The following is a 56,487-nucleotide window of genomic DNA, read 5'->3' as shown; positions in this document are numbered from 1 at the left end:
ATTAACCCGCTACCAGATCGGTGATATCCGTCCGCAGCCGGATAAAATGTATAGCGCCGACGGGAAATTACATCTCGTCTATCAGCGGTCGAACCCCCCTTCACCGATATCTGTGTGGTTAGCCGTTACCCCAAAAACGGCCGGTAATATCTCTCTGCAGGCGGTAGTTAACGATCGCTATTCTGTAACCTGGCAGCAGTTTGTCTATCCGTAGGAGTCGCTATGGAAATGGTCCTTAGAGCCGCAGCAATCTATCTGATCCTGTTGATTATTTTTAAGATTGCCGGCAGAAGAACCCTGATGCAATTAACCAACTTTGACCTGATACTGTTGCTGATTATCAGCGAAGCCACCCAGCAGGCAATGCTCAGCACAGACTATTCGGTTACCGGGTCGATGCTGACTATCGTCACCCTGGTTAGTATTGATATTTTGTTCGGCTATATTAAGAAAAAATTTGCTCAGGCAGAAAATTTTCTCGATGGTACGCCGGTTATCGTGGTGGAAAATGGTGCTGTCATCGACGAGAAGATTAAGCTCGTCAATATCTCTGTCGATGATATCCTGCTGGCGGCCAGGCAGCACCATGGCATTTATGAATTGAAAGCGATCAAATTCGCTATTCTCGAGCGTAACGGCCAGATATCCATTATTCCTGAGCAGGAATAGTATCGGCTTCGCTATTTATCACGCTCCGGTTGTTTATCACCTGATTCCGGAGCGCGAGTGGCGTCATCCTCTTCTTTTTCACCGTTAACAACGTTCAACATTAACATTTTTCCTCCTCGCTGGTTGTCAGGGATCCTACAAATTATAGAACGCCTTCGCCGAAGTATGTAGGATCTGCCGAAACTAACCAGGAGATGCCGCCTGATTCACACTGCGCTTATTCCAGGATATTTCCCACCTCGTCATTGCCATTGGTGAGAAATAATTAACCGATCCGTACAGTCAATATTGTGAAAGCCAAAACATAATGAGGTCACTATGTCTGTGATGGTTATTACCGGTGGAACCGCGGGAGCGGGCAAAGCTACCGCGCTGCGTTTCGCCCGCGCTGGATATCACGTGGCGCTGATCGCCCGAGACGAAACGGGTTTACAGGAGACGCGACAGGCCTGTGAACGGTTTGGCATTAAAACGCTGGCTATTAGCGCCGATGTCGTCGATGCCGGGGCGCTGCAGCGCGCCGCCGCCGAGGTGGAAACCACCCTCGGGGCAATCGACGTCTGGATCAACAACGCCATGACCACCGTGCTGGCGCCCTTTCGTCAGATGAGCGAGGAGGAGTTTCGCCGGGTGACGGAGGTGACCTATCTCGGGTACGTGAACGGCACCCGCGCGGCGCTGGAGGTCATGATCCCCCGGGATCGGGGGGTGATTATTCAGGCCGGCTCGGCGCTGGCCTGGCGTTCAATCCCACTGCAGTCGGCTTACTGCGGAGCGAAAGCGGCGATCCGCGGCTTTACCGATGCCGTGCGAACCGAACTGATGCATGAGAAAAGCCACATCCAGTTGACCATGGTGCAACTGCCGGGGATGAACACCGCCCAGTTTGGCTGGGCGCGAAACAAAATGGATCAGGCCATGCAGCCGGTGCCCCCGGTCTATCAGCCGGAAGTCGCCGCCGAGGCTATTTACAGCGTCATCCAGCGCCCGGTCAACGAGCTGTGGGTCGGAAAAAGCACCATCCAGTCGATCCTCGGCCAGGTCTTCTTCCCTCGCCTGCTCGATCGGCTGATGGTGAAAAAAGCGTGGGAGGGACAGTTTACCGGTCAGCCAAAGTCGTCAGACCAACAGGACGACCTGTTCACGCCGGTGCGCGGCAATCATCCGGGCCACGGCCCCTTTAACGATGGCGCACGGCGTAAAGCAGTCACCATCAGCGCCGATCTCCCGGGTAAAGTCGCCGCCGGCGTCGGGGTAGCGGTGGCGACGATGGCGCTGCGGGCGTTGTTCCGTCGTTCCGGAAAACGGCGCTAACTCAGGCTGCGGCTGAACCAACGGTAACCATACCCGGAGAGTGCCAGCCGCGCATCTTTCCCGCCGTGCAGCCCATCCTGATAGAACTTATCTTCCAGAATTGGGCTCCAGTAGCCCTCGGCCAGCGGCGGGAGCAGGACCTCTACCGCCTGCTGGCTGCAGTTGGCCAGCATCAGTACTTCCCGCGATTCGCTGCGATAGAGCAAGCCCAGCACCGCGTCGGGCTTTAGAGTAAGGAGAGTAAAAGGGAGGGATCCCGGTTCAGTATATTCCGTGCGCGCCAATACCATATTGCGTACCCGATGCAGCAGCGACCTGGGATGGCGCAGCGCCGTTTCGACATTGATCCGTTGGTAGCGGAACCGCCCGCTGGCCACCGGTTTTACCGGCAAATCATCCCGCGCCGCCCGGGAAAAGCCGGCGTTGGCCGCGGCTGACCACTGCATCGGCGTTCTGACCGCGTAGCGCTCCGGTAAGGAGAGATCGTCACCCATGCCAATCTCGTCGCCATAGCGCATCACCGGCACGCCGGGCAGCGCCAGCAGGATAGCATGGGCTAAGGCTATGCGTCGGGTATCGCCGTCCAGCATCGGCGCCAGTCTTCGGCGTACGCCGCGCTGGTAAACGGACATCGATTTATCAGGGGCAAAGGTGCGGATAACCTGGCGCTTGTTGCGCTCGCCAATCCCCTCAAGATCCAGTTCATCATGGTTGCGCAGCCAGTTGACGAAGCAGCACCCGTCCGGCGGGGTCACCATCGCCTGCAGGGCCTTCACCACCGGCGCGGCGCGCTGCTGCGCCAGGCTGAGGTAGAGGTATTTGTTAAGCCAGAAATTAAGCACCATCTGCAGCCGATCGCCCTGGCCGAAATAATGACGGTAATCTTCTACCGCGACGTCCACTTCACCCAGGAGTATCGCATCGGGATTGAGGCGCTGTACAACCTGCCGGAGATGGGTCAGCAGCGGGTAGCCGCGCGTCTCGTCGCCCTTTCCGGCCTGCTTGACCAGATGTGACGCGGCATCGAGACGAAAGCCAGACACCCCAGCCTGCAGCCAGAAGGTGATAATGTTTTCGATTTCAGCGATCACCGGCGGATGGGCGAGATTCAGGTCGGGCTCGTGGTGATAAAACATGTGGCGATAATATTGCCCAGCCTGTTCGTCCCAGCGCCAGACGCTCTCCTCAACGCCGGGAAACATGGGAGGATCGTCGTTTTCCGGCGGCCGATCGGCCCACAGATAATACGGCCGCCACGGCGACCGGGGATCGCGTCGCGCCGCCTGGAACCACGGGTGCTGCGCGGAGGTGTGCTGGATCACCAGCTCAACGATCACCCGCAGTCCCAGCTCGCGGGCGCGGGCAATCAGCTCAATCACGTCAGCGATAGTGCCGAACCGCGGATCGGGCTGCAGATGATCGCTGATATCATAGCCATCATCCTGCAGAGGAGTGAGATAGAACGGAGTCAGCCAGAGCACCGTCGCTCCGAGGCTGCGAATGTAGTGTAGCTTTTGGCGAATGCCCGCGAGATCGCCAAAACCATCGCCATTGGCATCATAAAAGAGCGAACTGTCAACCTGATAGATGACCGCTCTGTGAAACCACTCTTCCCGTTGCATCACTCTCACCTCGCGTTCTGCCCATCCCTGTCAGCCGCCTCAGCGCGATCCGGACCCCGCCCTGGCCTTCGCGCGCGGTTTGCCGACAGGCGATACGGGATTGCGTTCCGCTGGTAGCATCCTGTTCGCTACCGCGTCCACCAGCGCCTGCTGCCTGGCGGTTAATACCAGCGGAACCTGTTCCTCGGCGGCGAGGAGCGCGATGGTTTGCCGTTTGACCATAGCGTTCTCCGGCGGCTTAATGCCCGGCCTCAACGCCAGGCATATCGGTATCCATAAGATATTGCCCGGTCAGCGCTGGCAGATAATGGAGCAGCCAATCAGCCATTCCTCTCTCTTCAGCCAGGATACCCTCCAGTGTGTGCATCGCGCTGTGGTCGCCTACTCTTTTCGCCGCCGTTAATAAAGCGGTATAGCAGGCGACCTCAAAATGGGCAAAAACGTAGGCAGTGATAATCACTTTAATAACCTCATCACCGGGCAGCATGATGCCAATGGTCTGTCCTAACGCCGCCACCCGGCTCATCGCATCCTTCAGCGCGGAGCGGGAAATATGGTTGCGGGCGATGATATCCTGCAGGGCGGACAATTGCCGTCGGGTTTCATAGAGATGTTGTTCAAGGCGGGTGCGTAACTGCGGTTCATTATCGAGGCGTCTGATGGTGGCCACCAGCAGCGACTCAGCCTGTTTTTCCATGGCATGCGCATCGCGAAGCCAGTTGTGATAATTTTCAATATCCGTCATATACACCTCTGATCATTAACCTTTTATTTTGACGTGGAATCTTCACTCTCTTCCGCCGCCTGGTCAGCTCGCGCTGCGCTATATCCGGATAAATGGCCAACAATATTGGCATAAATACTGATGAGAATGACCCACAGTACGCTGTCTTTCCACCAGATTAACGAGGGTATCGCCAGACCCACCCACATAACGGCGGCGACAAGATGACAGCGCTTAATAAACACTGGCGTCAACTTCATTTTATTACCTTAGGACCGAACAATATTGAGCGACCATTTTATCGACGCTCTGACCGCTGCGTCAGGCGCTAAACCTTACGCTGAAAATGTCTTTCTTTTGCCTAAGCATAAAAAAGAAAACAGCATTGCGTATTGTCCCGTTCCGTTATTTTCTGTCTTTACCGTCCGGCTAATTTATTGCCGCTGCGGCCGTCTTTTATTGCTAGTGATGCGGCGACTTCCTCCTCACCTTTTAGTTTCCCCACATCGCGGATAATGAATGTCGTTATAGATAAATAAACCCTGAATATGCAGAAACCTGCGGACCATCTGGCCCACAGGTTTTGTCTCAACGCCGATTTGTCGGCGTCACAGCTCATCAGTCGCTAGCTGTCACCGGATTTACGGCCGCCGCCATGACTGTTCTTACCACCCTTCTTACCGGCTTCGGATGCACGTTCAGGATCATTTTTAAAGTTCCCGCCGCTGTGCTGTCCGCCTTTACGCCCGGCTTCGGATGCTTTCTCACGATCTTCTGCAAAATTACCTGAACCGCCTCTATGCTCTGCCATAATTTTCACCTTTGGTTTGATCAATATCGGTTGGTAAATGGAAAATGACCCTGTTACAAATCATCGCCCTCGATATCTAACACTAGAGGAATGCCTGCAGGAGTCAAATTAATTTCAGATACCCATCCGCGCACTGACAAAATAAAGCTTTACTAACGAAGCGGTAAGATAAAATATACCTCACACAACTCCTTTATTTGACGTAGGTTATGTTCACCGGCGGGTAAAACAGAATCGTCCAACGGCCGTTTGTAAAAAAATGCAAACGATTTAATGAATAAATATTTCTTTATCTCGCGGAACACAATATCCAGAAATATTACCCCTAAAGAGGTATTACCTTATAGACCATGGTTTGCTAATGAACATCTTCATCGTTTATTCATGCAGCACCTTCATCGTAACTTGAGAAAAAGATCATGCGCGTTACGAAAATAGCCCTTGGCCCTTGATTAAGGATGGAATAATCCTAATTTAACGTCAGCAATAATAACGCAACGCTATCCCCCGAAATACGCCAAGGATCAGTCGGTTAAAGCATACCGTTACGCCTACGGTTGGCCATTGACTGCGATGTTGCGAGTCATCCAGGGTCTGTCGCCAGGAGAAGCTGACCTATTCTTAGAGCTGGCCCGTTCTGTCTGAAGGAGATGACTATGCAAGATGAAAAACCGCCAATGAAGAAGTTACCCACCTCCATGTTGCCAGAAGAGACGGCTCCACGTCCGGAGTTCCCGGAGCAAGAACAAACCCCGCCGGGTCTGGATGCGGAAATGGAGCCATCCCCGGACCACGGTGAAACCAGCTACACCGGCTCCGGGCGACTGGCCGGTAAGAAAGCGTTAATTACCGGCGGCGACTCCGGTATTGGCCGTGCGGTGGCGATCGCCTTTGCCCGCGAAGGCGCCGACGTCGCGATAAACTATCTGCCCGAAGAGCAAAAGGATGCGGATGAAGTTATCGCCCTGATCAAAGCCGAAGGGCGCACCGCGGTGGCCCTCCCGGGTGATATTCGCTCCGAATCCTTCTGCCAGTCGCTGGTGGCCGACGCGGTGGAACAGCTGGGAGGTCTGAGCATCCTGGTTAATAACGCCGGGCGTCAGCAATACTGTGAAACCCTTGAGGAACTCACTACCGAAGATTTCGACGCTACCTTTAAAACCAACGTCTACGCGCCGTTCTGGATCACCCGCGCCGCACTGCCTCACCTCCAGGCCGGAAGCGCGATTATCAATACCACCTCGGTGCAGGCGTATAAACCCAGCCCGATCCTGCTCGATTATGCGCAGACCAAAGCCTGTCTCGCGATCTTCACTAAATCGCTGGCTAAACAGGTGGCGAAACGAGGCATTCGCGTGAACGCCGTAGCGCCTGGCCCTTACTGGACGGTGCTGCAATCCAGCGGCGGCCAGCCGGACGAGAAGGTGAAACAGTTTGGCAAAGACACGCCGATGGGGCGCCCGGGACAACCGGTAGAGATCGCCCCGCTGTATGTCACCCTGGCATCCGATGCCTGCTCATATACCTCCGGACAGGTGTGGTGTTCTGACGGCGGGGATGGTGTGGTCTAAGCCTCCCGGCATACCGACGCGCGCCAGCGCGCGCCGGTATTTTCCCGGCCAACCCTTGCGGCTATATACTGGCCCCTCGCCTCCCGGTTGCGGCAATTTTTTCTTTCCTCCACTCCGTTACTCTGGCCGCATGCTATGATGTCCGCCCGCCGCTGTGCGCTAACCCTGGCCCCGACGCCACCCCTGAGGACGACAGATGAGTAATGACATCCCCCTGAAATTTTATGACATCGTGGACGAATACGAGACCGAAGCGGCTGCGCCGGTAAAGGATGAAGAACGCGATGCGCTGGCGCGCTATTTCCAACTGCTGATTGCGCGGTTAACTAATAACGAAGAGATTGACGAAGAGGCGCAGCGAGAAATGGCCCGCGAGGCGGCCATTAACGAAGACCGCATTGACGATATCGCTAATTTCCTTAATCAGTGGGGCAACGAATAAAGCTCAACGTCAGCCTACCGGCGGAATTGCCTTCCGCCGGTGCTGTCGGGGCGCGAAGCGCCAAGACTCAGCCGTGGCCAGTCTCCTCTCCCAGACGCCTCTGCAGCGCATCAAGAAATAGCGGTAATCCGTCAGGTTGGTAGTCGCGGGAAAGATAGATGCCGTAAACGCTCAACGCCTTCGGCGTCCACTCCGGAAGCACCACCTCCAGCGTGCCGCTGGCAATCGCGCCCCGGGCCTCCAGTTCGGGAAGCATCGCAATGCCGCACCCGGCAACCGCCGCCTCCAGCAGCAATGAAGATATCCCTGCGCTCAGATTACCGTTCACCGCCACCGACGCTTCCCGCCCCTGCGCATCGCTGAACTGCCAGTGCTGGCTGGCGAAATGGCTGTATAGCAGGCAGTTATGTCGTTGCAGATCGTCGGGCGTCGTCAACGGGCCATGCTGGCGCATCCAGCCCGGCGCGGCGCAGAGCAGCGAACGGCACACTCCGAGGCGACGAGCGATGGCCCCCGCCTCCGGGTTGTCGGTAATGCGAATGGCCACGTCGATACGCTCGCCGATCAGGCTGACCGGATGGTTATTGATATCCAGCTCCAGGCGCAGCAGTGGATAGCGGGCGAGAAAGTCCGGCAGCAGCGGAGAGATCAGCTGCATGGCGGTAAAGTGCGCGCAGGCGACGCGCAGTGTGCCGCTGGGATCGGCCCGCTGACGCTCGCCGGCGATTTCATCGGCGATCCGCGTCAAACCGCGGGTCTTGAGCAATACCTTCTCCCCGGCCGGGGTCAGCGTCAGCCGCCGGGTTGAGCGATGGATCAGCCGGGCGCCGGCCCAGCTCTCCATCTGCTCCAGATAGCGGCTCACCATCGGGCGCGACATACCCAGCGCCCGCGCCGCGGCGCTAAGACTTCCCAGCTCGCAGATGCGCAGATACACCTGCGCAGCAATCACCCTGTCCATCACTTCCCCTGATCTGCACGTTTTATGAAACTCAGCATCTCTTGTTTCAGGAATTTTATCAAATAGCGAAATCCGTACAATGGAACGCATTCACCTGTTACTGAGAATAAATCATGAAATTATCTGCCCTTGCTGTTGCTACCGCCCTGTTCAGCGGCGCGGTCTTCGCGGCGCCTCTGACGCTGCAAACTTACAACCCGCAGGAAAAAGGACTTTTTGCCGTCAACTCGACCCTCGTTTCCGGTCCGCATGAAGCGGTACTTTTCGACGCGCAGTTCAGCGTCAAAGATGGGGAAAAGCTGGTGGAGATGATCAAGAAAAACGGCAAACCGCTATCGCGGATTGTGATTACCTCTGGCGATCCGGATTTCTATTTTGGTCTTGAGCCGCTGGTAAAAGCCTTCCCACAGGCGGAGGTGGTCGCCACGCCGGAGGTCGTCAAACATATTGCAGCCACCAAAGCGGCCAAACTGGCGTACTGGGGCCCGCAAATGAAAGACGGCGCGCCGACGCAGGTGTATGTCCCGCAGGCGCTGGAGGCCAACAGCTTTACCATCGATGGCGAGAAAGTGACCATCATGCAGCCGCATGACTACGCGGCGTTCGTCTGGATCCGGGCGAACAAAACGATCCTCGGCGGCACCGGCGTGGCGTGGGGTATGCATCTCTGGACCGCCGACACCCAGACGCCGGCCAGTCGTCAGCAATGGCGTAATACGCTGGACCAGATGATCGCCCTGCACCCGCAGCGGGTGATCCCGGGCCATTATCTCGGCACCCCGCCGGAGGGAGACAGCGCGGTGCGCTTTACAAAAACTTATCTCCAGCAGTTCGAGCAGGCGCTGAAGACGCATTCGAATTCGGCCGGGGTGATCAAGGCGATGGAGGCACAGTGGCCGGGCCTGGCGGAGACCAGCTCGCTGGAGTTAAGCGCCAAAGTTAATACCGGTGAGATGAAGTGGTGACCCCTGCGGCGCGCAAGGAGGACTGTTCTTAATCTGGCTCCCCAGGGTTGCTATTACCGAGAAAATGGACCACCCTACCTGTGGCCGCACAAAAAACGCGCGGCCGACTTTGGGTTACATTTCATCCGGTCATTACCGGGTTTGCCCTTGAAACCAGAACAGGATAAAGGAGTCAGAATGAAATCGAACCATCAGGCACGTCATCTTCTCGGTCTGAACTATAAGCTTTCCCGGCAGAAAAAAGTGGTGCTGGAAGGCGATGAAGAAACCACCATCAACCACATCCATGCTACCGGCCGCAAACGCCGCGGTGGTTAATTTTTAGCCTGAGTGATGATAAACAACACCGTCCTGTTGCCAGGATGGTGTTTTTTTATGGCAATTGACTGCTTGTTTACCCGCTTGAAGACCTTCTGCTCTATACTCTGCCCGCTGCTTTCCACCCGCCCTTCGCTTATCGCCGCGCCGGGACTGTGGTCATGATCAAGGAGTTAGTGCGATGCAATTTACCCATAAGAAAAACCGTTCCCTGTACATCCCCTACGCGGGTCCCGTTCTGCTTGAATTCCCCCTGCTCAACAAGGGAAGCGCCTTCAGTATGGAAGAGCGCAGCAATTTCAATCTGCTCGGCCTGCTGCCGGAAGTGGTTGAAACTATCGAAGAGCAAGCGGAACGCGCCTGGATCCAGTATCAGGGATTCAAAACTGAAATCGACAAACATATTTATCTGCGTAACATCCAGGACACCAACGAAACCCTGTTTTATCGCCTGATCGGCAACCACCTTGAAGAGATGATGCCGGTTATCTATACCCCGACGGTAGGCGCGGCCTGCGAACGGTTCTCCGAGATCTATCGTCGCGCCCGCGGCGTCTTTATCTCCTACCAGAATCGCCATAACCTTGACGACATCCTGCAAAACGTCCCGAACCACAACGTGAAAGTGATTGTGGTCACCGATGGCGAGCGCATTCTCGGCCTCGGCGACCAGGGGATCGGCGGAATGGGGATCCCGATCGGTAAACTGTCGCTGTATACCACCTGCGGCGGCATCAGCCCGGCTTACACCCTGCCTATCGTGCTGGACGTCGGAACAAACAATCAGCAGCTGCTCGACGATCCGCTGTATATGGGCTGGCGCCATCCACGCATTACCGACGACGAGTACTATCAGTTCGTTGACGACGTGATCCAGGCGATTAAGGCCCGTTGGCCGGACGTGCTGCTGCAGTTTGAAGATTTTGCGCAAAAGAACGCCATGCCGCTGCTCAACCGCTACCGCAATGAAATCTGCTCGTTTAACGACGATATTCAGGGCACCGCGGCGGTGACCGTCGGGACGCTGATCGCCGCCAGCCGCGGCGCCGGTAGCCAGCTGAGCGAGCAAAAAATCGTCTTTCTCGGCGCGGGTTCGGCCGGCTGCGGTATCGCTGAACAGATTATCGCCCAGATCGTCCGCGAAGGACTCAGTGAAGAAGAGGCCCGCCAGCGCGTGTTTATGGTTGACCGCTTCGGCCTGTTAACCGACGGCATGCCTAATCTGCTACCGTTCCAGAACAAGCTGGTGCAAAAGCGTGAGCAGCTGCAGAGCTGGGATACCACCAGCGAGGCGCTGTCCCTGCTGGACGTAGTGCGCAACGTGAAGCCGAACATCCTGATCGGCGTCTCGGGTCAGCCGGGACTGTTCACGGAAGAGATTATCCGCGAGATGCACAAGCACTGCCCGCGGCCGATCGTGATGCCGCTCTCCAACCCAACCTCACGGGTGGAAGCGACGCCGCAGAATATCCTGAGCTGGACCGACGGCGAGGCGCTGGTCGCCACCGGCAGCCCATTCTCCCCGGTTACCGTGAAAGGCAAGCAGTATCCCATCGCCCAGTGCAATAACTCCTATATCTTCCCGGGTATTGGACTGGGGGTGATCGCCTCCGGCGCGTCGCGGGTCACAGACGAGATGCTGATGGCTGCCAGCGAAACCCTGGCGCAGCACTCGCCGCTGGTCAACAACGGCGAAGGTCCGGTGCTGCCGGAGCTGAAGGATATCCAGACCGTCTCACGGGCAATTGCCTTCGCGGTCGGCAAGGTGGCCCAGGAGCAAGGCGTGGCGGTGAAAACCTCCGCTGAAGCGCTGCTGCAGGCCATTAGCGATAATTTCTGGCTGCCGGAATATCGCAATTATCGCCGCACCTCGATTTAATCACGCTCACCGGGTCGACATATCGGCCCGGTTTTTAATAACGTCAGAATAATATCTCCCGCCACAGAAACGTTTTTTTCGCCCATATTCATTCATCGTAAAAATATAAAACGGATAGCATTTGCCGCGCGCCCTCCGCTGTGCAAAATAGTTGTTTCTCACCCCCTCACAACGGAATGTGAAATGCTAAAATTAACCCCTGGCGCGAATAAAGCGAATGCGATTCTGATCCGTATTGTCTTGTTTCTTATCGGCGGTATCGCCATCATCACCGGAATGTGCCTCTTCAGCGGTGATATGTGGATGCTCACCCCGCGGGCGGAACAGTATCGGCCCGCCACCGGCGATCTGGTGGATGTCGTCATCTATGAACCGAGTAAATTTTTCTTCGCTCTGCTCTACGTGTTTATTATTACCCTGGTCTGGCTGTTGGCGGTACGTAAAATCCCCTGGCGGCCGATACAGCATCCTATATTAGCGCTGATAATACTGATTGCCGCCGGGATAGTTATTTTCCTCCATCCGGAGGTCACACCCGGACGAGATGCCAGTATTCAGTACGGTAAACACAACATTTCTTACACTGCCATTTTCTGGAGCAAAACGAATTCAGATCGACATGTCACTCAACCCTCTAAATATGAAATTTTTGTTGAAGCGAAAGATCCCCGCTGGCTTATCGACAGAAACAATCTTCGCCGCGCCTGGCGCTGTGAAGTGCAGCGGCATACCCAGTTTTACACCCTGTCATTCAATGAGGGCTGGTTCCCGAACGGCGATCCGCAGGTCCTTGCCAACCAGTGTAGTCAGATTGCCGATCTGGATACGGTCTCTGAAGACGAGCTGCTTGTCACTAAAACCATCAGGAGCCGTAAATGAGCCAGCAAAAAATGGTTTTGCAGCCGATATTACGCCTCTGGCTGGGGCTGTTTAGCGGACTGTTGCTGGTGAGCGCCATCAGCGCCTTTCACGGTGAGTACTGGTATTTCGGCGATAAGCAGGCGTTTTACGCGGCGAAAGCCGGCGAGGTCTCTGTGCATGAACTCTATACGCCGGCGAAAATCCTCTTTGCTTTTATCGTCAGCACGATCCCGCCGCTGCTGTGGCTGCTGCTGGTTAACCGTCGGGCGCCGCGGCTGCTGACCCACACTCTCCCATCGGTGTTACTCCTGCTGGCGGGTTTGCTGTTTTTCTTCCTGAGACCCGACGTGATTCCCGGCGGGGAAACCCCTGTCTATCGCTACGGCGAGCGGGAGCGCTACTACCAGACGATACGCTGGCAGAAACCGGAGCCTAGCGCGTGGCGGGGTACCCGCTCTGAGTACAACGTGTATATCGAATATCGTGATCCCAGGGGATATCGCAAAGTCGACAATATTAAAAACGCCTATACCTGTGAAACCCACCGGGAGTCTCGCTTTTTTACCTTAACGACCGAAGAGGATTGGTATCCGGATTCGTATCCGAATATTCTCGAGGCTCCCTGCCAGGCGATAAAGGATCCCCAGGCGATGACGGAATATACCCGCGACCACGCCCGCTGGTTTCCCATTACGTTTTAGCAAACACACTAGCCTTCTGCGCCAACAATATCTCGCCGGTAATGGCACTGAACACGAAAACTGGTGGGTATCGGCCCCTGCCAGTTTTGTCACTGGCGTCGCTAGCCTTTCCCCACTACACTGCCAGCACCCACCCACTGACTGAATAAAAAAGGAGGCCCCCATGCTGTATTGTGAAATGTTTATTGTTTCACATGCCTTAGGCAATTGCGCCAGCTCAAGCGTTATCGGTATCGTGCTGCGATAACTATGGCTTGAGCGAAGACCCTTCACGCAATCCCTTCTCTCCGGCTTACCGGGTTATCGTCAGCGAGTTTTGACGAGGCATTTGCATGCCTGTAACTCTTGAGTAAGTTGACTATGAGTACATTACTAACTGCCCATGCGCTCCACGTGGAGACGGCTTTTGGGCCGCTGTTTAACTCCCTCTCCTTCACCCTGAAGAAAGGCGACCGGATCGGTCTCATCGGCCATAACGGTTGCGGCAAAAGCACCCTGCTGCAGGTGCTGGACGGCACCCTCGCGCCCACCTCGGGCAGCGTCTCGCTCGCCGGTCAGTGTCTGATGGCCCGCGTTGAACAGCATCTGCCGGAGGCGCTGCATACGCAGTCGCTGCTGCAGGCGGTGCTGGCCCCATTACCCGCCGACGCGCGGGAAGCACAGCGCTGGCTGGCCGAACGCCTGCTGGCGCAGATGGGCTTTACCCCGGCGGTGATGGAGCAGCAGACCGCCACCCTGAGCGGCGGCCAGCACACGCGTCTCCTGCTGGCCCGGGCGCTGATCCGCCAGCCTGATCTGCTCTTGTTGGATGAGCCTGGCAACCATCTCGATCTGCCCACCCTGCTGTGGCTGGAAAGCTTCCTGCAAACCTGGCAGGGGAGCTTCGTACTGGTGTCACACGACAACACCTTACTGGATGCTGTAACTAATACGAGTTGGATCCTCCGTGACCAGACGCTACATTGCTTCGCCTTGCCCTGCAGCGCTGCCCGTCAGGCACTGCAGGAGCAGGATGAAAGCGCCGCGTTACGTCATAAGGCGGAGCAAAAAGAGATCGACCGGGTCAGCGCCAGCGCCCGGCGGCTGGCCACCTGGGGTCGGGTCTATGACAATGAAGATCTCGCCCGCAAAGCCAAACAGATGGAGAAGCAGGTCGCCCGTCTGAAAGACGAGCAGACCGAGCTCAGCGTCGGCCCGCCGTGGCGCCTGGTGTTACAGGGGGACGCCCTGCCGGCCGACCGCCTTTTGGAGATGGACACCCTTCCCGTCTCGCCCGCGCCGGGTCAGCCATCCCTCTTCACCACCGGCGTGGCGCGCCTGCGCAGCGGCGATCGCGTGGCCATCATGGGACGTAATGGCGGCGGCAAATCGTCCCTGCTGCGCCTGCTGTGGCAGCAGATGAACAACGCATCGCCTCTCCCGGGGCTGCGCCTGCATCCCCGGTTGCACCCCGGCTACTATGACCAGACGCTGGCGCAGTTGCCGGACGAGGCCAGCCTGCTCGAGGCCCTGACGCCGTTTGCCCCGTCGGCGGACACCCGTAAACGGGCGCTGATCGCCGCCGGGTTTGGCTGGGCGAGACATAGCCAGAAGGTCAGCACCCTCAGCGGCGGCGAGCGATCGCGGCTGCTGTTCGTTGGCCTGTCGCTGGCGCGCTACAGTCTGCTGCTGCTGGATGAACCCACCAACCATCTTGATATGGAGGGTAAAGCGGCGCTGGCGCAGACGCTGCGCGATTACCCCGGCGGCGTGCTGCTGGTCAGTCATGACCGCCAGCTGATTAGCGAAAGCTGTAACCGCTTCTGGCTGATTGACAGCGCCGGGCTAACGGAGTGGCACAGCCTGGAGGAGGTCTATGCCCGTCTGCAGGCCGTGGCGCCCGCCCCGGACAGTCGGCTCGCTTTGCAGAGTACACCCGCCGGGGCTGACGATGATGAGGAGGCGCTGCTGGCGCGGCTGATTGACCTGGAGCAGTGGCTGGCTGACGACATGGCCCGCAAGCCAAAACATCAAAAGCCGTCACTGCAGGCACAGTGGCAAGAGGAGATTGACCGCCTGCTTAACCAACTGACGTAATCTCCATGTCCCCCCCACCGGCTAAGGCGCCACGCCCTTAGCCGGTGCTTTCGGACCGGGTAAACTGCTGCTCGGTCATTACCTTTCCCCACTGCTCCCCCTGCCATTCGCGGATTAACGTGAAGCCAAAGGATTCATACAATTTGCGGGCCGCGTCCAACCCTTTAAAGGTCCACAGCTGCACCGCGCTAAACTGGCGACTATCGCAGAAAGCCATCGCCTCGCTGAGGAGCCGCCTGCCAATGCCGGTTCCCCGGCAGCTGTCATCGAGAATGAACCAGCGCAAATGCGCCTCCTGCTGGCCGAGGTCCTCGCCATCGATAGCCAGCGAGCCGACGATTTTCCCTTCGCGGAGCGCCAGCCAGATCTGGTTGGCCGGGGAGGAGAGCCGGGTGGCAAATTCCGCTACGCCGCTGGCGACCTTACCTTCAAAAAAAGCGCCAAAGTCATGATGACGGGCGTAATACTCCCCGTGCATCTGGGCTATCCGGCCGATCATCCCCGGCTGGTAGCCGGTCATCAGCGAAATTTGCGGAGCCGTATCCGCAAGCGCGCTATCCCGACACTGCGCCAGCGCCCGGGCATAGGCCGCCAGTCCAGTGGCGACAGTTTGCTGCTGCGTCTCATCCAGATGGTCTAACGCCTCCACCACCTGACGGGTACCCCAGGCGTTAATTTTCGCCACCGTATCGTGCCCCTTTGCCGTCAGGGCGAGTGATTTCGCGCGCGCATCCTCCGCGCAAGGACGCTCCTCCAGCTCACCAGCCGCCAGCAGACGAGAGACCATCCGGCTGACGCTTGATTTTTCCAGTCCCAGCAACGTGACCAGCTGCGCGGCCGTCATCTCCCCCCTCATCGATACCTCAAGCAGGGTGTGCACCGCCGAAGGTGAATAATGGGTGGCGGCCAGCGTGGTGCTCATAAAGCCCAGCTCGCGCACCATTAACCGCGAGGCGGTACGAATCTGTTGGATTAAGGGGGTATCAGGCATGGCGGCGGGTCCAGAAAATGAAATGGTTGTACAATACAACCATCGCCTTCATCCTGCGTCAAGATGCAATATGGTGGGATAAGCGTTGTCGTGTGACGTGTGACGTGTGATTTTGCCGCCATAGGGATCGTGAAAGCGAATGCCGCAGGCGCCGGACAGCGCCCGCGATGAATATTATTGCGGGTTCTTCGCCTTCCAGGCCTCCCAGGCCGATTTGATCTCCTGCTTCGCGGCCGCGGCGTCATTAAAGCCGGCCAGCTCGACCTTTTTACGCCCCTCCGGCAGTTCTTTATAGACCCGGAAGAAGGCCTCCAGCCGCTGCTGTTCTATTTTCGGCAGATCGGAGATGGTCTTGATGTCGTCGTAGGTCGGGTCAATTTTACTGGCCGGTACGGCGATGATTTTGTCGTCTTTCTCACCGCCGTCTACCATCTTCAGCACACCAATTGCCCGCAGCTTAATCAGCGTGCCCGGGGCCATCGGCGCGCGGGTATAAAACACCACGTCCAGCGGGTCGCCATCCCCGGCCAGCGACTGGGTCAGCGAGCCGTAGTTCGCCGGGTAGGCCACCGGCATCGACTGAAAGCGGTCGGCGACGATAAACCCCGTTTTAGCATCGGTTTCGTACTTAATGATCCCGCCCGTCGGGATCTCAGTGACGGCGTAAAATTCTTCCGGGTTGTTTTCCGGCTGGGGAAATTCCAGCACATTGTGGGCCTGGGCGGCGGCGGACAAAAGCAGACCGGCGGTGAGGATGGTTTTTACCAGATGCATTGTTGTATCACTCTGTTGTTATAAGAAATTGATGCGCAAAACAATAGATTCGAGTGATGACAAAAACATGACCATTCAGCGTCAATATTATTACCTACCAAATATAGCGATATTGTCTGAATTTTGTGCTATCTCTGTAGCAAAAAGCCACATTCTGTACTAAGCGCCTTGTATTTTACCACTCAGCGTCTAATCCTTATTGGGTACTATTGCATTAATTAAGTTAATCAATTCCCCCACAAGGAGACAGGCATGAAGGCAGCTGTTGTTACCCACGACCATCAGGTTAACGTCACGGAAAAAACGCTGCGCCCGCTGGAATACGGCGAAGCGCTGTTGAAAATGGAATGCTGCGGCGTGTGTCATACTGACCTGCACGTGAAAAACGGCGATTTTGGCGATAAAACCGGCGTCATTCTCGGCCATGAAGGGATCGGGGTGGTACAAAAAGTCGGCCCGGGCGTCACCTCCCTGAAGCCGGGCGACCGCGCCAGCGTGGCGTGGTTCTTCGAAGGCTGCGGCCACTGCGATTACTGTAACAACGGCAACGAGACGCTCTGCCGCTCGGTGAAAAACGCCGGCTATACCGTCGATGGCGGCATGGCGGAAGAGTGCATCGTCACCGCCAACTACGCGGTAAAAGTTCCGGACGGCCTCGACTCCGCCGCCGCCAGCAGCATCACCTGCGCGGGCGTCACCACCTACAAAGCGGTCAAGGTCTCCCACATCAAACCGGGCCAGTGGATCGCCATCTACGGCCTCGGCGGGCTGGGTAACCTCGCGCTGCAGTATGCGAAGAATGTGTTTAACGCCAAAGTGATCGCTATCGACGTCAACGACGGACAGCTGGAGTTGGCGGCCTCGATGGGCGCCGACCTGACCATCAACTCCCGCAATGAAGATGCGGCGAAAGTGATTCAGGAAAAAACCGGCGGCGCCCACGCTGCGGTAGTAACCGCGGTGGCTAAAGCGGCCTTTAACTCGGCGGTGGATGCCGTTCGCGCCGGTGGCCGCGTGGTTGCGGTGGGCCTGCCGCCGGAGGCGATGAGCCTCGATATTCCGCGTCTGGTGCTGGACGGCATCGAAGTGGTCGGTTCGCTGGTCGGCACCCGTCAGGATCTGGTGGAAGCCTTCCAGTTTGCCGCCGAAGGCAAAGTGGTGCCGAAAGTCACCCTGCGTCCGCTGGAAGATATCAACGCTATCTTCAAAGAGATGGAGCAAGGTCAGATCCGCGGCCGTATGGTTATCGATCTGCGTAGCTAATCACCCGCGCCTCTCCCGTCCGGGAGAGGCGATCCCCCTGGCACGTCCTCTCGCTTCCCAACCCGGGAAGTAAATGCAATTTCCGCAAATGCTTAGCGCAATTCCTTGGTTCCTTTGTTTTTAGCCGCGCCCGATGATGGCAACACAATAGATAACAAAGGAATTCACCATGCATCGTCATTTTCGCCTGCCCGCGCTGGCCGCACTGTTTCTCACCGGCGCCTTTTCCGTCTGGGCCGCCGACACGCCGGTTAAAGGCGGCACCTTAATTTATCTGGAGCAGCAACCGCACACCAATCTCTATCCGCCCGCCGGCGGCTTTTACCCGAATGGCGGGATTCTCAATCAGATAACCGACAAGCTCACCTGGCAGAACCCGAAAACGCTGGAGATTGAGCCGTGGATCGCCGAGATCTGGACCAGCAATGCCGATAAAACCGAGTACACCTTCCACCTGCGCAAAGGGGTCACTTTCTCAGATGGCACACCGCTGGACGCCGCCGCCGTCGCCAAAAACTTCGATACCTATGGTCTGGGAGATAAAGCCCATCGTCTGCCCGTCTCGGAGGTCATCAATAACTACCAGCGCAGCGAAGTGATCGACCCGCTGACAGTAAAATTCTACTTCAACAAGCCGTCGCCGGGCTTCCTGCAGGGAACCGCCACCATCGGCTCCGGTCTGGTATCTCTCAGCACCCTGCAGCGTAATTTTGAAGAGCTGGGCGATGCCCGACATATTATCGGCTCCGGCCCCTTCGTCGTGCAGGATGAAAAACCAGGCCGCGAGCTGACGCTGGTGGCGCGCAAGGATTACAAGTGGGGGCCGAAAAACATTGCCCAGCAGGGGCCCGCTAACCTCGACGGCATCACCTATATTGTGACGCCGGAAGACAGCGTGCGTATCGGCGCGCTGCTGGCAGGTCAGGCGGGCTTTATTCGCCAGGTGCAGGCCTACGATGAAAAGCAGGCTACCGATCAGGGATTTAAGATCTACGCTGCCCCTACCCGCGGGGTCAACGACAGCCTGAGCTTCCGCCCGGATAACCCACTGGTCGCCGACCTGCGGGTGCGTCAGGCCCTGCTCCATGCCACCAACGCCAGGCAGGTGGTGGAGACGCTGTTCTCCGCTAACTACCCGCAAGCCACCTCCGTGCTGGCCAGCTCTGCCGCCGGCTATGTCAATCTCAGCGATAAACTCACCTTCGACCAGGCCAAAGCCCGGCAGTTGCTGGATGACGCCGGCTGGAAGCCCGCCGCCGACGGTATTCGCAGCAAAGACGGTCAGCGGCTGGCGCTGACCGTCTATGAGTCGCTGCCGCAGCCGCAAAATAAGGAAGTGCTGCAGCTGATCGCCCAGCAGTGGCGCCAGGTGGGTGTGGCGTTGACGGTCAAAGCCGGGGATGCCGGTAGCCGTACGCTGGATAACCTCGACCCGCAGAAAACTCCGCTCACCGTCTCAGAAGTGGGCCGCGCCGACCCGGATGTGGTGAAAAGTATGTTCTTCCCCAACAACCGCGATGCGCTGCTGCAGAAAGGCGGCTCCAGCGATAAAGTGCAGCGCTTCCGCGATGATAAGCTCAATGACCTGCTGACCGGCATCTCCGCGGCGGTTGAGCCGCAGCAGCGCTTGCAGTTAACCGGTGACGCCCAGCGCTATCTGATCGATAACGCCTATGTGATCCCTATTTTCGAAGAGCCGCAGGTGTTCGCCGGCGCGCCGTGGGTCAAAGGCGTCAGCTTCGAGGCCGTCGGTCGTCCGTCGTTCTACGGCGCGTGGCTGGACAAGCACTAAGAGGCCGGTTATGAGCGCTTATCTTCTGCGACGATTCGGCCAGGGGCTGCTGGTCCTGTGGGCGGCCTTTACCCTCACCTTTTTCCTGCTGCAGGTCCTGCCGGGGGATGCGGTGCTGATCAAGTTTCAGAACCCGGACCTCGGCCTGAGCCCGGCGCAAATTGCGGAGATGCGGCTGGCCTACGGCGCCGATAGCCCGCTGTGGCGCCAGTACCTGCACACGCTGCTGGCGATGCTGCACGGCGACTTCGGCTATTCCCTGCAGGCGGGTCTGGCGGTCAGCAGTCTGATTGCCAGCAACCTGCCGGATACCTTAAGCCTCGCGCTGCCGGCCTTCCTGCTGGCGGTGGCGCTGGCGTTCGCCCTCGCTTTCGCCTCGCGGCTGCCGGGGCTGCGCTGGCTGAGCAATTTTCTGCAGTCGCTACCGGTGCTGTTTATCTCTCTACCTACCTTTTGGTTGGGTATCGCCCTGATCCAGCTCTTCTCGTTTCAGTTGCGCTGGATCCCGGTGATCAACCCCGGCCCACTGGAAGGACTGATTTTACCGGTTATCGCCGTCGCACTGCCCATTTCCGCCCCACTGGCGCAGATCCTGATGCGCAGCATGGATCAGGTGGCGGTTCAGCCCTTCGTCGCGGTCGCCCGCGCCAAGGGCATGAGCGAAACGGGCGTCCTCTGGCGCCATGTGATGGGGAATGCCCTGCTGCCGGCGCTGAATATTGCCGGGCTGCTGCTCGGCGAACTGATTGCCGGGGCGCTGATCACCGAGACCGTCTTCGGCCGCAGCGGCCTCGGCCAGCTGACCCAGCAGGCGGTCAATAACCAGGATATCGCCGTACTACAGGCGGTGGTGATGATCTCCGCCCTCGGTTTCGTCCTGATCAACCTGCTGGTCGACCTGGTCATGCCGCGACTGGATCCCCGACTCCATTTACAGACCGGAGGTGCGAAATGAGCCTGGTCGACTATACCATCGCGGTTCGCCGCCGCCCGGAGTGGCGTAGAGTGCGCCTGCAGCCTGGCCTGTGGCTGGCGTGGGCGGTGATGATCGCCGCCCTGTTAATGGCCATTGCCCCACAGTGGTTTACCTCCGCTAACCCGCTGGAGGGGATCCCCGGCGCTCAGCGCCTGGCGCCGCAGGCGCACTACTGGCTGGGTACCGACCAGCTGGGGCGCGACCTGTGGACGCGGGTGGTTTACGGCGCGGTACATTCCCTGTCGGCGGCGCTGATCGCCGTCGCCATCGGCCTGGTGGTGGGTACCGCCCTTGGCACCCTCGCCGGGGCGCTGGCCGGACGCGTGGAATCCACCATCATGCGCCTGGTCGATGTCCTGCTGGCCATCCCCTCCCTGCTGCTGCAGCTCACGGTGATTATTCTGCTGGGTTTCGGCACGGTGAATGCGGCGGTGGCGGTTGGCGTCGCGGCTATCGCCAGCTTCGCGCGCCTGGCGCGAGCAGAAGTGGTGCGTGTGCGCCACAGCGATTACGTCGAGGCGGCCCGGGGCAGCGGCGGCACCTTTTTCGCCGTCTTCTGGCGCCATATTCTGCCCAACTCGCTCACTGCGGTGCTTGCTTTCGCGACGCTGCAGTTCGGTCAGGCGATGTTGGCCCTGGCCACCCTCAGTTTCCTCGGCTACGGCACCCCGCCGCCGGTCCCGGAGTGGGGACTACTGATCGCCGAAGGTCGCAATTACCTGTCAACCGCCTGGTGGCTGACCACCTTCCCCGGCCTCGCCGTGGTCGCCGTGGTCCTTGCCGCCAATCGTCTTAGCCGCCAGTGGAGTGGAGCACGCCCATGACCGTTTTGTCCGTTGAAGATCTACGCATCAGCTACCGCTCGCGGGGCGAATGGCGCGAGGTGGTGCACAACATCAGCTTTTCCATCCAGCGCGGCGAAATGCTGGCCTTCGTCGGAGAATCCGGCTCGGGGAAAACCACCACCGCGCAGGCCATTATCGGCCTGCTGGCGGATAATGCCCGCCGGGATGCCGGGCGGATTGTCCTCAATGGCGAAGTGATTAGCGACTGGTCGGATATACGCCTGAATCGCCTGCGCGGAGTGAGCATCAGCCTGGTCCCGCAGGATCCCGGTAATTCGCTCAACCCGGTAAAAACCATTGGTCAGCAGGTGGAAGAGATCCTGCGGCTGCATCAGTCCCTCTCCGCCGCTGAGCGCCGACAGCAGGTTCTTAACCTGCTCGCTAAAGTCGGTCTCAGCCACCCGGAACAGCGTTTTGACCAGTATCCGCATCAGCTGTCTGGCGGGATGAAACAGCGGGTGCTGATAGCCATCGCCATTGCCCTGCAGCCGGATCTGATTATTGCCGACGAGCCCACCAGCGCCCTCGACGTCACAGTGCAGAAGCGCATTCTCGACCTGCTCGATATCCTGCGTCGCGAGTCGGGCACCGCCGTGCTGTTTGTCACCCACGATCTGGCGCTGGCCGCCGAACGCGCCGACCGGATCATGGTGTTTCGCCAGGGAGAGATTCAGGAACAAGGCGCCACCGAGGCGATTGTCCAGCGTCCGCAGCATCCTTACACCCGCCAGCTGCTCCACGACCTGCAGGATGCGCCGTTGAGGCTAACAGCGGCGCGTCACCGGCCGCTGGCCACGCCGGCCATTCGCGTGGAGGGGATCAGCAAACGCTTCTCGCTGGGCAAACAGGCGCTGCAGGCGCTCGACAGCGTCAGCTTTGAGGTCAGACGCGGCAGCACCCATGCGCTGGTGGGCGAATCCGGCTCCGGGAAAACCACCCTGGCGCGGATCCTGCTGGGCTTTGAGCGCGCCGACGCCGGACAGGTCACCATCGACGGTATTGACGCCGGGCATCTCAGCCGCGAGGCACAGCGTCAGCTGCGGCGCAAGATCCAGTTTGTCTACCAGAACCCCTTCGCTTCGCTCGACCCGCGCCAGACGCTGTTTGCGATTATCGAAGAGCCGTTAAAAAACTTTGAGCGCCTCAGCGCGGCGACGCGTCGCCAGCGTGTGGAGAGCGTTGCCGCCCGGGTGGCCCTGGCCCCCGAGCTGCTGTCGCGTACGCCGCGGGAGCTTTCCGGCGGCCAGCGCCAGCGGGTGGCGATTGCCCGGGCGCTGATCCTCGAGCCGGCGATACTGGTCCTTGACGAAGCGACTTCGGCGCTCGACGTCACCGTTCAGGCGCAGATCCTCACCCTGCTGCAGCAGCTACAGCAGCAGCTGGGTCTGAGCTACCTGTTCATTACCCACGATCTGGCGACGGTCAGGCGGATCGCCGACAGCGTCACGGTGCTGCGCGCCGGCCAGGTGGTGGAGCATGGCGACGTAAACCGCCTGTTCGCCGCCCCGCAGCAGGCCTACACCCGCGAACTGATCGCCGCCATTCCCCAGGTTTCCTCCCGCTTAGCACAGGCCCACACGGAGAACGCATAATGCCAAAACGCCTCGGTTTTTTTACCCGTCTGCTCGATCAGGGCTCCGCGCAAACGCGCTACCGGCTGGCGGCCGAACAGATCCGCCACGCGGAGCGTTTGGGCTTCGACAGCGCATGGATTGCCCAGCACCATTTTCATGAACAGGAAGGCGGCCTGCCTTCACCGCTGGTGTTTCTCGCCCACGTCGCGGCGCAGACCGACCGGATCCGCCTCGGTACGGCGATTATCACCTTGCCGATGGAAAATCCGCTGCGCGTCGCCGAAGACGCGGCGGTACTGGATTTACTCACCGACGGACGTCTGGAGGTGGGTTTTGGCTCCGGCGGCACGCCAACCTCGTTTCTGCCCTTCGGCCTGACCAGCGAGCAGCGCGGGGCGGCGTTTGCCGACCATCTGCACCTGATCCATAGCGCCTGGCGCGGCGACACGCTAAGCCACCCGGACAACCGTCTCTATCCGCCGGCGCCGCAGTTGGCGGAGCGTATCTGGATCGCCACCTTCTCTGCGGAGGGCGCCATCCGCGCCGGTCAGGCGGGACACGGGTTGATGCTGTCCCGCACCCAGCCACGGCCACCCGGCGAGCCACGTCTGCCGCTGGACGCCATTCAGAACCCGATCATTGACGCCTACCTGGCGGCGCTGCCGGACGGCGTTGCGCCGCGGATCCTCGCCTCGCGCACCGCCTTCGTCGCCGACAGTCACGCCCACGCCCTGCAGGTCGCCGAGCCCGGTCTGCGCAAGCAGGCGACTCAGCACCGGGCGGCGGGTCATACGATAGAAGGTGACAGTGTCACCGACTATCTGCAACAGCTGGATGCCCACGTTGGCGATCCTGAGCATGTTATTGCCTCCCTGGCGCAGGACAGCGTGCTGGCCCGCGCCACCGATATTTCGTTTCAGGTGCACTCGGTCGAGCCTTCGCACCGGGATACGCTGCGTTCCATTGAGCTGATCGCCCAGCATATTGCCCCCCACATCAGATAAGGAGTCCCCATGACGCTGAGTCAGGATATTCTGGCCGAACTGGCGGAGATTACCCCCGGTTCCCCGCTTTATCAGGCGCGCGCCGTCCGCGATGCCGCCACCCGTCACGCCCAGGGAAGTTATGAAGTGCTGTTCCGCCAGCAGGACGCTGACTTTCCTCTTGATGAACGCTTCGCGGTGGCCGCGAAGGTGGCGAAACTGCACCAGGCGGACGCGCTGGCGGCGCACTATGCCGGTTTCGGCCTCGCCGATCCGACCACCGATCGTCTGGTCCCGGCGCTGGCCTTTGCCCGCCTGCTCACCTTCACCCCCGTTGAAGCCACTCCCGGCGCGCTGCACACCTTAACCAGCGCGGGCTGGAGCCTGCGGGGCATCGTCACCCTGGCGCAGCTGGTAGCCTTTGTCAGCTTCCAGAGCCGACTGCTGCTGGGCCTGCGGACGCTCAACCATAAGCCCATCGTCAGCGCAGATACGCCGCTGGTCGCCGGATACTGGCATACCACCCCGTACGCGCAGAGCGGCAAAGCGGCCCCGGTTCGCTTCACCCGCGACGAGCTGCACTGGGAACCCTGGCTGGCCGATAAACCGCTGGCGGAATTCAACGCTGAAGAACAGGCGATTCTGGCCAAATATGGCCATAGCGACTCCCCCTACTTTCGCCTGCTGGCGCGCAACCAGCCGGTGCTGGAGCAGCGGACCCTGACCGATAGGGGCATTTTCTATACCGCGGGAGGATTGCCGCGCGCCGAACGCGAGCTGGCCGCCACGGTCGCCAGTAAAATCAACGGCTGTATCTACTGCGCCTCGGTGCATGCCCGCAAAGCGGCGCAGCTGGCGAAGGACGAGACCGCCGTCGACACGCTGCTGGCGGTGACGCCGGGAGAGGATCTGCGCGACGGGCAATCGCCGCGCTGGCAGGCGGAAATCGACGCCGCCGCCGCGCTATCGGTGACGCCACCCGCGTTAAACGCCGATCATCTGGCGGCGCTTGATGAGCAGGGCTTAGATACTCTGGCCCAGCTGGATCTGCTGCAGTCCGCGGCCTTTTTCGCCTGGGCCAACCGCCTGATGCTTACCCTGGGCGAACCCTGGCGTGAGTAGGCGTCGTTAGTAAGCTTGTCGCCGCTGATGGCAGCCATAGATGAGCAAGGCGCTCATCGCCAGAAACGACAGCGCGGCGGCGGGGAGCGCCACGCTGTTCCAGCCAAAGCCCTGGGCGATCATCATTCCGCCGCAGAAGGCGCCGATGGCGCTGCCGAGGTTAAAGGCGATCTGTCCCCCGGCCGCCCCCAGCATCTCGCCGCCTTTGGCGTTCTGCAGCAGCAGGATCTGCAGCGGCGCTGACAGGGCGAATAGTCCCGCGCAGCAGAGAAACGCCAGCGCCAGCGAAGCGACTTTCTGTTCACCGAAGGCAAAGATCAGCAGCAGCGTCACGGCAATGACCCCGTCGGTCATGGCCGCAATGCGCAGCGGGCTGTAGCGCCCGGAAATTTTGCCGCTGAACAGATTGCCGACCACCATTCCCAGCCCCGCCAGCATCATAATCAGCATCATCTTGCTTTCAGCAAAGCCGGATACATTGAGCATAAAGGGCTTGATATAGCTGAACCAGGCAAACACGCCGGCGTTACCGAACATGGTGGCGGCGAAAATCAGCCACGGCGCCGGGGAGGCAAGAAAACGGAACTGCTCGCGCAGCCGCGTGCTGGCCCGGTCATAAAGCGTGGGCACCCAGCAGAAGATCGCCAGAAATACCGCCACGTTAAATACCGCGATAAGCGCAAAGGTATAGCGCCAGCTGAAGTGATGCCCAAGCCAGGTGCCACCCGGGACGCCAACCAGGTTAGCGATCGTCATGCCGCCAATCATCCCCGCCACCGCGGCGGTCACCTTCCCCGGCGGCGCGATTTTCGACAGGATAATCGCGCCGACGCCAAAAAACGCCCCGTGGGGAAACCCGGAAACCAGCCGGCCAAGCGCCAGCATGGCGTAGCTACTGGAGAAGGTAAACAGAGTATTGCCGAGAATACACAGGCCAGCCAGGAACAGCATCACCGATTTCAGGGAAAACCGGCTGGAGAGCAGCGCCATGATCGGCGCGCCGATCACCACGCCGAAGGCATACCAGGCAATCATATTGCCGGCGGCGGGTATGGATATTCCGACATCGTGCGCCATATCCGGCAGCACGCCCATAATGCCAAACTCCGCCATGCCAAGTCCAAAGGTGCCCAGCGCCAGTGAAAAAATCGTTTTTTTCATACATCTTATAGGGGTATTGAGAGCCGGCCGGCATTATTTACCATCCCGCCCCGACACACCAGCTAAAAACGCCCGACGGCAGTTTCCTCCATACAACAGCCTGATTCGTTCATGTTCCCCAGCCGCGTGGCATACCGGCGGCATGGTTTCGCAGTAACAATCCCCTATCAAAATCAGTGAGCTCAAAGAGATAAACACCTCATTGATCTCAAGTTAACTTGAGGTTGTAAAGTCAAAACATCGTTCACCTTGGGAGAATTATCCATGCAAAGTGTTGATGTCGGTTTTACTCATGTCGCCTTTACCGTCCGCTGTCTGGCCAGCAGCATCGATTTTTATACCCGCTATACCGCGATGACCGTCATTCACCAGCGCGAGCCCGACCTCCCCTCGGCGCGGAAAGTGGCATGGCTCAGCGACCGCACCCGGCCTTTCGCCCTGGTGCTGGTGCAAAGTGACGATCCGGCCGATACGCCGCTGGGACCGTTCGGCCATCTCGGCGTCGCCTGCGCCACCCAGGCCGAGATCGATGAGAAAGTGGCCCTCGCACGGCGGGAAGGTGTTTTACGCCGGGAGCCGGAGCAGCTGGGCGATCCGGTGGGCTATTTCGCTTTCTTTGCCGACCCGGACGGTAACACCCTGGAGCTGTCGTGGGGGCAGCGGGTGGGACTGGAAGTCATCCTGGCGGGAAAACCCGGCGAATAATTTTCCACCGCCTCGCCGGGGGAGGATTACACTTCAAAGGGATACCTCGGCAACACGGAGCATGGCGATGGGCAACAAGAAAAGCGGTAATCCGGTCGACACGGCGGCAAAAATCGCGCCGCTCGACAACAAAGCGTACGAGAAAGCGCTGCGCAAACTCCACGTTGAGCTGGTGAAACTGCAGCGCTGGGTGGTACACAAAGGACTGAAAGTGTGCATTGTCTTTGAAGGCCGGGACGGCGCCGGGAAAGGCGGCACCATTAAGGCCATCACCGAGCGCGTCAGCCCGCGTATCTTCCGAGTCGTCGCCTTACCCTCGCCCACCGAGCGCGAAAAAAGCCAGCTTTACTTTCAGCGCTATATCAAGCATCTCCCGGCGGCCGGCGAAATCGTGATTTTCGATCGCAGCTGGTATAACCGCGCCGGCGTCGAACGGGTGATGGGCTTTTGTACGCCGGAGGAGGTGCAGAAGTTCCTCGACGGCGCGCCGATGGTGGAGCGCGGCATGGTCGAATCGGGCATTATTCTGCTCAAGTACTGGCTGGAGGTCTCTCCGCAGGAGCAGGAGCGCCGTCTGCGGGATCGCATCGACGACGGGCGTAAAATCTGGAAGCTCTCGCCGATGGACATTAAGTCTTTCAACCGCTGGGATGAATATACCGCTGCCCGCGACGCCATGTTCGCCGCCACCGATACCGCCTGGGCGCCGTGGTTCGTCGCCCGCTCAGAGGATAAAAAGCGCGTGCGTCTGAATATCATCACCCATCTGCTGTCGCAGATCCCCTATGAAGCTTTACCGGTGGAGCCTGTGACGCTGCCGAAGCGCAAAATTGGCAAAATGAAACAGACTAATTTTCCTTTCCGCTTTATTCCGGAGAAGTTTTGATTATTTCCCGTCGCGCTGGTTAATGCCAGCGCCAGGTTTATTACTATAACCATGAATATTTCAGGCTGTTACTTCCCTCTGGAAGCTGTCTCGCAAAATAAATATTAAACTTACTGCTGGTATTTATTTTTTAGTGGGTAAAGTAAATAATCACAGAACCAACCGCAAGGAGCCTATGATCAAAAGTAATACGCTACGTAAAAGACCCACTGACGTACCCGTCCAGAAGGCGTCAGAACAGCCAGGTAAGGATTTACGAGAAGCAGATAAACAGCGACAGCACAAGGAATTCATTGCCGCAATGAATGAATTTATTGCAAAAGGAGGCACTCTTACTGATGATGAATTTTTCAGGGTGCTATGATGCTTGAATAATTCAATGTTTATCGAAATTGTTCTGCTCAGACAAATAAAATCCTGCCATATTATATGATCGTGCAGAATGATTATTATGCAGACCTGGCCACGAGAGTCATTATTCCTTTAATGCGACCACAACAGTTACCACGCTGGCATCAGCATGCCGTACCAAGGATAAATATAGAATTTGACAGCTTTTTACTTTGTACGCCAATGAGCAGTAACTTAAATAATAAACGGATCCCGCCACAGGATTTCGTCTGCAATCTGAGTCATGCGCGCCAGGGCGTTATCGATTCAATCGATACACTTATCACGAACTGCTGACTGCCGGGAACCCGCTCCGACATCTCCGGAGCGGGTTTCGCGCCGTGAAGGCTTACTTCATCCCTTCACGACTCTCTTTCATCGCTTCCAGGCGTTCGACATCGCGATACCAGCGCGGGTGGTGTTTCTTCGCCCAGCGGCGGCTCACCTTGCCTTCAATCATTCCCTTAATCGACCCCTTCACCCAGAACGCCATATACATATGGATAAGGATGGCGTGGATCAGAATGATGGCCGATGTTGCGTGAATCAGCAGGCTATAGCGAATCACCTGCATCGGGAAATATTCCGCAAAATATGGGCGCCAGATAATCACCCCGGTCACCAGCAGCACGAAAATCATGCTCATGATGGTCCAGAACATCATCTTCTGCCCGGCGTTATACTTACCGACGCGCGCCACCTTATGCTCGTTGCCTTTCAGCACCTCGACGATGCCTTTCAGCCACGGAATATCCTGTTTATCAGGGATGTTGTGGTGGACAAAGCGCACGAACATAAACATCAGCGCGACAAAAATCAGCACCCCAAAGAACGGGTGCAGAATACGCCCCATCTGCGGCGTGCCGAAGGTTTCCGTTAGCCACTGTAGCGTCGGAAAGAAGAACGATATTCCCGACAGCGCCACGAGGAAGAAACAGATAACCACCGTCCAGTGACAGGCGCGATCGATAAACGTTGTACGCACAATCATCTTCGATTTACTCATCATGCTTCTCCTCGTCGTCGTCAACTTCCTTGTTCGGCCCGATACCGATGTAGTGGTAAATCAGCCCGGCGAAGGTGGCGATAAAGCCCGCCGCCGCCAGCGGTTTCAGCGCCCCCTTCCACAGACTGATACTGGTATCGATCTGCGGTTCCTTCGGCAGCTTGTGATACAGCTCCGGCTGGTCGGCATGATGCAGGACGTACATCACGTGGGTTCCGCCGACGCCCGGCGGGTTGTAAATCCCGGCGTTGGCATAACCGCGTTTTTTAAGCTTAGCCACCCGCTCCTCGGCCACCTCCAGCATCTCTTTCTTCGTACCGAAGTGGATCGCGCCGGTAGGACAGGTTTTCACGCAGGCCGGTTCCTGGCCGACGCTGACCCGATCCACGCACAGGGTGCATTTATAGACCCGGTTATCCTCTTTATTGAGGCGCGGGACGTTAAACGGACACCCCGCAATGCAGTAGCCGCAGCCGATGCAGTTTTCCTGCTGGAAATCGACGATGCCGTTGGCGTACTGAATAATCGCCCCGGCGGATGGGCAGGCCTTCAGGCAGCCCGGCTCTGCGCAGTGCATACAGCCATCCTTGCGGATAAGCCACTCCAGTTTGCCGTTCTGTTCGGTCTCGCTAAAACGCATTACCGTCCAGGATTTGGCGCTGAGATCCGCCGGGTTGTCGTACACCCCGACGCAGTGCCCCACGTCATCGCGGATGTCATTCCACTCGGAACAGGCCACCTGGCAGGCTTTACAGCCCACGCAGGAGGAGACATCGATAAGCTTGGCGACTTCCGCTTTATAGTCCCGCGCGCGCGGCGCGGGGGTGATCGGGTTGGTCGCGGAGCGTTTAATAATGTCTTGGGTTTCCATCGCCATTGAATCGCTCCTTACGCTTTCTCGATGTTGACCAGGAACGCCTTGTATTCCGGCGTTTGCGAGTTGGAATCGCCAACGTTAGGCGTCAGGGTGTTGGCGATGTAGCCTTTGCGGGCCACGCCTTCAAAACCCCAGTGCAGCGGGATCCCGACGGTCTCCACCTGCTGGCCGTTGACGTTCAGCGTGCGCAGTCGGCGGGTCACCACGGCAACCGCGCGAATGAAGCCGCGCTTGCTGCTGACTTTCACCCAATCGCCGTTAGCGATACCTTTGCTTTTCGCCAGCCCTTCGCTGATTTCGACAAACTGTTCCGGCTGCGCGATGGAATTGAGCAACGCATGCTTGGTCCAGGTGTGGAAATGCTCGGTCAGACGATAGGTTGTCCCGACATACGGGAATTTATCCTTCTTACCTAAGCGAATGGCGTCCTCTTCATACAACCGCACCACCGGGCTGGAGACCACCTTCGGGTGCAGCGGGTTAGTGCCAAGCGGGGTTTCCATCGGCTCGTAGTGCTCCGGGAACGGCCCTTCCGCCAGTTTATCGAGCGCAAACAGGCGACCCAGCCCCTCCTGCTGCATGATAAACGGCCCGGTGTTGCTCCCTGGCGGCGCGGTATTGAAGTCCGGAATATCATTCCCGCCCCACTTGCTGCCGTTCCACTGGATCAGCATCCGCTTCGCATCCCAGGGCTTGCCGTTGATATCGGCCGAAGCGCGGTTGTACAGCACCCGACGATTGAGCGGCCACGCCCAGGCCCATCCCAGCGTATTGCCCAGGCCCGAAGGATCGGCGTTATCACGATTCGCCATCTGGTTACCCTGCTCGGTCCAGCTGCCGGTATAGATCCAGCAAGACGACGCGGTGCTGCCGTCATCGCGCAGCAGCGCGAAGCTATTGAGCAGTTGGCCTTTTTTCGCCAGCAAAGTGCCATTTTGATCGTAGAGATCCGCCAGCGCGTAGCCGTTGTTCTCTTTTGCCACCTCTTCCGATTCCGGATGGTCCGGCTGCTTGTAGCGCCAGCTCATCTTCAGCAGGGGTTCCGCGCCCTTCCCGCCTTCGGTGCGGTACAGTTCGCGCAGGCGATGGTAAATCCCGGCAAGGATTTCGCCATCATTGCGCGCTTCACCTGGGGCATCCTGACCTTTCCAGTGCCACTGCAGCCAGCGGCCGGAGTTGGCGATCGAACCGTCCTCTTCGGCAAAGCAGGTCGACGGCAGACGGAAGACTTCGGTCTGAATCGCCGACGGGTCGACATCATTAGACTCGCCGTGGTTCTGCCAGAAGGTCGAGGTTTCGGTCACCAGCGGGTCGATAACCACCATATATTTCAGCTTGCTGAGGCTGCGAACCACTTTGTTTTTGTCCGGGAAGGAGGCAACCGGGTTAAAGCCCTGGCAGATATAGCCGGTGACATTGCCGTTATCCATCATGTTGAAGTATTTGATAACGTCGTAAGCCTGGTCCCACTTCGGTAACCACTCAAAGCCCCAGTCGTTCTCTTTTTGCGCCGCCTCGCCGTAGAAGGATTTCATCAGGCTAACGAAGAATTTCGGGTAGTTGCTCCAGTAGTTCACCTGCTCGGGCAGGGTCGCCTTCGGCGTGTTGGCGCTGAGGTAGCTATGCAGATCGGTCTGTTTGTCCGATGGCAGCGTCAAATAGCCCGGCAGACTGGTCGACAGCAGGCCCAAATCGGTCAGCCCCTGAATATTAGAGTGGCCGCGCAGGGCGTTGACGCCGCCGCCGGCCATCCCCATATTGCCGAGCAGCAGCTGGATCATCGCCATGGTACGGATGTTCTGCGCGCCGACGGTGTGCTGCGTCCAGCCCAGGGCATACAGGAAGGTGGTGGTGCGGTCCGCGGCGCTGGTTGAGGCCAGCACGTCGCACACTTTAAGGAAGTCCGCTTTCGGCGTACCGCAGATGTTTTCGACCACCTCGGGCGTGTAACGGGAAACATGCTGCTTCAGCAGATTCCACACGCAGCGCGGGTGGCTGAGCGTTTCATCGCGTTTGGCGTAGCCGTTTTCATCGAACTGGTAGTTCCAGGACGATTTATCGTACTGGCGTTTTTCCGCATCGTAGCCGCTGAACAGCCCCTCTTCGAAGGCAAAATCATCCCGCACCAGCAGGCTGGCATTGGTGTAATGCTTAACGTACTCGGCATTGATCTTATTGTTTTCGATCAGGTACAGCAGCACGCCCGACAGGAAGGTAATGTCGGTACCGGAACGAATCGGCGCATAGATATCGGCCACCGACGCGGTGCGCGTAAAGCGCGGGTCGACGACGATCAGCGTGGCGTCGTTATTATTTTTCGCCTCCATCGCCCAGCGGAAACCCACCGGATGGGCTTCGGCGGCGTTACCGCCCATCACCACCACGACGTTGGCGTTTTTGATATCCACCCAGTGGTTGGTCATCGCACCGCGACCAAATGTTGGAGCAAGACTTGCTACCGTTGGTCCGTGTCAGACGCGCGCCTGGTTGTCTACCGCCAGCATACCCAGCGATCGCACAAACTTCTGCGTTAGCATGCCGGTCTCATTGCTTGCCGCCGAGGCGCACAGCATGCCGGTGGAAAGCCAGCGGTTAACCGTCACGCCCTGTTCGTTCTTTTCAATAAAGTTGGCGTCGCGGTCGGCTTTCATCAGTCGGGCGATGCGGTTAAAGGCTTCATCCCACGAGATGCGCTGCCATTTATCCGAGCCCGGGGCGCGGTATTGCGGATAACGCAGACGGTTTTCGCTGTGGACATAGTCCAGCAGGCCTGCCCCTTTCGGGCACAGCGCGCCGCGGCTCACCGGATGGTCCGGGTCCCCTTCGATATGGTAGATCGCTTCTTTGGCGTTTTTCGCACCGTCGCCGAGGCTATACATTAATAGCCCGCAGCCCACGGAGCAGTAAGTGCAGGTGTTGCGGATCTCTTTCGCACGCAGCAATTTGAAATTGCGTGCCTGAGCCAGCGCCATTTTAGGGGCAAAGCCCAGGGCGGCGGCGGTAGTTCCGGCCATACCGCCTGCGCAGATCTTAAAGAACTTTCTGCGGCTGACGTCCATTGCATTCCTCCATGCAGGATGTTGATTCATCGCGCGGAGGAAACTAACAGCAAAATCCCGGGAAAATTTGCGTCAAATCAAGGAGGAAAACCTTCGCCCCCTTAATCGCCAGCCCTGGCCATTTTCGCTAATCCCTAAGGGTTAGCAACGGCGGAAATTTTCGCCCCTCACCGATAAAAAGATGATATATATGCCGGCTGCATTTGCGTAACCATCAGGAAAAGCATGGAGAAAAAGAGAGCCACGACCATCGGCTTCGCCGCCATTATCTTATGGAGCACGATGGTCGGATTGATTCGCGGCGTCAGCGAAGGACTGGGAGCGGTCGGCGGCGCGGCGATGATTTACAGCCTTAGCGGCCTGCTGCTGATCTTTACCGTCGGCTTTCCCAACCTGCGCCAGATCCCGCGTCGCTATCTGCTGGCCGGCAGCGTGCTGTTTGTCAGCTATGAAATCTGCCTCGCGCTGTCGCTGGGCTATGCCGCCAGCCGCCAGCAGGCCATTGAGGTGGGGATGGTCAATTACCTGTGGCCCAGCCTGACGATTTTATTCGCCATTCTCTTTAATGGCCAGAAAAGCAGCTGGCTGGTGATCCCCGGCCTGATTCTCGCCCTGCTGGGCGTTGGCTGGGTGTTGGGTGGTGAGCATGGGCTACAGCCCGATGAGATTATCAGTAACGTCATTTCCAGCCCGCTTAGCTATCTGCTGGCCTTTGTCGGGGCGTTTATCTGGGCCGCCTACTGCACGGTGACGGCCAAATATGCCCGCGGTAAAAACGCCATTACGCTGTTCGTCCTGTTAACCGCCCTGACGCTATGGCTGAAATTTCTCGCCAGCGACCAGCCGCCGATGCTGTTTAGCTGGCCGGTGGTCATTAAGCTGATGACGGTCTCCGTGGCGCTGGGGCTGGCCTACGCGGCGTGGAACGTTGGCATCCTGCACGGCAACGTCAGCCTGCTGGCGGCGGCCTCCTACTTCACGCCGGTGCTCTCCTCTGCGCTGGCGGCGATCCTGCTGAGTGCGACCCTGTCGTGGTCCTTCTGGCAGGGGGCCGGGATGGTATGTCTCGGCTCCCTGCTCTGCTGGTACGCCACCCGCCGTTAGCCGAGATCGCCTCCGGCTACCGGCAGCGTCACGCCGGTGATATAGCTGGCCTCATCGCTGGCGAGAAACAGGATCGCATTCGCCTGTTCCGCCAGCGTGCCGTACCGGTGCAGCAGACTGCTCGCCACCGTCTGATCGACGACCTGCTGATACCACGCCTTTTCCTGCTCGCTCGGCTGCTCTTCGTTACGCGGCGTCAGGCGCGGCGGCGCCTCGGTCCCGCCCGGGGCCACGGCGTTAATCCGAATACCGCTGCCGCTGTACTCCATGGCAATCGACCGGGTCAGCGCGTTAACGCCGCCTTTCGCCGCCGAGTACGGCACCCGATTCACTCCCGCCGTCGCCACCGACGAAATGTTGACGATGCTGCCTTTGCCCTGCTTCAGCATCCATGGCAGCGCCGCGCGGCAGCCCCACAGCGTGGGGAACAGCGAGCGGCGGATCTCTTTCTCAATCTGCTCCGGCTGATATTCGGCAAAGGGGCGCGCCCAGATGGTGCCCCCAACGTTGTTGATCACCACGTCGATACGGCCAAAATGAGCGACCCCGGCGGCAAACGCCTGCTCGGTACTTTCCCACGCTTCCAGATCCGCCTCCAGCGCCAGCACCAGACAGCCGGATTGCGCCAGCGTCGCCGCCAGCTCATGGACGTATGACGAGCGATCGATGAGCAGCAGAGCCGCGCCTTCTGCAGCCGCCTGCTCCGCCGTCTGGCGGCCAATGCCCTGCGCCGCGCCGGTGATGACGACGACTTTATCGGTAAAACGCATTTTGTCTCCTTATGCCGCCGCGCTCTGGCTGGCGATAAATTTCTCATACCAGAACCCCGCCGGGGTGATCCCGCGGTCGCGCAACGCCGTGGCAACCGCGTTAACCATCGGCGGCGGGCCGCAGAGATAGATGTCCACGTCGCCGTTGTTCAGCATCGCGTCGTCGAGATGGTCGGTGACAAAGCCGCGCTGCGGGCAAGTGCTGTTTTCATCGGCCACCACCGGTAGCCAACGATACCCCGTCAACTGTTGAATAAAGGTATCCAGCGCGTCGGTTTTCACCAGATCACAGTCACGAGTAACACCGTACAGCAGCATCACCGGACGCTGGCTGCCCTGTGTCTGCAGGGTATGGAGCATGGAGAGCAGCGGCGCCAGGCCGGTACCGCCCGCCAGCATCAGCAGCGGACGTTCGCCGTGGCGCAGATAGAAGCTGCCCATCGGGCCGCTGAGGGTAAGACGATCGCCGGGCCGCGCCCGCTGGGTTAACCACTGGCTCATCATCCCGCCAGGCACGTTACGGATCAGAAAACGCCCTTCGAGGGAACCCGGTTGCGAGCTAAATGAGTAGGCGCGGACATGAGGCGTGCCCGGCACCTGAATGTTGACGTACTGCCCCGGCAGGAAGGCCAGCGGCTCATCGAGGGCGACCACCAGTTCGATGGCGGTATCGGACAGTAAATTCACCTGTCGTACCTGCGCCCCGAGCGTCGCCAGGGCCGTTTTGCACTGGGCAGCGGCCACCGGCACATTGATCACGCAGTCGCTGGTCGGGACCATCTGACAGGTCAGCACCTGACGATTCTGCGCTTCGTCGTCGCTTAACGCCTCGTCGAGATAATCTTCGCCCAGGTCGTACTCACCGCTGGCGCAGTGGCATTTGCAGGTACCGCAAACGCCGTCCGAGCAGTCCATCGGCAGATTCACCTTCTGGCGATAGGCGGCATCCAGGACTTTCTCTCCGGCATTGCACTGAATAAAACGGGTTACGCCGTCCTCAAAATTAAGAGCAATATTGAAGGTCATAAGCGCCTCTTAAATGTGGTAAACATCAATCACCTGACGGATATAGTCGTTATTCAGGCGCACAGTTTTACGGATGATTTGCGGTCTGCCGTCCTGTTCGATTAGCGTGCAGCAGGTAGAGCCAAAATAGGCATCCGTGTGCTGATAGCGATGGCTCCAGGTGACCCAGCTGTAACGCACCTCCAGACCCTCGTCGCTTTCGCCCATCAGCTCAACGTTGCTGATGATATGGGTGGTCCGCGGCTCTGGCGTACTGGCCCCGGAGCGCTCGGTTTTAATGCGGTAGACGCGATCCTCCAGTCCTTCGCGGTTGGGGTAGTAGATAAGCGAAATCTCTTTTTGCGGGTCTCGGGTCAGCTGGTCATCGTCGCCCCACGCCGGCATCCAGTAGACCACCTGCGGGCTGTAGCAGCTGAGCCATTCGTCCCACTGACGATCGTCCAGCAGACGGGCTTCGTAGTAGAGAAACTGGCGAACCTGTTCGAGGTTAAGCATCAGGCCACCTCCACGCGCTGGGTAATGGACTGGTCGTAACGCTGTTGTTCCTGTTCAATGGCCGCCAGCATCAGCGTCTGCCAGTGGTGGTGATGGGCGATGTACAGCGCTTCGTCCTCCGATTTCACCCCGCTTAACCGCGGCGAAAAGCCGGCATGTTGCGCATGCTCATCCGCGCCATCGACCCAGCGCAGCGCGCCGCGGCTGAGGTCGCTCCATGGCAGATTTTCGCCGAGATAGCCGCGCTGACAGGCGCTGAACTCTTCGAGGTCGTCCGGCGTCCCCATCCCACTGACGTTAAAGAAATCCTCGTACTGGCGGATTCGCAGCGCTCTGGCCTGGTCGGATTCCCCTTTCGGCGCAAAGCACCAGATGGTGACTTCGGTTTTATCCACCGCAATGGGGCGGATTACGCGGATTTGCGTCGAGAACTGATCCATCAGGTAGACATTGGGGTACAGGCACAGGTTGCGGGTTTCGTTGACCATCTGGTCGGCACGGCGTTCGCCAAATTCCGCCTGCAGCCGTTCGCGGTGGGCATAGACCGGGCGCACTTCCGGGTTGAGCGCCCGGGTCCACAACAGCATATGGCCGTTATCAAATCCATAGCCGCCGCCGAGGCTTTTTGACCAACCGTTGGCATCCACCGCGTGCGTCCCTTCCGCTTCATAGTTGCGGCGTGACATGGTTGAGGCGTAGTTCCAGTGGACCACGCTGACGTGATAGCCATCGGCGCCGTTTTCCGCGCCCAGTTTCCAGTTGCCCTCATATACATAGCTCGACGAACCCTTAAGTACCTCGAGCCCCTCCGGCGCCTGGTCGACGATCAGGTCGATAATCTTGCAGGTTTCCCCGAGATAGGCCTCCAGCGGCTGCACGTCGGCATTGAGGCTACCGAATAAGAAACCGCGATAGGACTGAAAACGCGGCAACTTTTGCAGGTCGTGGGAGCCGTCTTGTTTAAAGCTCGGCGGATAGCCGCCAGTGCTCTCATCTTTGGCCTTTAATAATTTGCCATTATTGCTGAAGGTCCAGCCGTGAAACGGACAGGTAAACGAATTTTTATTTCCGGTTTTGCGTCGACATAACATGGCGCCGCGGTGGGCGCAGCTGTTAATTAGCGCGTGCAGCTCATTCTTTTTATAGCGGGTAATAATAACCGGCTGCCGTCCCAGCGTCAGGGTATAATAATCTCCCGGCTCGGCAATCTGGCTTTCATGGGCAAGAAAAACCCAATTTCCTTCGAAGATATGTTTCATTTCAAAATCAAATAACTGCTGGTCGGTAAATATAGAGCGGTGGCAACGGTAAATATGATTTTCACGGTCGACAACTAAGGCATTATTGATTTTGTCTTTGAGCGTCGAGAGCGTTTTTTGCATGAGTCGGTCCCTCCTGCAGGATTCAGGATGAAAGAAACAGGGTGAATTCTTCGTTTTCGAGTGCAATATCTGGCCCGGGCAGTAGCGTGCCCGGGGCCGATAATGCCGCTTACTCTTTGGCGCGCAGGCGGATCCCGCGCTGCTCTTCGTCGGCGCTCAGCGCTTTACACAGGGTGAAATCAAAACAAACCTCGGTGTGCTCTCCCTCAAGATTGCGCTGCGCGATGATCTCGCGGTCGGTCACTTTTACCGGATCGGCAATCAGGCCGTCGCGGGTGGCAAAGGCAAAATCGTCCCACAGGTATTTATCGCCATTGAGGTTAATCTGGCTGGTCAGATGTTTATGACCCGGCGCGGAGACGAAAAAGTGAATGTGCGCCGGACGGTTGCCGTGGCGACCCAGTCTGTCCAGCAGTTTCTGGGTTGGGCCATCCGGCGGGCAGCCGTAGCCGGAGGGCATGATGCTGCGCACGCTGTAGCGGCCATCAGCGCCGGTGCGGATCCGCCGGCGCAGGTTGTACTCACTCTGGCCTGGGTCGAAGAAGGAATAATTTCCGAGGGTGTTGGCGTGCCAGATATCAACAATAGCGTTGGCCACTGGCCGGCCTTCGGTGTCTTTGACTTCACCGTGCAGCCACATCACTTCTCCGGCGTCGGCGCCGTCATCCATGCGGGCGTGACCCTCGGCCAGCGGCGCATTAGCCACGTACAGCGGCCCTTCGATGGTGCGCGGGGTGCCGGTTTCCCGATGCGCTGCCGCGTCGATGGCGTCCTGGCGCAGATCGAGGAAATGCTCCAGTCCCAGTCCCGCCGCCAGCAGCGCCGCCTCCTGACGCCCGCCCAGCTCGTGCAAATAGTTTACCGCGTGCCAGAACTCTTCTTCCGTAACGTTATAGTCGTCGATGAGCGTGCAGATATTTTCCAGCAGACGATGAATAATCGCCTTAAAACGTTCATCGCCGCCGGCAACATCTAATCCGGCACTGTCGCGTAATAATTTCTGAATAGCTGGTTGTTGTACGAATACATTACTCATACTGGTTCTCTCTTATATTTTGCAGGGTATACGCCGGTAATACCGGCGTGAGGTCAGATATTATTATTAGCGATCGTCATCGCGAATTGATGACGGATGACGACAGAGGGCTTCCACTTTTATCGCCATAAAGGGATATAGCGGCAATCCCATTAATATTTGATGCAATTCTTCGGCATCTTGAACATCGAAAATACTGACGTTGGCATAAAGGCCGGCAACGCGCCAGATATGCCGCCATTTGCCTTCCCGCTGTAATTGTTGCGAATAGGCTTTTTCGCGTTGTTTTATTTCCTCCGCCTCGTTGGCGGGAAAGCCAGGCGGAATATTGACGGTCATCTCCACTTTAAATAACATTTTTTTCTCCTGTTCCCCGCTACGGCTGGCGGGTATAAAAATGCAGTTTGTCTTCATCCAGCTCGACGCCAAGGCCCGGCGTTTGCGGCAGCGCCACCTGACCGTCGGCAAAGGTGAGCGGCACGCTGACAATATCGTCTTTCAGCAACAGCGGGCCGAACATCTCGGTACCCCACTGCAGCGGCAGCGTCGACCAGGCGTGCAGAGAAGCCACGGTCCCTACGGTGCCTTCCAGCATGGTGCCGCCGTACAGGCCAATCCCTGCCGCCTGCGCGACGCGGGCCAGCGCCAGCACGCTGTTCGGCCCCCCGGCTTTGGCGATTTTCAGCGCGTAAGCGCCGGTAAAGCCCTGCTGCGCCAGCTGATAACCATCGTAAGCGGTCGCGACCGCTTCATCCGCGAGGATCGCGGTTTCAATTTGCTGGCTTAACCGCACCAGGGCGGCATTATCATGGGCGCTGACCGGCTGTTCGATAAGATCGACGCCCATCGCCGCCAGTTCGCGGCAGCCTTTTGCGCCGGTGGCGGCGTCCCAGGCCTGGTTGACGTCGACACGGATGCTGGCGCGGTCGCCTAACGCTTCAACGATGGCGCGGGTATGACGCAGGTCGGTGGCGAGTTCACGCGCGCCGATCTTCAGTTTGAACGCCCGGTGGCGGCCTTCGGCCAACAGTTTTTCTCCTTCAGCGATATCTTTCGCGGTATCGCCGCTGGCTAAGGTCCACAGCACCGGCAACGCCGTTTGCAACGCGCCGCCGAGCAAGGCTGATACCGGCAGACCTAAGGCTTTGCCCTGGGCGTCGAGCAGCGCGGTTTCGATGGCGGACTTCGCAAAGGTGTTGCCTTTAATGGCGCCGTTCATGCGGGCGGTCAGCGCATTCAGGTTATCGGCCGGCTGCCCTTTTAACAGCGGCGTCAGATAATGGGTGATCGCCGACGAGATGGCCTCGGGGCTCTCAACGCCATAGCTCAAGCCGCCGATGGTGGTGGCTTCGCCGATGCCGCAGATGCCGTCGGAACGGGTAAGGCGCACGATCACCAGCGACTGGCAGCCCATGGTGGTCATCGACAATTTATGCGGCCGGATGGTCGGGACATCCACAATCCAGCTCTCGATTTGCTCTACGGTGGCAGTCATTTTCTGTTCCTGATGAGATATATAACTTTTTGTACCCACATCCATAACGGGGGTCTGTGCCATTGACAATAGGGTTCAGCCTGGCGGATGGTCAACGGCGATAATCGAAATGTTGTGCGATTATCGACGCATTTGTTAAAAGACGGTTATTAATGTGATCGTGGTGGTAAAACCGGCACAATTCAGCGCGCCCCATTTTGCGCAAGGTATAGTGATCTGCCGTGAGCTTTACGCTGCAACGGAGAAGGATGCGATGAGCGACAATATCCCCAATACGCTGAGCGCCAGGCAGGCCGAGCACGACCCTAACTTTATGCTATCTCTGGCCCGCGGGCTGGAGGTCCTTAACGCCTTCACCCCCCAGCGCCAGCGGCTGACCATTTCCCAGCTCAGCCAGAAAACGCAAATCTCGCGCGCGGCGGTACGCCGCTGTTTGTATACCCTCGCCGCGCTGGGCATGGTGCACAGTCCGGATGGCCGTAGCTATGAACTGCTCCCCCGGGTGCTGGCCGTCGGCCACGCCTATCTGGCAGGCACGCCGCTGGCCAAGGTGGCGCAGACGGCGCTGGATAATCTTGGCAAAGCGCTCGGCGAATCCTGTTCGGCGGCCACGCTCGACGGGGATAACGTGCTCTATATTGCCCGCGCGGCGGTCAATAATTTACTGAGCATCGATCTGGGGCGCGGCAGCCGCCTGCCGGCGTGGGCCACGTCGATGGGGCGGGTGTTGCTGAGCGCGCTGCCGGAGGAACAGCTGGAAGTGACGTTGTCACGAGTTACGCTTATTCGCTACACTCCGCATACCCTGTGCGATTTGTCCGGTTTACGTGCAGAGATCGCCCGGGTGCGCATGCAGGGCTATGCCCTCGCCGACCGGCAGATCGAGGTAGGCTTGTGCTCGCTGGCGGTACCCGTGCTGTCGCGTCACGGTCAGGTGGTGGCCGCCCTGAATGTCGGGGTACCTGCCGCGACGGTCAGCGCCGCGGCGTTAAAAGAGAAGGCTCTCGCCCCGCTACGGCGCGCGGCGATGGATCTGTCGCTGCAGCTATAGCGCCGACTGCGGTTTCGCCACGGTGGCGAGGCTGCGCCAGATCCCGGCGGCCAGCAGCAGAAGCAATACACCCGCCGTCGCCAGCACCAGGCTATGAGCCTGAATAAAAGCCGTCTTCGCCGCCGCCATCAGCGCCTGCGCCACCCCGGCGGGCAGCGCCTGGGACAGACTCACCGCCTCGCCAATCGATGACGCCGCCTGCTGCGCCATGGCGCCACTCAGGCCAGACGGCAGCGCAATAGAGGCGCTGTAGCTGCGGGTCAGGATCAGGCCGAACAGCGCTATGCCGAGACCGGCGCCCAGCTCATAGGCCATGGTTTCAATCGCCCCCGCGGCCGCCGCTTTCTCCTTCGGCGCTGCCGCCATAATCGCGGAACTGGAGGCCAGCAGCGCGCTGGCCACGCTAAAGCCCAGCAGCGTCATCAGCCCCCAGGCCAGCCACTGCTGGGTACTGAAATCGGTCAACGCCAGGCCGAGAAAGCTGAAGGCGCTGAGCAGCATCCCGCCGGTCGCCACCTCGCGCAGCCCAAGCCGCGACACCAGCAGGCCGGCAATCGGGCCGCTGAAGCCGCTGGCCACCATTACCGGCAGCATAAATATCCCCGCCTCGAACGGCGTTTTCTGGTGCACAAACTGCAGCTCCTGGGCCATCAGCAGCTCAAAACCGACCAGGGTAATCAGGGCCGTCATCGCCATCATCACCCCGCTTAAGATTATGCGATGGGTGAACAGGCGCATATCCACCATCGGGCGGGCCGCCGACAGCTGCTTGCGGATAAACCAGGTTAACATCGCCGCCCCGCCGAGCGCCACCAGCGCGGTGAGCCACAGCGCCAGCTGGCCCTTCAGCGCCGATTTCGCGCTAAACACCAGCATCAGGATCGCGGCAATCAAAACGAGCGCCTGCAGTAGATTGAGCGGCTGTTCGCGGCGCGCGGGCTGGCGCGGCACCACTTTCGCGTTAATCGCGATAACCACCAGCACGATCGGCACATTGATCAGGAACACCGACCCCCAGTAGAAATGCTCCAGCAGGATACCGCCCACCAGCGGGCCGAAGGCCGCGCCGCCGGAGCCGACCGCTGCCCACAGCCCCAGCGCCATATTGCGCTGGCTGGCCTCGGCAAAGGTGCTGCGGATCCCGGCCAGCGTCGCCGGGACGATCATCGCCGCCCCCACCGCCAGCAAAGCGCGTGAGGCAATCAGCGTCATGGCCGTCGGCGACAGCGCGGCGCACAGCGAGGCGATGCCAAAAATGGCGCTGCCGAGCAGCAGCAGGCGCTTAAAGCCGATCTTATCGCCAAGGGCGCCCATCGGCAGCACCATCCCGGCCATCACTAATGAGTAGATATCAATGATCCACAACAGCTCATTGCCGCTGCTACCCAGCGCCACGCTGAGGGTCGGCGCGGCCACATGCAACACCGTAGCGTCAATCGCCACCGGAATATAAACCAGCAAAATCGCCATCAGCGTCATCCATTGCCGTGACATAGCTTGTACCTCAATCAATATTGAATATTGGACACACGTCCAGGATGGCGATCCTGCCGGATTGTTGAACACATGTCCAACTTTTTGTTACACTCGGCCAAAGCCAGATGACAGCGGGGTTCTATGCACTATTTACAACGTGATGCGCGACGGGAAGGGATTATGCAGGCCGCCATGCGCCTGGCGCTGCGCGGCGGCTTTGCCGCCATGACCGTGCGGCAGATCGCCCGCGAAGCCCAGGTGGCCGCCGGGCAGCTGCACCACCACTTCACCTCCATCGGCGAGCTGAAAGCGCAGGTTTTCATCCGCCTGATCCGCGAGATGCTCGACATGCCGCTGGTGGCTGAGGACGCCAGCTGGCGCGAGCGCTTGTTCTCGATGATCGGCAGCGAGGATGGCCGACTGGAACCCTATATCCGCCTGTGGCGCGAAGGCCAGGTGCTGGCCGACAGCGATCCGGACATCAAAGCGGCCTACCTGCTGACCATGAATATGTGGCATGCCGAGACCGTCGCCATCATCGAGCAGGGCCTCGCCAGCGGCGAATTTCGGTCGGCTGAGCCTGCGGCGGATATCGCCTGGCGCTTTATCGCCCTGGTGTGCGGCCTCGACGGGATTTATGCGCTGGACGCGCAGGCCCTGGATGAGGCGGCGTTTAGCCGCTATGTAAATAAGATGATTACGCTGGAGTTGTTTTAGGTATATTTACATTTAGTAACAATTAATTCCGCTACGCTTACCACGTGCTCTCTGTCGGCACGTTTTTTTTATCTACGCTTCATAGATAACGCAAATTAAGCGTTATTCACTATCCCCTTGTATTCAGCTGTTGACCTTATTTATTTACTCCTTTCCGGGCAAGTAGAGGGCAATATGTCGGTGCAGAATGATAAAGATAATCATTACCTTTTGAACAACTGGCGGCCTGAAAACAAGGCGTTCTGGGAAAATAAAGGCCAAGCCATTGCGCGAAGAAATCTATGGATATCAGTGGCCTGTCTGCTACTTGCTTTCTGCGTATGGATGTTATTCAGCGCCGTAGCGGTCAATCTCAATAAGGTCGGTTTTCATTTCACCACCGACCAGCTTTTTTTATTAACCGCCCTGCCTTCACTTTCCGGCGCGATATTACGGGTCCCCTACTCCTTTATGGTACCCCTTTTTGGCGGGCGCTACTGGACCGTATTAAGTACCGTTATCCTGATCGTGCCTTGTATTTGGTTAGGGGTGGCAATCCAGAATATTACTACTCCGTTCTGGGTATTTATTATTATTGCGCTGTTGTGCGGTTTTGCCGGAGCGAATTTTGCTTCCAGCATGGGAAATATCAGTTTCTTTTTCCCCAAAGCGAAACAGGGCAGCGCGCTGGGAGTCAACGGCGGCCTTGGCAATCTGGGCGTAAGCGTGATGCAGATGGTCGCCCCGGCGGTCATCTTCCTGCCGCTCTTCACCTTTCTCGGCGTCCATGGCGTCACCCAGCCCGATGGTTCGACAATCACCCTGAGTAATGCGGCGCTCGTCTGGGTACCGCTGCTGCTGCTCGCCACCGTCGCGGCATGGTTCGGCATGAACGATATCGCCGGTTCAAAGGCCTCGATTCGCGATCAGCTTCCCGTGCTCAAGCGACCGCATATGTGGCTGTTAAGCCTGCTCTATCTGGCGACGTTTGGCTCGTTCATCGGCTTTGCCGCCGGCTTTGCCATGCTGGCGAAAACCCAGTTTCCCGCGGTCGATATCCTCAAGCTCGCCTTCTTTGGACCGTTCATCGGCGCGCTGGCGCGCTCGTTCGGCGGGATCATCTCCGACCGTCTCGGCGGCGTGCGGGTGACGCTGGTTAACTTCGTCCTGATGGCGCTGTTTACAGGCCTGCTGTTTCTGACCCTGCCAGGCAGCGGCTCCGGCAGCTTTCTCGCTTTCTACGTGGTGTTTATGGGGCTCTTTTTAACCGCCGGTCTGGGAAGCGGCTCCACCTTCCAGATGATCGCCGTCATCTTCCGCCAGCTCACCATCGACAGCGTAAAACAGCGCGGCGGCAGCGATGAAGAAGCGCAGCACGAGGCGGTGACCGATACCGCTGCCGCGCTGGGCTTTATCTCGGCGATCGGCGCCATCGGCGGCTTCTTTATTCCGAAAGCCTTCGGCACCTCGCTGGCGATGACCGGCTCACCGGTTGGCGCGATGAAAGTCTTTTTTGTCTTCTATGTGGTTTGCGTGCTGGTGACCTGGCTGGTCTACGGCCGCCGTAAACCCGCTTAACCATAACGATTTATCTGCCGGATAGCGGCTTACGCCTTATCCGGCCTTACGAGTTCGTTCGCTCATCCGGCCGGGTGGCACGATGCCGGACATCATCGGAGCAGGAGAAATGTCATGAGTAAACTTCTGGATCGCTTTCGCTACTTTAAGCAGAAGGGCGAGACCTTTGCCAACGGCCACGGCCAGGTCTATAACAACAACCGTGACTGGGAAGATAGCTACCGTCAACGCTGGCAGTTCGACAAAATTGTCCGCTCCACGCACGGTGTGAACTGCACCGGCTCCTGCAGCTGGAAAATTTACGTCAAAAACGGCCTCGTTACCTGGGAAACCCAGCAGACCGATTATCCGCGCACCCGGCCGGATCTGCCAAATCACGAACCGCGCGGCTGCCCGCGCGGCGCCAGCTACTCCTGGTATCTCTACAGCGCCAACCGCCTGAAGTACCCGCTGGCGCGTAAACGACTGATTGAGCTGTGGCGCGAAGCCCTGGCGAAGCATCCCGACCCGGTGCTGGCATGGGATAGCATCATGCAGGATCCGTCAAAAACCCGCAGCTATAAAGCGGCGCGCGGCAAAGGCGGTTTTGTCCGCTCCAGCTGGAAAGAGCTGAACCAGCTCATCGCCGCCGCCAACGTCTGGACCATCAAACATTATGGCCCGGACCGCGTCGCCGGCTTCTCGCCGATCCCGGCGATGTCGATGGTCTCCTACGCCGCGGGCACTCGCTATTTATCGTTGATTGGCGGCACCTGCCTGAGCTTTTATGACTGGTACTGCGATCTGCCCCCCGCCTCGCCGATGACCTGGGGCGAACAGACCGACGTGCCGGAATCCGCCGACTGGTACAACTCCAGCTACATTATCGCCTGGGGCTCCAACGTGCCGCAGACCCGAACCCCGGACGCCCACTTCTTTACCGAAGTGCGCTACAAGGGCACCAAAACTATCGCCATCACGCCGGACTATTCGGAAGTCGCTAAGCTCTGCGACCAGTGGCTGGCGCCGAAGCAAGGCACCGACAGCGCGCTGGCGATGGCCATGGGCCATGTGATCCTCAAAGCCTTCCACCTCGATAACCCGAGCGATTACTTTCTCAACTACTGCCGGACCTACACCGACATGCCGATGCTGGTGATACTCGAGCCGCGCGACGACGGCAGCTATACGCCGGGCCGTATGCTGCGTGCTTCCGACCTGCTTGACGGTCTCGGAGAAAGTAATAACCCGGAATGGAAAACCGTGGCCTATAACAGCGACGGGGAACTGGTGGCGCCGAACGGCTCCATCGGCTTTCGCTGGGGCGAAAAAGGCAAATGGAATCTCGAACAACGGGCAGACGGCAAAGATGTCGAGCTTAAGCTGTCGCTGCTGGATATTCGCGACAGCGTGGTGTCGGTGGGCTTCCCCTACTTTGGCGGCAACGAAAACCCGCATTTTCGCAGCGTAGCGCAGTCACCGGTGACCCTTCACCCGCTACCGGCTAAACAGCTGACGCTGGCCAGTGGCGAAAACGGCCTGGTGGTCAGCGTCTATGACCTGATTCTGGCCAACTACGGTCTGGATCGCGGGCTTGACGATGTCAATGCGGCGAAGGATTTCGCCGAGGTCAAAGCCTATACCCCGGCATGGGCGGAGCAGATCACCGGCGTACCGCGTCAACATATCGAACAAATCGCCCGCGAGTTTGCCGATACGGCGCATAAGACCCACGGCCGCTCAATGATTATCCTCGGCGCCGGGGTGAACCACTGGTACCACATGGATATGAACTACCGCGGGATGATTAATCTGCTGGTATTCTGCGGCTGCGTCGGCCAGAGCGGCGGCGGCTGGTCGCACTATGTCGGTCAGGAGAAACTGCGCCCGCAGACCGGCTGGCTGCCGCTGGCGTTCGCCCTGGACTGGAGTCGTCCGCCGCGGCAGATGAACAGTACCTCTTATTTCTACAACCACGCCAGCCAGTGGCGCTACGAAAAACTGACCGCGCAGGAGCTGCTGTCGCCGCTGGCCGACGCCAGCAAATTTAGCGGCAGCCTTATCGACTTCAACGTCCGTGCGGAACGGATGGGCTGGTTACCTTCTGCGCCCCAGCTCAACATCAACCCGCTGACCATTAAGCAGCAGGCCGAGGCCGCCGGGCTCTCCCCCGCGGAGTTCACCGTCCAGTCGTTAAAATCAGGCGATATTCGCTTTGCCGCCGAGCAGCCGGATAGCGGCAAAAACCATCCGCGCAACCTGTTTATCTGGCGCTCAAACCTGCTGGGATCGTCCGGTAAGGGGCATGAGTACATGTTGAAATACCTGCTCGGGACCGACAGCGGTATTCAGGGTGATGAACTGGGCGCCAGCGATGAGGTAAAACCTGAGGAAGTCGAGTGGCAGACCGCAGCGATTGAGGGCAAACTCGATCTCCTGGTGACCCTCGATTTCCGCATGTCCAGTACCTGTCTCTTCTCCGATATTGTCCTGCCGACCGCCACCTGGTATGAAAAAGACGATATGAACACCTCGGATATGCACCCGTTTATCCACCCGCTCTCCGCCGCCGTCGACCCGGCCTGGGAGGCGAAAAGCGACTGGGAGATCTACAAGGATATCGCTAAATCCTTCTCGCAGGTCTGCGTCGGCCATCTTGGCAAAGAGACCGATGTGGTGCTGGTCCCGCTGCAGCATGATTCCCCCGGCGAACTGTCGCAGCCGTTCGAGGTGCTTGACTGGCGCAAGGGCGAATGCGATCTGATCCCCGGGAAAACCGCACCGTCGATTGCCCTGGTGGAACGCGACTATCCTGCCACCTGGGAACGCTTCACCTCTCTCGGCCCGCTGCTCGATAAGCTTGGCAACGGCGGGAAAGGCATTTCGTGGAATACGCAAAGCGAAGTCGATTTCCTCGGCAAGCTTAACTACGTCAAGCCCGACGGTCCGGCCAAAGGCCGGCCGCGGATCGACAGCGCCATTGACGCCTCTGAAGTTATTCTCAGCCTCGCCCCGGAAACCAACGGCCAGGTGGCGGTGAAAGCCTGGCAGGCGCTGGGAGAGTTTACCGGCCGCGATCATACCCATCTGGCGCTCAATAAAGAGGATGAGAAGATCCGCTTTCGCGATATTCAGGCGCAGCCGCGCAAAATTATCTCCAGCCCGACGTGGTCGGGACTGGAAAGCGAGCACGTCTCCTACAATGCCGGTTATACCAACGTGCATGAGCTGATCCCATGGCGCACCCTCTCCGGCCGCCAGCAGTTGTATCAGGACCATCCGTGGATGCGCGCCTTCGGCGAAAGCCTGGTAGCCTATCGCCCGCCCATTGATACCCGCAGCGTCAGCCAGATGAAGGCCGTGCCGCCAAACGGCTTTCCGGAAAAAGCGCTGAATTTCCTGACGCCGCACCAGAAGTGGGGGATCCACTCCACCTATAGCGAAAACCTGCTGATGCTGACGCTGTCGCGCGGCGGGCCGATCGTCTGGCTTAGCGAAACCGACGCGAAAGAGCTGGGCATTGAAGATAACGACTGGATTGAAGCGTTCAACGCCAACGGGGCTCTCACCGCGCGGGCGGTGGTGAGCCAGCGGGTGCCGCCGGGGATGACCATGATGTATCACGCTCAGGAACGGATTATGAATATCCCGGGTTCGGAAGTGACCGGTCGTCGCGGCGGCATTCATAACTCGGTAACCCGCGTCTGTCCGAAGCCAACGCACATGATTGGCGGCTACGCCCAGCTGGCCTATGGCTTTAACTATTACGGCACCGTCGGATCGAACCGCGACGAGTTCATCATGATCCGCAAAATGAAGAATATTGCCTGGCTGGATGACGAAGGTCGCGATCAGGTACAGGAGGCGAAAAAATGAAAATCCGTTCTCAGGTTGGAATGGTGCTGAATCTGGACAAATGCATCGGCTGTCACACCTGCTCGGTCACCTGTAAAAACGTCTGGAGCAGCCGCGAAGGCATGGAGTACGCGTGGTTCAATAACGTGGAGACCAAACCGGGCATTGGCTACCCCAAAAACTGGGAGGACCAGGATCAGTGGCAAGGCGGCTGGATCCGCGGCATTAGCGGTAAGCTGACGCCCCGCCTCGGCAATCGGGTCAGCGTGTTATCGAAGATTTTCGCCAACCCGGTGCTGCCGGCGATCGACGATTACTACGAACCCTTTACCTACGACTACCAGCACCTGCACAACGCGCCGGAGGGCAAATATCTGCCGACCGCCCGCCCGCGCTCGCTGATCAGCGGCGAGCGTATGGATAAGATTAGCTGGGGCCCGAACTGGGAGGAGCTGCTCGGCGGCGAATTCGAGAAACGCGCCCGCGACCGTAACTTCGAAGCCATGCAAAAAGAGATGTACGGCCAGTTCGAAAATACCTTCATGATGTATCTCCCGCGCCTGTGCGAGCACTGCCTCAACCCGAGCTGCGTGGCCACCTGCCCGAGCGGCGCCATCTACAAGCGTGAGGAAGATGGCATCGTACTGATCGATCAGGATAAATGCCGCGGCTGGCGGATGTGCATCAGCGGCTGCCCGTACAAAAAAATCTACTTTAACTGGAAGAGCGGTAAGTCGGAAAAATGTATCTTCTGCTATCCGCGCATTGAGTCCGGGCAGCCAACGGTCTGCTCAGAAACCTGCGTCGGGCGCATCCGCTATCTTGGCGTACTGCTGTATGACGCCGACCGTATTGAAGAGGCGGCCAGTACCGAACATGAAACCGACCTCTATGAGCGCCAGTGCGAGGTGTTCCTTAATCCAAACGATCCGGCGGTCATCGAGGAAGCGCTAAAGCAAGGGATCCCGCACAACGTCATTGAGGCGGCGCAGAAGTCGCCGGTCTATAAGCTGGCGATGGACTGGAAGCTGGCCCTGCCGCTGCATCCGGAGTATCGCACCCTGCCGATGGTCTGGTACGTGCCGCCCCTGTCGCCGATCCAGTCGGTTGCCGACGCCGGCGGCTTACCGAGCAACGGCAACATCCTGCCGGCGGTTGAGAGTCTGCGCATCCCGGTGCAATACCTGGCAAATCTGCTGAGCGCCGGCGATACCGGACCAGTCTTGCGCGCGCTGAAACGGATGATGGCGATGCGCCACTACAAGCGCTCGCAAACCGTCGAGGGCGTCACCGATACCCGCGTCATTGAAGAGGTGGGCCTCAGCGTTGAGCAGGTCGAAGAGATGTATCGCTATCTGGCGATCGCCAACTACGAAGACCGCTTCGTGATCCCCACCAGCCATCGCGAACTGGCGGAGGATGCCTTTCCGGAACGTAACGGCTGCGGCTTTACCTTCGGCGATGGCTGCCACGGGTCAGATACGAAATTCAACCTGTTTAACAGCCGGCGGATCGACGCCATCGACGTCAGCGGCGTGCGTAAGCATGGGGAGGGCGAGTGATGCGGATCCTGAAAGTGATCGGTCTGCTGCTGGAGTACCCCGACGAGTTACTGTGGGAGAACCGCGACGACGCCCTGGCGCTGATCAGGGCCGATGTCCCTTCCCTGACGCCGTTTGTCGGTGAGCTGTTGACGGCTCCGCTGTTGGATCGCCAGGCCGAATGGTGCGAGGTGTTCGAGCGCGGGCGCGCCACCTCGCTGCTGCTGTTTGAACATGTGCATGCCGAATCCCGCGACCGCGGCCAGGCGATGGTCGACCTGATGAATCAGTATCAGCAGGCGGGTCTGCAGATCGATTGTCGCGAGCTGCCCGACCATCTGCCGCTGTATCTGGAGTATCTCAGTATTCTACCTCCCGCGGAGGCTCGGGAGGGGCTGCAGAATATCGCGCCGATTCTGGCGCTGATCGGCGGCCGTCTTAAGCAGCGAGCCTGCCCGTACTACCAGCTGTTTGACGCCCTGCTGGCGCTGGCTAAAAGCCCGCTCACCAGTGACAGTGTCACAAAACAGGTGGCGGGAGAAAAGCGCGACGACACCCGTCAGGCGCTGGACGCCGTGTGGGAAGAAGAGCAGGTGAAGTTTATCGAAGATAATGCGACCGCTTGCGATAGCTCGTCGATGCAAGCTTATCAACGACGCTTTAGTCAGGATGTGGCGCCGCAGTACGTTGACATCCGCGCCGGAGGCCCGAAATGATCCAGTATCTGAACGTCTTCTTTTACGATATCTACCCTTACCTGTGCGGCACCGTCTTTCTGGTGGGCAGCTGGCTGCGCTACGATTACGGGCAGTATACCTGGCGCGCCTCATCCAGCCAGATGCTGGATAAGCGCGGGATGGTGCTATGGTCGAACTTATTTCATATCGGCATTCTCGGCATCTTCTTTGGCCATCTCTTTGGCATGCTGACCCCACACTGGGTCTACTCGTGGTTCCTGCCGATGTCCCAGAAGCAGCTGATGGCCATGATCCTTGGCGGCGTATGCGGCGTGCTGACCCTGGTAGGCGGTATCGGCCTGCTGATGCGCCGCCTGACCAACCCGCGAATTCGCGCCACCTCCACGACCGCGGATATTTTGATCCTGTGCATTCTGCTGATTCAGTGCGCGCTGGGGCTGACGACCATCCCCTTCTCCGCCCAGCATCCGGACGGCAGCGAAATGCTCAAGCTGGTGGACTGGGCGCAGGCGGTGGTCACCTTCCACGGCAGCGCCTCGGCGCATCTGGACGGTGTCGCATGGATTTACCGCGTCCACCTGGTGCTCGGAATGACCATCTTTCTGATCTTCCCCTTCACCCGCCTGGTTCACGTCTGGAGCGCGCCGGTGGAGTATTTCACCCGGCGTTACCAGGTGGTACGCTCCCGGCGCTGAGCGCTGGCGGCGTTTACCATTCATCCTTACCGGTAGCCCGGACGAGGCCTTCGCGCCAAGTCCGGGTATTTATCGTACCTGGCTCCAGGCTTTATGCCGGATGGCGGCTACGCCTTGCCCGGCCTACAGGGGCCTCTCACAGGCTCATACCTCGCAGGCCCGCGCAAGCGCAGCGCCGCCGGGCATGGGGAGATTTACTTCCCGGCTTCCGGATGGGTATCGAACGCCGCCATCACCGCCGCCAGCGCCGCTTCGCTGAAGCCATGTTTAGGATCGTCCACCCCCAGGCCGAAGCGGGTCTGCAGCCCTTCATATAGCGCGGAGACATCGGCAAAATCGATCTTCTCCACCACATGGTTATTCTCCCAGTGGGTAAAGTGGAAGTTGGTGAGGGTCATTTTGCCACCGTCCGGCAGATGACGGCACATCAGCAGATGGTGACGGAAGTGGGACTGTGGCCAGTGCGCCGACCAGAAGTTGCCCATCACATAATCAGACGCATACTGGCGGCCTAAATCGAAATGGTACATCGACTGCCAGTGTTCGTGATGGTTGAACTGCAGCGTCCACTCATCCCCTTCATGCACCAGACGATAGCTGCCGTGCGGCGTTTGCTGTGGGATATCGGCCAGCAGTTTGATCGGCGCGGTCAGCGTCTGGCCGCCGAAGCCGACGTCGGCGATCCAGCGCTCCCCCGCCACTTCCACCAGCAATAGACGGTGAGTACGCGGCGGCATCTGCGGCGGGTTGGCCAGCACCACGCGGCCCAGCAGGCTGCGGACGTTAAAGCCTATCTCGCGCAGCGCGCGCTCCAGCAGGCCATTCTGTTCAAAACAATACCCCCCGCGGCGGGCGGCGATCAGCTTCTCTTCCAGCGCCCCATCGTCAAGGTGGATTTCACGCGGCAGCAGGACGTCGAGGTTTTCAAAGGGGATGGCGCTGTTATGCTGCAGATGCAGTTCCCGCAGGGTATCAATGGACACATCAGGCTCACCCGTCCAGCTCAGACGGGAAAAATAGGCGCGTAAAAAGGGACTCATCAGGGCCTCCAGCTGTAGGTGTCCGACATTTATAGCCTATTTTTCCGCGCCGACCGTCTTTTTTGTGCGCTTAGCGTTAACCGCACGTGCGGCGCTGCATCAGCGCCAGCGCCGTCAGCATCAGGACCAGACCGGTCAACAACGTCAGGCTGGCCATCGCCATGCCCTGACCGACGGAACCCTGTTCGAACTGGCGCCAGATAAACACCGCCACGGTTTGCGTACCGGCCGGAGAGAGCAGCAGCGAGGTCACCAGCTCCCGGGAGGCCACCGCGAACACCATCAGCATCGCCGCCAGCAGCGCCGGAAAGACCAGCGGCAGGACAATCAACCGCAGCGCCTGCAGTGGCGACGCCCCATGCACCCTGGCGGCGGGCTCAAGGTTCGGGCCCAGCTGGCGCAGCGCGCTGCCGACATAGCGCACCGGCCAGGGCAACAGCAGGCAGCAATAGGAGAGCAGCAGCATCCACAGCGTGTTATAGGGCGAGCGCGGCCAGAAGGGCTGATTCCACAGCAGGATCAAACCGACCCCCACCACCACGCCCGGCAGCGCCGCCGGCATCAGCGACAGCGCGTCCACCATCCCGCGCCCTTTAATCTTCTGCACCATCACCAGCCAGGCGGCCAGCAGGCCCAGCGCGCCGACGATTAGCGCCGAACCCAGGGCCAGCGACAGGCTGGTGCCGAGGGCCGACAGGGCATCTCCCTGCTGGTCAAACAGCGCCGCGAAATGACGCAGCGTGACATTCTCAACACTCACGCCACCGGAGAGCGTGCCCATCACGCTGGTGAGCATCATCGAGACGGCGGGGACGCCGACCGCCAGGCCGCCGACGGCCGCCATCGCCAGCACGGCGGGCAGCGTCATCCAGCCCAGCAATGCCCCGTGGTTCTCCCCCGGCTTACCGGTGACGCTGGTGACCTCTTTCTCCCCCACCAGCCGCCTTTGCAGCCACCAGGCGAACAACGCCACCGCCATCAGCAGCAGCGACAATAGCGCGGCGCCAGGGAGATCCACCGGCCAGTCGGCCAGCTTTTTCTCAATACCGACCGTCAGCATCACCACTCCCGCCCGGCTGCCCAGCGCCGCCGGTACGCCAAACTCCTCGATGGCGAGGGTAAACGCCAGCAGCATCCCCGCCGCCAGCGCCGGAGAGAGCATCGGTAGCGTCACGTGCCAGAAGGCGCGCCAGGCGCTGGCGCCATGGACGCGGGCGACCACCGCCAGCCGGGTCCCGCTCGCCAGCAGGCTGCGGGAGACGGCAAAGTAGACCACCGGAAATATGTTAAAGGTCATCACCAGCACGATCCCGCTGCGGCTGAACAGCAGATCGTTCAGCTGCCAGCCGGTCAGCTGCTGCAGATAGCCCTGGCTTTGCAGGGCCAGCATCCAGGAGAGCGCCGAGATATAGGGCGGCGTCAGAAAGGGGATCAAAAACAGGAGATCCCACAGCCGGGGCAGCGGCAGCGAAAACATACCGCGCAGGATGCCGAGCGGCAGGCCAATCATTACGCTGACCAACGCCACGCCGGCGGCGATCCACAGCGTACCGCCGAGCATCGCCGGCAGCTGAGGATCGGCCAGCAGCGCCGGGATGCCGCCAAAGGCGTCCCCGAGCGAACCGGCGCTAAAACGGGGAAAAATCGCCTGCAGCAGAATAAACACTAACGGTAACGCGACCAGCATCACCAGGGCGGCAAGGGTCGCGCCGGAAAGGAATGTTTGTTTCACAACCGGTTCCTGAAGCTGAGGGTCCTCCGGCGGCCAGCGCCGGAGAAACGGGATCAATTACTGCGCGTACAGCTGACTGAAGCGGGCGAGCACGGCGCTCCGCTCGCTGCTGCCCTCGCTGGTGGTGGGTAGCACCTTCAGCGCGTCCAGTAGCGGACGTTTAGCCGCCACGTCGCGGCGGGCGGGCATCAGCCAGGCGTCGGCGACCTTCGCCTGACCTTCCGGCGACAGCACGTAATCGATAAAGGCTTTGGCCTCGCCGGGATGCTGGCTGGTTTTGAGGATCATCATCGGGCGCGGGGCAATCACCGTTCCGCTGGCCGGGAAGATCACCTTCAGCGACTCGCCCTGCTGAATGTTGCCGTAGGAGACATAATCCACCGCGCCAAACACCGCCGCTTTCGCTCCCTGCATCACCGGCGTCACCGCCTGGGCGTTGGGTCCGCTGACTACCATGCCGTTCTTTTTCAGATCGTCAAACAGTTGCCAGGCCTGGCCGCCCATGCTGTTTTGCAGCCCGATCAGCAAATCCAGCGACGCGCCGGAGAGCGCCGGGTCGGGGGTTGTCACCTTGTCTTTAAACGCCGGCTGGGTGAGATCCCGCCACTCTTTCGGTTCCGGGGTGCCGCTTTTACTGTTCCAGACAATACCCAGGGCGGAGACGCCCTGGGCGATATAGTCCGCCGATTTCAGGTTCGCCGGTACCTGGTCGGCGTTGGCGCTCGCAAAAGGCAACAACCAGCCCCGCTGGTGCAGATCTTCGGCGGTATCCCACGAGGCGGAGATCAGCACATCCGCCTGCGGGTTGGCCTGCTCGGCCTCCAGTCGGGCCATCACTTTGCCGGTGGTGGCCTGAAAAACGGTCACCTTCACCCCGGTCTGTTGTTCAAAACCGCTGGCCAGGCTTTTCGCCAGCGAGCCGGGTCCGGCGGTGTAAACGGTCAGCGCATGGGCGCTGGAGAGCATCATGGCGGAGAGAGCCATCGCGAGTACCACTCCTTTCTTAACGGTCATAACGGTGTTCATGCAACTTCCCCTGAGGTTGGCGTAACGGCGCGGACAGCGGCCACGCGGCCCGCGGATAAATAGACAATCTGGTCGGCTAACAGCTCGGCTTCACGTCGGTCATGGGTGACATACAGGGCGGTGATGCCGAGCTGTCGCAGCAGGCGGCTCATTTCGCCACACAGCGATTCGCGTAGTTCGCTGTCCAGGTTGGAGAGCGGTTCATCAAACAGCAGCACCCGCGGCGCGGCGACGATCGCCCGCGCCAGCGCCACCCGCTGCTGCTGACCGCCGGAGAGGCCTGAAGGCTTACGTTCGGCAAAGCCGTTGAGGCCTACCCGCGCCAGCGCCTCGCTGACCCGGCGCTCGCGTTCGCTGCGGGAGACGCCGCGCATGCGCAGCGGAAAGGCGACGTTCTGCGCCACGCTCATATGCGGCCAGAGGGCGTAATCCTGAAAAACCATGCCGATATCGCGCTGCTCCGGGGGCAATCCCCATCCTGCGCGGGCGACCAG

General features: G+C 59.2%; 54 protein-coding genes and 1 pseudogene (2 of these 55 cut by a window edge). 30 read left to right on the top strand and 25 right to left on the bottom strand.

The genetic code is table 11. The features are described 5' to 3' along the window. The 3 genes from RRF55_RS12395 to RRF55_RS12385 all read left to right on the top strand — a co-directional run. Nucleotides 1-214 carry the 3' end of a hypothetical protein gene (locus RRF55_RS12395; RefSeq protein ID WP_004180065.1) on the top strand. Its footprint begins 290 nt before the window's first position, so 214 of the gene's 504 nt are visible here — the last part of the coding sequence; its start codon lies beyond the left edge, outside the window; the stop codon is at nt 212-214. Nucleotides 215-222: 8 nt separating this feature from the next. Continuing rightward, nucleotides 223-669, top strand: a complete 447-nt coding sequence (locus RRF55_RS12390) for a DUF421 domain-containing protein (protein ID WP_004148482.1) — start codon at nt 223-225, stop codon at nt 667-669. A gap of 318 nt (nt 670-987) precedes the next feature. Then, nucleotides 988-1,983 (top strand): SDR family oxidoreductase, encoded by a 996-nt coding sequence (locus RRF55_RS12385; protein ID WP_004151245.1) that lies wholly within the window; start codon nt 988-990, stop codon nt 1,981-1,983. On the opposite strand, the gene RRF55_RS12380 is transcribed toward RRF55_RS12385, so the two are convergent. The 5 genes from RRF55_RS12380 to RRF55_RS12360 all read right to left on the bottom strand — a co-directional run bounded on the left by RRF55_RS12380 (nt 1,980) and on the right by RRF55_RS12360 (nt 5,140). Further along, the gene (locus RRF55_RS12380; protein WP_020803469.1) at nt 1,980-3,605 is read right to left on the bottom strand and encodes an alpha-amylase family protein; all 1,626 of its coding nucleotides are present in this window, start codon (nt 3,603-3,605) and stop codon (nt 1,980-1,982) included. The genes RRF55_RS12385 and RRF55_RS12380 overlap by 4 nt on opposite strands. Nucleotides 3,606-3,644: 39 nt before the next feature. Next, a complete protein-coding gene (locus tag RRF55_RS12375) occupies nt 3,645-3,827 on the bottom strand; it encodes a hypothetical protein (protein ID WP_004143715.1) in 183 nt (60 codons plus the stop codon). Nucleotides 3,828-3,843: 16 nt separating this feature from the next. Further along, on the bottom strand, nt 3,844-4,350 hold the full coding sequence (locus RRF55_RS12370) for a ferritin-like domain-containing protein (RefSeq protein ID WP_004151243.1): 507 nt from the start codon (nt 4,348-4,350) through the stop codon (nt 3,844-3,846). Nucleotides 4,351-4,373: 23 nt separating this feature from the next. Continuing rightward, nucleotides 4,374-4,589, bottom strand: coding sequence for a hypothetical protein (locus RRF55_RS12365; RefSeq protein WP_004143717.1), 216 nt, complete (start codon nt 4,587-4,589; stop codon nt 4,374-4,376). Nucleotides 4,590-4,954: 365 nt separating this feature from the next. Beyond that, a complete protein-coding gene (locus RRF55_RS12360; RefSeq protein WP_004143718.1) occupies nt 4,955-5,140 on the bottom strand; it encodes a general stress protein in 186 nt (61 codons plus the stop codon). A gap of 656 nt (nt 5,141-5,796) precedes the next feature. On the opposite strand from RRF55_RS12360, the gene RRF55_RS12355 reads away from it, so the two are divergent. Next, complete coding sequence (locus tag RRF55_RS12355) at nt 5,797-6,711, top strand: SDR family oxidoreductase (RefSeq protein WP_004151242.1); 915 nt, start codon at nt 5,797-5,799, stop codon at nt 6,709-6,711. Nucleotides 6,712-6,907: 196 nt separating this feature from the next. Then, nucleotides 6,908-7,153, top strand: a complete 246-nt coding sequence (locus tag RRF55_RS12350) for a YmjA family protein (protein WP_002906114.1) — start codon at nt 6,908-6,910, stop codon at nt 7,151-7,153. Nucleotides 7,154-7,220: 67 nt separating this feature from the next. Here RRF55_RS12350 and RRF55_RS12345 read toward each other — a convergent pair whose 3' ends face one another. After that, nucleotides 7,221-8,114 (bottom strand): LysR family transcriptional regulator, encoded by an 894-nt coding sequence (locus RRF55_RS12345; protein WP_004184171.1) that lies wholly within the window; start codon nt 8,112-8,114, stop codon nt 7,221-7,223. A gap of 113 nt (nt 8,115-8,227) precedes the next feature. On the opposite strand from RRF55_RS12345, the gene RRF55_RS12340 reads away from it, so the two are divergent. Next, nucleotides 8,228-9,079, top strand: a complete 852-nt coding sequence (locus tag RRF55_RS12340; RefSeq protein WP_032414990.1) for a Vmh family MBL fold metallo-hydrolase — start codon at nt 8,228-8,230, stop codon at nt 9,077-9,079. Nucleotides 9,080-9,256: 177 nt separating this feature from the next. Continuing rightward, nucleotides 9,257-9,397, top strand: a complete 141-nt coding sequence (gene sra / locus RRF55_RS12335) for a stationary-phase-induced ribosome-associated protein (RefSeq protein WP_004143727.1) — start codon at nt 9,257-9,259, stop codon at nt 9,395-9,397. On the opposite strand, the gene RRF55_RS12330 is transcribed toward sra, so the two are convergent. After that, a complete protein-coding gene (locus RRF55_RS12330) occupies nt 9,394-9,501 on the bottom strand; it encodes a hypothetical protein (protein ID WP_225314217.1) in 108 nt (35 codons plus the stop codon). The two genes, sra and RRF55_RS12330, sit on opposite strands and share 4 nt — an antisense overlap. A 77-nt stretch (nt 9,502-9,578) precedes the next feature. Between RRF55_RS12330 and RRF55_RS12325 the strand changes: the two genes are divergently transcribed. From RRF55_RS12325 to RRF55_RS12310, 4 genes are all read left to right on the top strand, one after another. After that, nucleotides 9,579-11,276, top strand: coding sequence for an NAD-dependent malic enzyme (locus RRF55_RS12325; RefSeq protein ID WP_002906125.1), 1,698 nt, complete (start codon nt 9,579-9,581; stop codon nt 11,274-11,276). A gap of 183 nt (nt 11,277-11,459) precedes the next feature. Beyond that, complete coding sequence (locus RRF55_RS12320; protein ID WP_104456715.1) at nt 11,460-12,155, top strand: glycosyl transferase; 696 nt, start codon at nt 11,460-11,462, stop codon at nt 12,153-12,155. Continuing rightward, nucleotides 12,152-12,838, top strand: a complete 687-nt coding sequence (locus tag RRF55_RS12315) for a hypothetical protein (protein WP_335241239.1) — start codon at nt 12,152-12,154, stop codon at nt 12,836-12,838. Before RRF55_RS12320 ends, RRF55_RS12315 begins: the two co-directional genes overlap by 4 nt. A 360-nt stretch (nt 12,839-13,198) precedes the next feature. Next, the gene (locus tag RRF55_RS12310; RefSeq protein ID WP_048331864.1) at nt 13,199-14,914 is read left to right on the top strand and encodes an ABC-F family ATP-binding cassette domain-containing protein; all 1,716 of its coding nucleotides are present in this window, start codon (nt 13,199-13,201) and stop codon (nt 14,912-14,914) included. 37 nt (nt 14,915-14,951) lie between these two features. On the opposite strand, the gene RRF55_RS12305 is transcribed toward RRF55_RS12310, so the two are convergent. Beyond that, nucleotides 14,952-15,905, bottom strand: coding sequence for a bifunctional helix-turn-helix transcriptional regulator/GNAT family N-acetyltransferase (locus RRF55_RS12305; RefSeq protein WP_032411172.1), 954 nt, complete (start codon nt 15,903-15,905; stop codon nt 14,952-14,954). Between the two features lie 174 nt (nt 15,906-16,079). Further along, entirely contained in the window at nt 16,080-16,679 is a 600-nt protein-coding gene (locus RRF55_RS12300) for an inorganic diphosphatase (RefSeq protein ID WP_004180075.1), read from the bottom strand. A 252-nt stretch (nt 16,680-16,931) separates the two neighbouring features. On the opposite strand from RRF55_RS12300, the gene adhP reads away from it, so the two are divergent. The 7 genes from adhP to RRF55_RS12265 all read left to right on the top strand — a co-directional run bounded on the left by adhP (nt 16,932) and on the right by RRF55_RS12265 (nt 25,234). Continuing rightward, nucleotides 16,932-17,942, top strand: coding sequence for an alcohol dehydrogenase AdhP (gene adhP, locus RRF55_RS12295; protein WP_032411176.1), 1,011 nt, complete (start codon nt 16,932-16,934; stop codon nt 17,940-17,942). Between the two features lie 169 nt (nt 17,943-18,111). Then, nucleotides 18,112-19,734 (top strand): TIGR04028 family ABC transporter substrate-binding protein, encoded by a 1,623-nt coding sequence (locus RRF55_RS12290; protein ID WP_087847722.1) that lies wholly within the window; start codon nt 18,112-18,114, stop codon nt 19,732-19,734. Nucleotides 19,735-19,744: 10 nt separating this feature from the next. Further along, nucleotides 19,745-20,689 carry an ABC transporter permease gene (locus RRF55_RS12285; protein ID WP_002906228.1) on the top strand — a complete coding sequence of 315 codons (945 nt, stop codon included), beginning with the start codon at nt 19,745-19,747 and terminating at the stop codon, nt 20,687-20,689. Further along, complete coding sequence (locus RRF55_RS12280) at nt 20,686-21,534, top strand: ABC transporter permease (protein WP_004148501.1); 849 nt, start codon at nt 20,686-20,688, stop codon at nt 21,532-21,534. Before RRF55_RS12285 ends, RRF55_RS12280 begins: the two co-directional genes overlap by 4 nt. Continuing rightward, nucleotides 21,531-23,147, top strand: coding sequence for a dipeptide ABC transporter ATP-binding protein (locus RRF55_RS12275; protein WP_048331867.1), 1,617 nt, complete (start codon nt 21,531-21,533; stop codon nt 23,145-23,147). The genes RRF55_RS12280 and RRF55_RS12275 overlap by 4 nt, the downstream gene beginning before the upstream one ends. After that, the gene (locus tag RRF55_RS12270; protein WP_004176005.1) at nt 23,147-24,133 is read left to right on the top strand and encodes a putative FMN-dependent luciferase-like monooxygenase; all 987 of its coding nucleotides are present in this window, start codon (nt 23,147-23,149) and stop codon (nt 24,131-24,133) included. Before RRF55_RS12275 ends, RRF55_RS12270 begins: the two co-directional genes overlap by 1 nt. A gap of 9 nt (nt 24,134-24,142) precedes the next feature. Beyond that, nucleotides 24,143-25,234, top strand: a complete 1,092-nt coding sequence (locus tag RRF55_RS12265; RefSeq protein WP_064153378.1) for an alkylhydroperoxidase domain protein — start codon at nt 24,143-24,145, stop codon at nt 25,232-25,234. Between the two features lie 6 nt (nt 25,235-25,240). Here the strand turns inward: RRF55_RS12265 and araJ are convergent, their stop codons facing one another. Then, complete coding sequence (gene araJ, locus RRF55_RS12260; protein ID WP_002906449.1) at nt 25,241-26,395, bottom strand: MFS transporter AraJ; 1,155 nt, start codon at nt 26,393-26,395, stop codon at nt 25,241-25,243. Between the two features lie 264 nt (nt 26,396-26,659). On the opposite strand from araJ, the gene RRF55_RS12255 reads away from it, so the two are divergent. The 4 genes and pseudogenes from RRF55_RS12255 (at nt 26,660) to RRF55_RS12240 (ending at nt 28,673) form a co-directional block, all read left to right on the top strand. Further along, on the top strand, nt 26,660-27,100 hold the full coding sequence (locus RRF55_RS12255; RefSeq protein WP_002906451.1) for a VOC family protein: 441 nt from the start codon (nt 26,660-26,662) through the stop codon (nt 27,098-27,100). Nucleotides 27,101-27,167: 67 nt separating this feature from the next. Then, nucleotides 27,168-27,986: a polyphosphate kinase 2 gene (gene ppk2, locus RRF55_RS12250; RefSeq protein ID WP_004180084.1), complete on the top strand. Its 819-nt coding sequence runs from the start codon at nt 27,168-27,170 to the stop codon at nt 27,984-27,986. A gap of 178 nt (nt 27,987-28,164) precedes the next feature. Next, nucleotides 28,165-28,350 carry a hypothetical protein gene (locus RRF55_RS12245; protein WP_004175994.1) on the top strand — a complete coding sequence of 62 codons (186 nt, stop codon included), beginning with the start codon at nt 28,165-28,167 and terminating at the stop codon, nt 28,348-28,350. Then, a pseudogene (locus RRF55_RS12240) lies at nt 28,347-28,673 on the top strand (CcdB family protein). The gene RRF55_RS12245 and the pseudogene RRF55_RS12240 overlap by 4 nt, the downstream one beginning before the upstream one ends. A 52-nt stretch (nt 28,674-28,725) precedes the next feature. Here RRF55_RS12240 and fdnI read toward each other — a convergent pair. The 3 genes from fdnI to fdnG are packed head-to-tail and all read right to left on the bottom strand — an operon-like array spanning nt 28,726 to nt 33,318. Then, nucleotides 28,726-29,382: a formate dehydrogenase-N subunit gamma gene (gene fdnI, locus RRF55_RS12235; protein WP_002906457.1), complete on the bottom strand. Its 657-nt coding sequence runs from the start codon at nt 29,380-29,382 to the stop codon at nt 28,726-28,728. Beyond that, nucleotides 29,375-30,259: a formate dehydrogenase subunit beta gene (gene fdxH, locus RRF55_RS12230; RefSeq protein ID WP_004143747.1), complete on the bottom strand. Its 885-nt coding sequence runs from the start codon at nt 30,257-30,259 to the stop codon at nt 29,375-29,377. The genes fdnI and fdxH overlap by 8 nt, the downstream gene beginning before the upstream one ends. 11 nt (nt 30,260-30,270) lie before the next feature. Continuing rightward, on the bottom strand, nt 30,271-33,318 hold the full coding sequence (fdnG, locus tag RRF55_RS12225; RefSeq protein WP_087835724.1) for a formate dehydrogenase-N subunit alpha: 3,048 nt from the start codon (nt 33,316-33,318) through the stop codon (nt 30,271-30,273). Between the two features lie 225 nt (nt 33,319-33,543). Between fdnG and yddG the strand changes: the two genes are divergently transcribed. Continuing rightward, nucleotides 33,544-34,422 carry an aromatic amino acid DMT transporter YddG gene (yddG, locus tag RRF55_RS12220; protein ID WP_002906464.1) on the top strand — a complete coding sequence of 293 codons (879 nt, stop codon included), beginning with the start codon at nt 33,544-33,546 and terminating at the stop codon, nt 34,420-34,422. Here yddG and RRF55_RS12215 read toward each other — a convergent pair. The 7 genes from RRF55_RS12215 to RRF55_RS12185 all read right to left on the bottom strand — a co-directional run bounded on the left by RRF55_RS12215 (nt 34,419) and on the right by RRF55_RS12185 (nt 40,671). Next, nucleotides 34,419-35,192, bottom strand: a complete 774-nt coding sequence (locus RRF55_RS12215) for a 1,6-dihydroxycyclohexa-2,4-diene-1-carboxylate dehydrogenase (protein ID WP_032411565.1) — start codon at nt 35,190-35,192, stop codon at nt 34,419-34,421. The two genes, yddG and RRF55_RS12215, sit on opposite strands and share 4 nt — an antisense overlap. 9 nt (nt 35,193-35,201) lie before the next feature. Continuing rightward, on the bottom strand, nt 35,202-36,218 hold the full coding sequence (benC, locus tag RRF55_RS12210) for a benzoate 1,2-dioxygenase electron transfer component BenC (protein WP_117021842.1): 1,017 nt from the start codon (nt 36,216-36,218) through the stop codon (nt 35,202-35,204). Nucleotides 36,219-36,227: 9 nt separating this feature from the next. Further along, entirely contained in the window at nt 36,228-36,713 is a 486-nt protein-coding gene (gene benB / locus RRF55_RS12205; RefSeq protein ID WP_004898496.1) for a benzoate 1,2-dioxygenase small subunit, read from the bottom strand. Next, on the bottom strand, nt 36,713-38,095 hold the full coding sequence (locus RRF55_RS12200) for a Rieske 2Fe-2S domain-containing protein (protein ID WP_117021843.1): 1,383 nt from the start codon (nt 38,093-38,095) through the stop codon (nt 36,713-36,715). Before RRF55_RS12200 ends, benB begins: the two co-directional genes overlap by 1 nt. 109 nt (nt 38,096-38,204) lie before the next feature. After that, nucleotides 38,205-39,131: a catechol 1,2-dioxygenase gene (gene catA / locus RRF55_RS12195; RefSeq protein WP_004214358.1), complete on the bottom strand. Its 927-nt coding sequence runs from the start codon at nt 39,129-39,131 to the stop codon at nt 38,205-38,207. 66 nt (nt 39,132-39,197) lie between these two features. Beyond that, nucleotides 39,198-39,488 (bottom strand): muconolactone Delta-isomerase, encoded by a 291-nt coding sequence (gene catC, locus RRF55_RS12190; RefSeq protein WP_002906471.1) that lies wholly within the window; start codon nt 39,486-39,488, stop codon nt 39,198-39,200. Nucleotides 39,489-39,507: 19 nt separating this feature from the next. Continuing rightward, nucleotides 39,508-40,671 carry a muconate cycloisomerase family protein gene (locus RRF55_RS12185; protein WP_072143290.1) on the bottom strand — a complete coding sequence of 388 codons (1,164 nt, stop codon included), beginning with the start codon at nt 40,669-40,671 and terminating at the stop codon, nt 39,508-39,510. A 115-nt stretch (nt 40,672-40,786) separates the two neighbouring features. Here RRF55_RS12185 and RRF55_RS12180 point away from each other — a divergent pair, with 115 nt between their 5' ends. After that, complete coding sequence (locus tag RRF55_RS12180) at nt 40,787-41,677, top strand: IclR family transcriptional regulator domain-containing protein (protein ID WP_009485870.1); 891 nt, start codon at nt 40,787-40,789, stop codon at nt 41,675-41,677. Here RRF55_RS12180 and kmrA read toward each other — a convergent pair. Next, nucleotides 41,672-43,171: an efflux MFS transporter KmrA gene (kmrA, locus tag RRF55_RS12175; protein WP_004175980.1), complete on the bottom strand. Its 1,500-nt coding sequence runs from the start codon at nt 43,169-43,171 to the stop codon at nt 41,672-41,674. The two genes, RRF55_RS12180 and kmrA, sit on opposite strands and share 6 nt — an antisense overlap. Before the next feature lie 123 nt (nt 43,172-43,294). On the opposite strand from kmrA, the gene RRF55_RS12170 reads away from it, so the two are divergent. The 6 genes from RRF55_RS12170 to narI all read left to right on the top strand — a co-directional run bounded on the left by RRF55_RS12170 (nt 43,295) and on the right by narI (nt 52,195). Continuing rightward, nucleotides 43,295-43,870, top strand: a complete 576-nt coding sequence (locus RRF55_RS12170; protein WP_004888643.1) for a TetR family transcriptional regulator — start codon at nt 43,295-43,297, stop codon at nt 43,868-43,870. 174 nt (nt 43,871-44,044) lie between these two features. Further along, the gene (locus RRF55_RS12165) at nt 44,045-45,427 is read left to right on the top strand and encodes a NarK family nitrate/nitrite MFS transporter (RefSeq protein ID WP_048331873.1); all 1,383 of its coding nucleotides are present in this window, start codon (nt 44,045-44,047) and stop codon (nt 45,425-45,427) included. Between the two features lie 114 nt (nt 45,428-45,541). Then, nucleotides 45,542-49,282 (top strand): nitrate reductase subunit alpha, encoded by a 3,741-nt coding sequence (locus RRF55_RS12160; protein ID WP_048331874.1) that lies wholly within the window; start codon nt 45,542-45,544, stop codon nt 49,280-49,282. Continuing rightward, nucleotides 49,279-50,823, top strand: coding sequence for a nitrate reductase subunit beta (gene narH / locus RRF55_RS12155; protein WP_048331875.1), 1,545 nt, complete (start codon nt 49,279-49,281; stop codon nt 50,821-50,823). The genes RRF55_RS12160 and narH overlap by 4 nt, the downstream gene beginning before the upstream one ends. Then, on the top strand, nt 50,823-51,518 hold the full coding sequence (narW, locus tag RRF55_RS12150) for a nitrate reductase molybdenum cofactor assembly chaperone (protein WP_002906547.1): 696 nt from the start codon (nt 50,823-50,825) through the stop codon (nt 51,516-51,518). Before narH ends, narW begins: the two co-directional genes overlap by 1 nt. Next, nucleotides 51,515-52,195 (top strand): respiratory nitrate reductase subunit gamma, encoded by a 681-nt coding sequence (gene narI, locus RRF55_RS12145; RefSeq protein WP_002906549.1) that lies wholly within the window; start codon nt 51,515-51,517, stop codon nt 52,193-52,195. Before narW ends, narI begins: the two co-directional genes overlap by 4 nt. Before the next feature lie 194 nt (nt 52,196-52,389). Here the strand turns inward: narI and nhoA are convergent, their stop codons facing one another. From nhoA to RRF55_RS12125, 4 genes are all read right to left on the bottom strand, one after another. Next, nucleotides 52,390-53,235 carry an N-hydroxyarylamine O-acetyltransferase gene (gene nhoA, locus RRF55_RS12140; RefSeq protein ID WP_004175970.1) on the bottom strand — a complete coding sequence of 282 codons (846 nt, stop codon included), beginning with the start codon at nt 53,233-53,235 and terminating at the stop codon, nt 52,390-52,392. 76 nt (nt 53,236-53,311) lie between these two features. Continuing rightward, the gene (locus RRF55_RS12135; protein ID WP_023280153.1) at nt 53,312-54,967 is read right to left on the bottom strand and encodes an ABC transporter permease; all 1,656 of its coding nucleotides are present in this window, start codon (nt 54,965-54,967) and stop codon (nt 53,312-53,314) included. A gap of 57 nt (nt 54,968-55,024) precedes the next feature. Beyond that, a complete protein-coding gene (locus RRF55_RS12130; RefSeq protein ID WP_048331876.1) occupies nt 55,025-55,993 on the bottom strand; it encodes an ABC transporter substrate-binding protein in 969 nt (322 codons plus the stop codon). Next, nucleotides 55,990-56,487, bottom strand: the 3' portion of a protein-coding gene (locus RRF55_RS12125) for an ABC transporter ATP-binding protein (RefSeq protein ID WP_004189827.1). The gene runs 207 nt beyond the window's last position; 498 of the gene's 705 nt are visible here — the last part of the coding sequence; the start codon falls outside the window, past its right edge — the gene reads right to left on this strand; its stop codon occupies nt 55,990-55,992. Before RRF55_RS12125 ends, RRF55_RS12130 begins: the two co-directional genes overlap by 4 nt.

Source organism: Klebsiella sp. K47 (genome assembly GCF_051858335.1).
GTDB classification, from domain to species: domain Bacteria; phylum Pseudomonadota; class Gammaproteobacteria; order Enterobacterales; family Enterobacteriaceae; genus Klebsiella; species Klebsiella pneumoniae.
The sequence above is the reverse complement of the archived record's forward strand: the minus strand, read 5'-3'. Positions and strand labels throughout refer to the sequence as shown.

Bases quoted from the DNA above. Each gene is read 5' to 3' on its own strand.
- benC (WP_117021842.1), bottom strand. From the start codon at position 36,218: ATGACCTTCAATATTGCTCTTAATTTTGAGGACGGCGTAACCCGTTTT.
- RRF55_RS12365 (WP_004143717.1), bottom strand. From the start codon at position 4,589: ATGAAGTTGACGCCAGTGTTTATTAAGCGCTGTCATCTTGTCGCCGCC.
- RRF55_RS12165 (WP_048331873.1), top strand. From the start codon at position 44,045: ATGTCGGTGCAGAATGATAAAGATAATCATTACCTTTTGAACAACTGG.
- RRF55_RS12160 (WP_048331874.1), top strand. From the start codon at position 45,542: ATGAGTAAACTTCTGGATCGCTTTCGCTACTTTAAGCAGAAGGGCGAG.
- benB (WP_004898496.1), bottom strand. From the start codon at position 36,713: ATGCTTAACCTCGAACAGGTTCGCCAGTTTCTCTACTACGAAGCCCGT.
- RRF55_RS12385 (WP_004151245.1), top strand. From the start codon at position 988: ATGTCTGTGATGGTTATTACCGGTGGAACCGCGGGAGCGGGCAAAGCT.
- narW (WP_002906547.1), top strand. From the start codon at position 50,823: ATGCGGATCCTGAAAGTGATCGGTCTGCTGCTGGAGTACCCCGACGAG.
- adhP (WP_032411176.1), top strand. From the start codon at position 16,932: ATGAAGGCAGCTGTTGTTACCCACGACCATCAGGTTAACGTCACGGAA.
- RRF55_RS12170 (WP_004888643.1), top strand. From the start codon at position 43,295: ATGCACTATTTACAACGTGATGCGCGACGGGAAGGGATTATGCAGGCC.
- RRF55_RS12360 (WP_004143718.1), bottom strand. From the start codon at position 5,140: ATGGCAGAGCATAGAGGCGGTTCAGGTAATTTTGCAGAAGATCGTGAG.
- RRF55_RS12215 (WP_032411565.1), bottom strand. From the start codon at position 35,192: ATGCGTTTTACCGATAAAGTCGTCGTCATCACCGGCGCGGCGCAGGGC.
- narI (WP_002906549.1), top strand. From the start codon at position 51,515: ATGATCCAGTATCTGAACGTCTTCTTTTACGATATCTACCCTTACCTG.
- yddG (WP_002906464.1), top strand. From the start codon at position 33,544: ATGGAGAAAAAGAGAGCCACGACCATCGGCTTCGCCGCCATTATCTTA.
- RRF55_RS12375 (WP_004143715.1), bottom strand. From the start codon at position 3,827: ATGGTCAAACGGCAAACCATCGCGCTCCTCGCCGCCGAGGAACAGGTT.
- catA (WP_004214358.1), bottom strand. From the start codon at position 39,131: ATGAGTAATGTATTCGTACAACAACCAGCTATTCAGAAATTATTACGC.
- sra (WP_004143727.1), top strand. From the start codon at position 9,257: ATGAAATCGAACCATCAGGCACGTCATCTTCTCGGTCTGAACTATAAG.
- RRF55_RS12270 (WP_004176005.1), top strand. From the start codon at position 23,147: ATGCCAAAACGCCTCGGTTTTTTTACCCGTCTGCTCGATCAGGGCTCC.
- RRF55_RS12315 (WP_335241239.1), top strand. From the start codon at position 12,152: ATGAGCCAGCAAAAAATGGTTTTGCAGCCGATATTACGCCTCTGGCTG.
- RRF55_RS12265 (WP_064153378.1), top strand. From the start codon at position 24,143: ATGACGCTGAGTCAGGATATTCTGGCCGAACTGGCGGAGATTACCCCC.
- RRF55_RS12350 (WP_002906114.1), top strand. From the start codon at position 6,908: ATGAGTAATGACATCCCCCTGAAATTTTATGACATCGTGGACGAATAC.
- RRF55_RS12200 (WP_117021843.1), bottom strand. From the start codon at position 38,095: ATGCAAAAAACGCTCTCGACGCTCAAAGACAAAATCAATAATGCCTTA.
- RRF55_RS12325 (WP_002906125.1), top strand. From the start codon at position 9,579: ATGCAATTTACCCATAAGAAAAACCGTTCCCTGTACATCCCCTACGCG.
- fdxH (WP_004143747.1), bottom strand. From the start codon at position 30,259: ATGGCGATGGAAACCCAAGACATTATTAAACGCTCCGCGACCAACCCG.
- RRF55_RS12280 (WP_004148501.1), top strand. From the start codon at position 20,686: ATGAGCCTGGTCGACTATACCATCGCGGTTCGCCGCCGCCCGGAGTGG.
- RRF55_RS12275 (WP_048331867.1), top strand. From the start codon at position 21,531: ATGACCGTTTTGTCCGTTGAAGATCTACGCATCAGCTACCGCTCGCGG.
- catC (WP_002906471.1), bottom strand. From the start codon at position 39,488: ATGTTATTTAAAGTGGAGATGACCGTCAATATTCCGCCTGGCTTTCCC.
- nhoA (WP_004175970.1), bottom strand. From the start codon at position 53,235: ATGAGTCCCTTTTTACGCGCCTATTTTTCCCGTCTGAGCTGGACGGGT.
- RRF55_RS12340 (WP_032414990.1), top strand. From the start codon at position 8,228: ATGAAATTATCTGCCCTTGCTGTTGCTACCGCCCTGTTCAGCGGCGCG.
- RRF55_RS12305 (WP_032411172.1), bottom strand. From the start codon at position 15,905: ATGCCTGATACCCCCTTAATCCAACAGATTCGTACCGCCTCGCGGTTA.
- RRF55_RS12185 (WP_072143290.1), bottom strand. From the start codon at position 40,671: ATGGATGTGGGTACAAAAAGTTATATATCTCATCAGGAACAGAAAATG.
- RRF55_RS12370 (WP_004151243.1), bottom strand. From the start codon at position 4,350: ATGACGGATATTGAAAATTATCACAACTGGCTTCGCGATGCGCATGCC.
- narH (WP_048331875.1), top strand. From the start codon at position 49,279: ATGAAAATCCGTTCTCAGGTTGGAATGGTGCTGAATCTGGACAAATGC.
- araJ (WP_002906449.1), bottom strand. From the start codon at position 26,395: ATGAAAAAAACGATTTTTTCACTGGCGCTGGGCACCTTTGGACTTGGC.
- RRF55_RS12285 (WP_002906228.1), top strand. From the start codon at position 19,745: ATGAGCGCTTATCTTCTGCGACGATTCGGCCAGGGGCTGCTGGTCCTG.
- fdnI (WP_002906457.1), bottom strand. From the start codon at position 29,382: ATGAGTAAATCGAAGATGATTGTGCGTACAACGTTTATCGATCGCGCC.
- RRF55_RS12255 (WP_002906451.1), top strand. From the start codon at position 26,660: ATGCAAAGTGTTGATGTCGGTTTTACTCATGTCGCCTTTACCGTCCGC.
- RRF55_RS12345 (WP_004184171.1), bottom strand. From the start codon at position 8,114: ATGGACAGGGTGATTGCTGCGCAGGTGTATCTGCGCATCTGCGAGCTG.
- RRF55_RS12380 (WP_020803469.1), bottom strand. From the start codon at position 3,605: ATGCAACGGGAAGAGTGGTTTCACAGAGCGGTCATCTATCAGGTTGAC.
- RRF55_RS12310 (WP_048331864.1), top strand. From the start codon at position 13,199: ATGAGTACATTACTAACTGCCCATGCGCTCCACGTGGAGACGGCTTTT.
- ppk2 (WP_004180084.1), top strand. From the start codon at position 27,168: ATGGGCAACAAGAAAAGCGGTAATCCGGTCGACACGGCGGCAAAAATC.
- RRF55_RS12390 (WP_004148482.1), top strand. From the start codon at position 223: ATGGAAATGGTCCTTAGAGCCGCAGCAATCTATCTGATCCTGTTGATT.
- RRF55_RS12130 (WP_048331876.1), bottom strand. From the start codon at position 55,993: ATGAACACCGTTATGACCGTTAAGAAAGGAGTGGTACTCGCGATGGCT.
- kmrA (WP_004175980.1), bottom strand. From the start codon at position 43,171: ATGTCACGGCAATGGATGACGCTGATGGCGATTTTGCTGGTTTATATT.
- RRF55_RS12300 (WP_004180075.1), bottom strand. From the start codon at position 16,679: ATGCATCTGGTAAAAACCATCCTCACCGCCGGTCTGCTTTTGTCCGCC.
- RRF55_RS12320 (WP_104456715.1), top strand. From the start codon at position 11,460: ATGCTAAAATTAACCCCTGGCGCGAATAAAGCGAATGCGATTCTGATC.
- RRF55_RS12355 (WP_004151242.1), top strand. From the start codon at position 5,797: ATGCAAGATGAAAAACCGCCAATGAAGAAGTTACCCACCTCCATGTTG.
- RRF55_RS12290 (WP_087847722.1), top strand. From the start codon at position 18,112: ATGCATCGTCATTTTCGCCTGCCCGCGCTGGCCGCACTGTTTCTCACC.